The sequence below is a fragment of the Candidatus Defluviilinea gracilis genome (genome assembly GCF_057138825.1).
In genome coordinates this window covers 288,358-346,028 of the sequence record NZ_DBNHEF010000074.1, presented here as the reverse complement: position 1 = coordinate 346,028, position 57,671 = coordinate 288,358, and the positions used below count along the sequence as shown (strand labels likewise).

The window sequence follows — 57,671 nt, the reverse complement described above, 5'->3', positions numbered from 1 at the left end:
CGCGCTTCCGCCATACACGCCGATGCGATTCGGGTCGAGGTTGTACTCGTCGGCATGGGCGCGCAACGAACGCACGGCGCACTTCACATCTTCGATCATCGCGGGGAATTCATATTCAGGCGCAAGACGATAATTCACCGACACGACCAGAAAGCCAGCCTGCTGTAACGCGGGAATATCCGCCGCGCCTGCGCCTTTTGCCTTATCGCCCGAACTCCACCCGCCGCCATGCACATACATCGCAACGGCAAAGCGCCCATGCTCTTCAAACGGATAATACACATCCATCTTCAACGCGACTCCATCCACCGTGCAATACGTGACGTCGCTTTCGACTGTGCCAAGTTTGGATGAGTCAAATGTACTGGATGAAGTTCCCGCTTCGTTTTCAGCGGGGAGGCTGGTCGCTGTTTCGGCAGGCTGAGTCGCCGCCGACGGCTGACTCTGACTCGCACTGCACGCCAACGAGACGACAACCAATAGTGTGATGAATAAAGTTAATCGTTTCATTTTTTCCTTTTGTACCGCAAAATTTATTTTGCGCCTCATGCGCAAAGCGAACTTTTTGTACCGCAAAATTTATTTTGCACTTCATGCGCAAAGTGAACTTTGCGGCACATTACTTCGCCATCTTCAAAATATCCTCCGACGTGACCACCGTCAGATGCGCGGCGGCGTAGGCAACCAGCTCTTCATATGCGGCGAAGATGGCGGCTTGGTCTGCCTCTGTCCGCAGCGTGGATGGGTCGGACTCGGACAGGTTATACGGCGGCGAGAGCGGATCGCCTTTCTTCACGCCGTTCATGTCGTAGTAAAACGATTTCCAGCCTTCGGGTCCACTGCGATAGAAGTTGTTTTCGTGAATCAATGCGGTGATGAATGGCGCGCGGCTTGGGGACAAATTGGAAGTTTGTCGTACCCATTCGGCGAGTCGATCATGCAACATCTTTGTCGGGTTGTATTTCGCCGCGTCGGGACTCGTCACGAAGTTCCACCAGAATCTGTCGCTATCGTCCACCGAGGTGACGCGCGTCACGCTGAAGTCGCTGGGGCGCACGAGCAGTCCGTTGACGAATTCAAACGGCTGTTCGAGTGTTGTGCCTTCCTCGTGATACAGCAAGGTCATCTGCGCGCCGAGCGAGGCATAGACTTTCTGCGCCGCGTCTTTGAGTTTGCCGCTGTTGGGCGCGGGTGCGACGATGGGATTGCGCCCAAAGACTTGCGCCACGTAGGCATACCCGCCAGGCTGTGATCTATCGAGTTCGCCTGTTTCGAGATTCAAGGCATAGGTTTCGTAATCGAGCAGGGTTTGATACAACGCATCGTCGCTCAATCCATCCAAACGCGAGTCGAATCCTGTGTACAGCGGGTGCGGCGGGCGGACGTGGTAACTGATGGTCATGTTCGAGTTTTTGAGGCGCTCGATCACTTCGGGATGATTCTCCGCCAGCGCGCGGGTGACTTCGGCGGTGAAGTAGAAATCTCCGCGCGCGTTGTATTTCTCGAAGAGGTCAACGAGTTGTAAGAGGGTGTCGGCGCTTTCGTCGGCGTGAACCCAATCATGGACGTTGATGATGAAGGAGATGTAGGCGGGGGTTTCAAGTTTCAGGTGCGAGGTGTCAAGTGGGGAATCGGTTGGGGAAACTGAATCAGGTTGAGGCGGAGAAAGAGGCGTCGTTGGGGCGCAGGCAAAAGCAAGAAGGGAGAGCAAGGTCAGGGCGAGGAAAATCTTTTTCATGTGGAATTCCTTCGTACGGCAAATTTCAATTTGCCATTGCAAGGCGCAAAATAAATTTTGCGTTACTTTGCCGCGTACGCATCCGCCATTTGGGAATAGGTTGCCCATTGGACCTGTCCGCTGGCGACGAGGGGATCAACGACTTCGGTGAGGAAGCGTTCGATCACGCCGAAGGGATCTTGCGGGTCGCCAAGAAATTCGCCAGGATGAACGGTGAAATGAAAGACGTTGACCTTGCCCGCTTGCGCGGCTGAAAGCGAGGCGTAGAGACTCTCTTTGAGATATTCAAAATAGGCTTCGTCTCCGCCCGCGTCATCGCTTCGGCGCATGGACGCGAAATTTTCTTTATCGTATTGACCTTCGGGCAAAAAGACGATTGCGCCGTTTGGATCGTGTTGCGTGAAGAGCGTGAAGTCCGCGCCGTCGGTTCCGCCTGCGGGTCGCCAGGGGTTCACGCCGATCAGCGACATGTCGGTGGACTGCGTAGCGGGACTCTTCCAATCGCTGTTCACATCCAAGCCCGCGCATTCGGCGGCTTCGTACAAATTCGGATACAAATTGCCGCCGCTCCAATAACGGATGTCGCTCACGCCGCCCGCCTGCATAATGTAACTGATCTCTTCCTTCATCACATCGCACCATTGCTGAACGGAAAGCGGCTCGGGATTTTTCCCGAGATGCGCGTCTTCGTGGAAGTGCAGGGCGAGTTCATGTCCGCGCGCGGCGAGGTCGGCAAGAATGGTATTGCCCGATTCAATCGCCACCGTCGTGAACGGACTCTGCGCTTGAATCGTCATGCGCCCGCCGTGCGCTTCGACGATCTGGGCTAGGGTCAGCATATCCTCCACGTGTCTCTCGAAAAATTGCGGCTTGTGATAATCCGATTTGCCGCTCGGAAATCCTTGCGCCGTTTCGCCCATCGGTTCGATGTGCATTCCGATATCGAAGAGCAGGATGGCGGAGCCCGCTTCATTTTCGACGGGCAGGCTGGTCGCCGCTTCGGCGGGCGGAGTCTCCGCCGAGGGGGGAGTCGCTGACGCGGCGGGTAGTCCGCAAGCCAACGACGCGAACAGTAGAACGGCAAAGAAAAGGGAAGTTCGTTTGAGCGTGCGCATGAGGTTGATCTCCTTGTGATTCGGCATGGCGTCTTGGCAAAAAAACCAACCATGCTTTCCCCTATTTTCCACGACGCTTGTAACTAAAGTATTATCTGGTTGTAAAAAAAATAACGTCTCACCCTTCAAAATAGTTAACTCGGTTCCACAAGGAAACATCGAGCCAGTTTGGTTTTATGGAACCCCTATCGCGGGTATACTTTGCTCATGCCCTCCCCCGCCTCCATCCTCAAACAGACCTTCGGCTACGATACATTCCGCCCGCTTCAGCAAGACGTGATCGAAAATGTATTGTCGCGCAAAGACACGCTCGCCGTCATGCCGACGGGCGGAGGGAAATCGTTGTGTTATCAAATCCCATCGTTGATGTTTGACGGACTCACCGTCGTCGTCTCGCCGCTGATCTCGTTGATGAAAGATCAAGTGGAGCAACTACGCGCGTTCGGCGTGCCGTCGCTGTTCATCAACAGTACATTGTCGCCGCAGGCATATCAAGAGAGCATGGATCATGTGCGCAATGGTGAAGTGAAGTTACTTTACGTCGCGCCTGAAACGCTTCTCACGCAACGCATCCTCTCGCTTCTCGATTCGGTCCAAGTGGATTGCATCACCATTGACGAGGCGCACTGCATCTCCGAGTGGGGACACGACTTCCGCCCTGAATATCGTCAACTCGTTGAGGTGAGAAAAAGATTTCCGAAAGCGGTTTGTTTGGCATTAACGGCAACCGCAACGTCGAGAGTTCGGCAGGATATTCGCAACACGCTTAAGTTTTCGACAACGAATGAATTTGTCGCCAGTTTCAACCGCGAGAATTTGTACATCGAGGTCATTCCCAAGCGCGAGCCAGTCGGTCAGGTGATCGAACTGCTCGACCGCTACAAAGACCAATCGGGCATCATCTATTGTTTCTCGCGTAAACAAGTGGATGAACTCGCCGCGTATCTCGCCTCGAAAAAATATTCCGCGCGTCCGTATCATGCGGGGCTGGAAGATGCCGACCGAAAAAAGAATCAAGAAGCGTTCATCCGCGACGACGTGCAAATCATTGTTGCCACCGTCGCGTTCGGCATGGGCATCAACAAGCCCAATGTGCGCTTCGTCATTCACTTCGATCTGCCCAAGAGCGTTGAAAGTTATTATCAAGAGATCGGGCGCGCGGGACGCGACGGCTTGCCCGCGTTTTGCACATTGCTCTACAATTATTCGGATGTCGTCAAGATCAACTATTTCATTGACCAAAAAGAAGGCGACGAAAAACGCGTCGCCATTCAACACTTGAACGCCATCGTGAGTTTTGCGGAGGATGAACGCACGTGCCGACGCAAGCCGCTCCTCAACTACTTCGGCGAATCCTACGAAGCCGACAACTGCTCCAACTGCGACAACTGCACCTCCGCCCCGACTCCGCTCGCCGACATCACTGTGTACGCGCAGAAGTTCCTTTCCTGCGTCAAACGCGCGGACGAGAAATTCGGCGCGGGTCACATCGTGGATATTTTGCTCGGCTCGAAAAACGAAAAGGTGATCCGCTGGGGACACGACAAATTATCCACATACGGAATCGGCGAAGAATTGACAAAGAAACAATGGATGCACATCGCCCGTCAACTCTTGAGTATGGGCTACCTCAAACAGGAGGGCGAGTATCACACGCTGAGTCTCACGGTCAAGGCGTTGGAGTCGCTGAAGAAAAGAGAACCAGTTTTCGGCGTCGTGCAAGAAGCGGAGAGGGCGAAGAAAGATGGAAAGAGGAAAGTGGGCATCGAATACAATCACGCGCTGTTTGCCATTCTTCGTCAAAAACGAAAAGAGATGGCAGACGCGGATGGAGTCCCGCCGTATGTGATTTTCTCCGATAGAACGCTGACGGAGATGGCGGCGTATTATCCGCAATCGCGCGAGAGTTTGTTGAAAATTTCAGGCGTGGGGCAGGTGAAGTTAAGTCAATATGGCGAGGCGTTTTTGGAAGTCATACAATCGTTTTGTAAAAACCATGAGTTGAAAGAGATCACCCTCACCCCCAGCCCCTCCCCCTCAGGGAGAGGGGAATCGCTTGGCGAACGGACACGCATTGTTGGAGAATCATTCAACGAAGGCGCAACGATTCAAACGTTGATGGAACGCCAAGGCGTGACGAAGGGAACGATCCTCGATCACCTGACGAAATATGCGCTGGCTGGCAACAAACTTCGCAACGGCGGCGATTTGCAGGAGGCGACATCTGCCACGCCCGAACAGCAACAGATCGCCTTCGCCGTGTTCAATGAACATAGCACGATGTATCTCAAGCCTGTCTTCGATGCATTGAACGGCGCGTTGAATTACGATGAGTTGAAGATTCTGCGGTTGTTATATTTGATCGATAAACAAGGCAATACCGCGTGATGAAAACGGATTGGGATGTTATCGTTGTCGGCGGCGGACCCGCAGGCTTTTTCGCCGCGATACGATGCGCCGAGTTAAACCCGAGTCTCAACGTGCTGATCCTCGAAAAAGCAACGCAAACCTTGGGCAAGGTAATCGTCTCCGGTGGCGGACGGTGTAATGTGACCCATGCCTGTTTTGACCCGGCGCGGTTGGTTGCGTTCTATCCGCGCGGGGGCAATGAGCTACGGGGAGCGTTCGCGCGCTTCCAACCGCGAGACACGATAGCGTGGTTCGAAACGCGCGGGGTGAAGTTGAAGACTGAAGCCGACGGGCGTATCTTCCCTGTGACCGACGATTCGAACACAATTGCAGATTGCCTGCGCAGCGCGGCGAAGTCGGCCGGTGTGGAGGTCTGGGGACACTCCCGCCTCGGTCGTGTGGATCGAAATCAAGATGAGAGTTTCCAACTCACTACGCAAACGCTTCGGGATGTGTTCACGCGCCTGCGCGCCGGGAAACTTCTTCTCGCAACGGGCAGTGACCGAAAAACGCTCGCCATAGTCAAATTGCTCGGACACACTGTCGTCGATCCCGTGCCATCTTTATTCACCTTCAACGTCCGGGACGAGCGCATCAAAGGCTTGGAAGGCGTGTCTGTGGCGTCCGTCTCATTGAAAATGGATTCACTCTCCACCCAAGGCGCTTTACTGATCACACACTGGGGGTTGAGCGGTCCAGCCGTGTTGAGACTTTCAGCATGGGGCGCCCGCGAATTCTATGGAATGAATTACCGCGCCGAACTGACCATTAACTGGCTGGACAACTATTCATTCGACAAGGCTCTCGATGTGTTGCAACGCAACAAAGCATGGAAAGAGAACGCCCGCAAAAAACTTTCCTCGCATGCCGCGTTCTCGCAAATCCCCGCGCGGCTTTGGAAGCGATTGGTTGACTTTATCGGCGATAAAAACTGGGCAGATGTGTCCAAAGAGGAAGTGCGAAAACTCGCCAAAGAATTAACGGCTGGAACATTTACGATTCAAAGCAAAGGGGTTTTTAAGGAGGAGTTCGTCACCTGCGGCGGGGTGAATTTGAAAGAAGTGGATTTTAAAACAATGCAAAGCCGCATCGTGAAAGGGTTGTTTTTTGCAGGCGAAGTCCTGGATATCGACGGCGTCACCGGCGGGTTTAATTTCCAATCCTCGTGGACGACCGGTTGGATTGCGGGAAGCGCCATGGGCGCTCCGGGGTGACTCAGTAGTGATAGCAAGGCTTTGCATCCACATGCTCCGCTACAGAACGCCATCTGGGTCTTCTTATTCACTGATGTTACGCGCCATGCCTGCAAGGGCAGGTGAAAACGCAGACGGACGCAGATTTCTTGGGAAGGCTACTCTGAACAATCCATCTGTATCAGCGTTTTCAGCGTTCACGCCGCGCTGGCGCTCAGCACAAGTGTCTGCGTCCTGTTTTAAAACTATCAGGCAGGTAGTTAATCTGCGTTCTCCAATCTTGCCTTGAGATTACGAAACGCCCTCTTCATGGACGGGTTACCAGTCAACGGATAAACAAACAAGGCAAACCCAAACGCCATGAACGGATTGAGATTCAACCGTATCGCGCGCGTGATCAACACGTGATTTTCTTTTTCTGAAAATGTAAAAGTGTGGAACACATCCCCAATCGTCGGATCGTTCGCCACAAAACCAAATTTGTGCGGAGGTTCGAATTCAGTGACCTTTAGTCTGTTCGGTCTCTCCTTTTGTATCGCAAACTCGCCTTTGGAGACATATTCCTTCCCCACTTGAATCGGCTCGGATGAAACCGCTTCGATCTTCAATTCCCCGCCGCTCCATTCGGGGTGTTTCGTCAGATCAGAAACGTAATCAAAAGCGGGTTGGAGGTTTGTGTTGATGAGGATTTGGACAGAGCGGGTGATTGAGGTCATGGAGGTATTATAAGCCTTGACCACTGCCCATTTGGGAAAGTCGAAGGACAGGTCTCAATCAAATCCCACCACCTGCTCAACACTTGAAATCGTATCCTGCTTCTGATAGTAGGGTTTTAAATGGTAAAGATTGTCACCTCAGGCGCGTTGAGTGTATATATTTTGGTCTCGAGATGATTTTTCAAGGAGGAACTATGTCTGAACTTTCCGAATCCGCTAAGCCCGACAAGAAACGATTTATCCGTCTTCTTGTTCCAATCATAGTCATACTGCTTCTGTTGCTTGTGTATGGAAGTGGGATCTTCATTCTACCGATTGCGATTCTATCTAGTTACAAAGGTGGAAACTGTAATACTGTCCTCAGTCTTGATAATTTCTACACCACTATTTACCCTGCTTTCATTGAGGACAAGACACTGACACAACCCGCCATGGAATGTGCGGTGTATTCCCTTGCGAACCGTCAGGAAGGGGACTCTGACTGGCAGGAAGCGCTGAATTCTTATGAAGTGTATTCTGCATCCTACCCCAATGGTATCTTTGTAGCAAAAGCTCATGAGCATAGCGCTCTGATGCTGGTCAATCTGGCGAAAGAACAAGCGGACGCAAAAAACTTTTCGCAAGCAGTATCGAATCTTAATAACGTTCTGACGAAATATGCAGGCACTGACGCAGCGGCAAGTGCAATCGATCTTTACCCTGAGATGTACATCTCTTGGGGTGTTGGGCTACGAACCGCAGGGGAATTCGAAGATGCACAACAAGTGTTTAGCGATTTCAAGAATTGGGCAGAAAGCAATCAAGAGCCTGAGCATGCTCAAACTGCACAACGCGAACTAGCGCAGACTTATTTGGATTGGGGCTTGCAGTTGCAATCGCAAAAAAAGTTCGAAGAGGCTGAAAGCAAACTTGATTCCGCAGAATCAGTCGAGTCAACTGTTGCCGAGCAGGTACGGGCAAATAAGGAAAAACTTCATACCGAATGGGGAGGCTTCTTGATCGACCAAAATGATTTTGACAAGGCAATGGAACAATATGGAATAGCATCAAAACTGGTTGAGGAACGTGATCCGTCTGCGGCTAAAGATGTTATTGCAAATGGATACGTTCAGTGGGCTGGTGGACTGGTCGCCGAAAAGGATTTTATTGGCGCTCTAGTGTTGCTTGATTTTGCACAAGAAAATGCTGCGACGGATTCTGCGAAGAAATCTGTAGATGAGGTAAGGAGCGACACATATCTTGCGTTCTCACAATCAGATGGCGAACAGGCTCAGAAAGCGATGAAGGATGCCGCGAGAATCGTTTGCGAGCATCATGCAAATCCCAGTTTGCCGATTTTTGGATTGGATGAGGCTACAAAACGTGCCCTTGTTTACGGGGTTGAAACAGATCTCCCTGAGGACCTTGCAGCAAAAACTCCGGGCGCAATGCATTATGTAGCATGCATCACTGAAGACACTAAGATTATTGGGCGAGAACCGCACCTGCTTAAAAACGTTCCGTTGTATTCCAACTTACCACCGGTTTCATTTCATCTGTATTTCAATCGTGTACAATTCTTCTGGACTGTCTCATTGCGAGAGATAAGCACTGGAAAGGAATATAAAGTGACGACGATTGACGGAGGAGAACCGCCACCAATCGACCCAAATTCACTTATTGATCACATGAACAATCCATATTTCTTTGGCGCCAGGCCTGATATTGCAGATCTAGCAGGCTGGCTACTACAATATCTGAAATAAGAAAGATACCCAACAACTATTCACATCGGGCATCTCTTTACCTATTGGTCCGGTAGCAACCAAATCCAACTGTTTTCGAAGGAGCAACTCCCTTCACCGGATTCCTGCCAGCCCAAGAAGCCAAAAATCCCACTCGAACGTCGTTGTTGACTTTCGTCATGAAAGCGGCCTTGGTGTATCCCGTTAATGAATACGTCAAATGCGTTTCCCTGGGCAACCAATAGGAACTGATTGCTTCCATCGTTCTCAACATTCAATGTGTCAGAGAATTTTGTGGTAGACACAGAATATTTGCGCCTACCGAATTCATAGGCGTCAATAAAGTATGCTGGTAAACCGGACAGGCGATAAAAGTAAAACTGGTATTGTTCTCCTTTTGCAAGATCTATTTCTGAGCGAAAGATCAAGCCGCAGATTAGAACTCCCGAAGCATTCCATGTTACATCTGATTTAAAAATAAAATCTGTTGCTTGTATTTTCTCATCAATTTGCTCAAATAGTCCCGCGTCCTTTTGCGGCCCCGTCATTTTTATCGTCACAGGCTGATTCTGTTTCCATGCAAGGTATCCATCCTTATAAGAGATGCCCGAGTTTGGTCCTATAAATACATCCAAATCAGAGACAACATGGTAAGCCTCAAGTGTCGCGGTCAGGGCGATATTTGCCGTGGCAGTTGAAATAAAGGTTGGGGTGCCAGTTGGTGAAAGTGTCGAAGACGGCTGATGTGTACCGGTAGGCGGCTCGGCGGCAACGGTTTGTGCAACCATCGTGCCGGCTTGATCCAATGGAGATTGCCCCCCACAGCCACTTACTAAAATTGCTAGTGTCAATAAGATTGCAATTGATTTGTACATGTTATCTTCCTTCGATTAATCAAACACATGATATACATTGCGGATACGGTCTTTTGAAGTTTAGCGAAGTCACATATCCCCTAATTGACATCCTCCCTACTTTCCGCTACACTTCAAGTTGTCAGACAACTTTCGTCTAGTCCACTTGCCACCAAACAATCTCCAGTCTCCAGTCCCTAATCTCCAATTCTCCAATTCTCTCATTCACCAATTACCAATCACCAATTACTAATTACCACTTACTCCTCCCCCCATGCCCACCCTCCTCATCAAAAACGCCCACCTCCTCACCATGGACGACCACCACACCGAAATCCCCGATGGCGGTCTTTTTATCCGCGACGGTTTCATTGAACAAGTAGGACAAACTTCCAGTTTGTCCAGCGAGGCCGATGAAACCCTCGACCTCAAAGGTCACGTCCTCCTCCCGGGCCTCGTCAACACGCATCACCACTTCTACCAGACCCTCACGCGCGCCGTCCCTGCCGCGCAAGATGCCAACCTCTTCAACTGGCTCAAAACGCTCTACCCGATCTGGGCTCGCCTCACGCCCCACGATATTTTCACCTCGACTCAAACCGCCCTCGCGGAACTTGCCTTGTCTGGATGCACAACGGCTTCTGACCATCTCTACCTCTACCCAAACGGTTCAAAACTCGACGATGAGATTGCCGCGGCCGCGGAAGTGGGACTCCGCCTCCACGCCTCGCGCGGCTCCATGTCGCTGGGCGAAGCGGATGGCGGTCTCCCGCCCGACAGCGTGGTGGACGATGAAGAGTCTATCCTCAAAGACTCGCTACGTCTCATCCAAAAATATCACGACGCGAAACCAGGCTCGATGGTGCAAATTGTTTTGGCTCCGTGTTCACCGTTCAGCGTGACAGGCGAACTGATGAAACAATCTGCCAAGCTCGCGCGTGAATATGGCGTGCATCTGCACACGCATCTCGCCGAGACCGAAGACGAGGAACAATTTTGCTTGGAGAAATTCGGTCATCGCCCAGGCGGGTACATGCAAGAAGTGGATTGGGTTGGCGACGATGTCTGGTTCGCGCACGCCGTGTGGGTGAATGACGAAGAGATCAAAGTCTTCGCCAAGCACAACTGCGGAGTGGCGCACTGTCCCACCTCGAACATGCGACTCGCCTCTGGCGTCGCGCCGATCAAAGAATATCGCAAAGCAGGTGTGAATGTTGGCTTGGGCGTGGACGGCTCCGCATCCAATGACGGTTCACATCTTCTCGCCGAAGTCCGCAACGCGATGTTGTTGTCTCGCGTGAAAGAGGGAATTACAGGCTACTCATTATCCGATGATCCAAATAGAAAACTCATGACCGCCCGCGAAGCGTTATATCTAGGAACGCGCGGTGGGGCGGCGGTGTTAGGCAGAAAAGATATCGGAAGTTTGGAAAGTGGCAAATGCGCCGACTTCTTCGCCGTCAACTTGAACAAACTCGGCTTCGCAGGGATGCACGATCCCGTTTCGGCGATTGTCTTCGGTCAACCCGTCAATGCCGATTACACCGTCGTCGGCGGAAAGTTCATCGTCAAAGAAGGTCAACTCTCCACTCTGGATGAACGTCAACTTGCGGAGAAACACAACCAAGCCGCAAAACGCTTGTTGGCAGGTTAGCACGTTGGAACGTTCAAACGTTTAGACCCATCTTTTGTTTCTCACGCAGTTCAACTGCGTGAGAACGATACGCAATACGAACTACGGAGTATCAATGCCATCCTCCACAAAACTAACTTGTTCCCTTGTTGATATCGCCATGGGGCGCGCGCCCGCCGACCTTGTGATTCGCGGCGGCAGGTGGGTCAGCGTGCAATCCGGCGAGATCATCCCCGACACGGATATTGCCATCGTGGACGGTCACATTGCTTATGTTGGACGCGATGCGCAACACGCCATCGGCAAAAAGACGAAGGTCATCGAAGCGAAGGGACGTTTCCTCGTGCCGGGGTTGCTGGATGGACACATGCACGTCGAGTCGGGCATGGTCACCGTCACTGAGTTCGTGCGCGCGGTCGCGGCGCGCGGCACGACCGGCATGTTCATTGACCCGCACGAGATCGCCAACGTGTTCGGCTTGCGCGGCGTCAAGTTGATGGTGGACGAAGCGCAAAAGCAACCCATCCACGTGTGGGTGCAGATGCCGTCGTGCGTCCCCTCCGCGCCCGGGCTCGAAACGCCCGGCGCATCCATCGGACCGAAAGAGGTGGCGGCGGCGATGAAATGGAAGGGCATCATCGGCTTGGGCGAGATGATGAACTTTCCCGGCGTGTTCATGGGCGATAAAAACATGCTCGCTGAAATGTCGCTCACCCACGCGGCGGGCAAAACCATCGGCGGACATTACGCCTCGCCCGATCTGGGAATTCCATTTCATGGCTACGTGGCAGGCGGCGCGGAGGACGACCACGAAGGCACGCGCCTCGAAGACGCGGTGGCGCGCGTGCGACAGGGCATGAAATCCATGCTCCGTTACGGGTCGGCGTGGCACGATGTGGCCGCGCAGGTGAAGGCCATTACCGAAAAGAAACTTGATTCGCGCCGCTTCATCCTCTGCACCGACGACTCGCACGCGGGGACGTTGACAGGCGAAGGTCACATGGATCGCGTCCTGCGTCACGCCATCGAGCAGGGACTTCCGCCGATGACCGCGATTCAAATGATGACCATCAATACCGCCGAACATTTCGGCGTGAGCAAAGATATGGGTATGATCGCCCCCGGCCGCTGGGCGGATGTGGTGTTGGTGGAAGATTTGAAAAACTTCAAGGCGGATGTGGTGATTGCAAAAGGAAGAGTGATTGCAGAAAGTGGAACGTGGAAAGTGAATTTGTCGAAATTCACCTATCCCGCGTGGGTGAAGAATTCGGTGAAGTTGAAGAGGCGGTTGAAAGCCGAAGACTTTAAATTACAAGTCACAAGTCCAAGGTCACAGGTCAAAGCCAATGTAATTGGCATCATTGAAAACCATGCAGGCACGCGACATTTGACCTTCGACCTTCAACCCGAATACGGCGAGATCAAAGCCGACATCACCCGCGACCTCGCCAAGATTGCCCTCGTCGAACGTCACAAAGCCACGGGCGGCATCACGCTGGGGCTTGTCAGCGGGTTTGGATTCACCGCGAAATGCGCCATTGCGTCTACCGTCGCGCATGACTCGCATCACATGATCGTCGTCGGCACCGATGACGCGTCGATGGCGGTGGCAGGCAACACCTTGGCGCGAAGCGGAGGCGGGCAGGTCGTCGTCCGCAATGGCGAGGTGATCGGTCAAGTCGAGTTAAAAATCGCGGGGTTGATGTCCACCGAGAAAGCGGACATCGTGGCGCGCAAAGCCGAATCCATTTTGGAGGGATTTAAGATGTGTGGGTGCGAGTTGAATAACCCGAACATGCAATTGAGTTTGCTGGCGCTCGTGGTCATCCCCGAATTGCGGATCTCGGACAAAGGCTTGGTGGATGTGACGAAGTTTGAATTTATTCCCGTATTGGAGTCGTGATGGCAAATTTTCCCTTTCAACGATTGCAAGCCGATCTCGCAAAATTGATCGCGAAGACGCCCGCAGGTCAGCGCTTGATCTCGGAGCCTGAACTTGCGAAACAACTCGGCGTGTCGCGCGCCACGTTGCGCGAAGCGATGCGCACGTTCGAAACGCAAGGCGTGATTCGGCGTCGTCAAGGTTCTGGCACGTATGTGGTCGGCAAGATTCGAGCAATTGACGCGGGTCTTGAAAAACTCGAAAGTATCGAGACGATGGCGCGGCGCATGAACTTGGAAATCACCGTCAGCGATCTGCAGATCGAGCAATTCGATGCGGATGCCGACTCTGCAAAGGGACTCGGCGTCGCCGAAAAGACGCGCCTCACGCGCATCCAACGCGTGATCCGCGCCGACCGCCGTCCCGCCGCCTATTTGGTGGACATCCTGCCCGAGTCGATTCTCAAGCCGTCCGATCTGCCCTCCAACTTCAGCGGCTCTGTCCTCGACTTTCTGCTCGCCCGCGGCGACAAACTCGGAATCTCCCGCGCAGTCGTCGGCGCGACTAACGCCCATGCCGACGTTGCCAAGCCGCTCGAAATCCAACGCGATGATGTTCTGCTGAAGTTCGAGTCGCAGTTATTCGATCTCAAGAACAACGTGGTGGATTTTTCGGTGAGTTATTTTATTCCAGGCTATTTCCATTTCCACGTCAATCGGCGGGTAGGAAATACAAATTAAACACGAAGGACACGAAGTTCACAAAGGAAAACCATTGACTTATTCCTTTGTGTCCGTTGTGTCCTTCGTGGTAAAAAAGGAAAAACTATGACAAACAAACTACAAGAAATACAAAAGCGAGTCAACAACTCACGCGAAGAGATGATCCAGTTCATGCTCGAAATTTGCGAGATTCCGAGTATGGATTCCAAGATCGGCCCCGTCGGCGAGCGTGTTCAGGCAGAAATGAAGAAGTTGGGTTTCGACGAAGCCCGCTTCGACAAGATGGGCAACACCATCGGGCGCATCGGAAATGGGGAGCGAGTCATCGTCTATGATTCGCACATTGATACGGTTGGGGTGGGCGATCCGTCCATGTGGGGATGGGATCCGTTCAAAGGCAAAATTGAAAATGGTGTGCTTTATGCGCGCGGCGCGTGCGATGAAAAAGGCTCCACACCTGGGATGATCTACGGCTTGGCGATGGCGCGCGATCTCGGTCTGCTCGACGGCTGGACGGCGTATTACTTCGGCAACATGGAAGAATGGTGTGACGGCATCGCGCCCAACACGTTCGTTGAAGTTGACCCTGGCATCAAACCCGATTTTGTCGTCATCGGTGAGCCGACGAAGATGCTCACGTATCGCGGACACAAGGGGCGGCTCGAGATGAAGATCACGTCGAAGGGACGCAGCGCGCACGCCGCGTCGAATCATCTCGGCGACAACGCCATCTACAAATTACTTCCCATCATCGCGGGCATCCGCGATCTCGAACCGCAACTCGGCGACCATGAATTTCTCGGGCATGGCAAGATCACCGTCAGCGACATGCACGTCAAAACGCCGTCCATCAACGCGGTGCCTGATGAGGCGGTCATCTTCATTGATCGGCGCATGACGTTCGGCGAAACGAAGGAGCAGGTGCGGGCGCAGGTCGAGGCGTTGATTCCCAAGGAGTTCAAAGACAGCGTCAAACTTGAAGAACTTTTTTACGATGAGCCTTCGTATACGGGATTCGTTTTCCCTGTGGATAAATATTTCCCCGCGTGGGCATTGGAGGAAGACCATCCGCTCGTCCGCGCGGGACAGCTGGCGCGTGAACAAATCGGCTTGACTCCCGCCCCCAGCGGCAAGTGGAACTTCTCCACGAACGGAATCTACTGGGCGGGCAAAGCAGGCATCCCGTCAATCGGATTCGGTCCAGGCGACGAAGAGACCGCGCACACTGTCAACGATTCCGTCTCGCTCGAAGATATGGTCAAAGCGACGGAGTTCTACGCGATCTTGCCGAGTTTGATCAAGTAAAAATCTCACTAGTCGCTCTGCGACTATAAGACTAAAAAACCAGGAGACTAACTTATGCAAACCAACTTCAGAGGCCGCGATTTCATCGGCGACCTCGACTTCACCAAAGAGGAAGTCGAAACCGTTTTAGACGTGGCGTGGGATTTGAAACGCAAGCGCGCGCTCGGTGAACCGCACGCGTTGTTGCGCGACAAAGTCCTTGCCATGCTGTTCTTCTTCACGTCCACGCGCACACGCGGATCGTTCGAGGCGGGCATGGCACAACTCGGCGGACATGCCGCGTTCATTGACAGCGAAACGACTCAAATTTCGCACGGCGATACCGCGAAAGAGATCGGCGAAATTTTCGGTCGCTACTTCGACGGCATTGCCATCCGTCAATGCGACTGGCAATATGGCAATCAATATATCAACGAGGTTGCCAAAGCCAGCCGCGCGCCGATCCTCAACATGCAATGCGATGTGTATCATCCCTTCCAATGTCTGGCGGATATTATGACCGTCATCGAAAAGAAGGGACGCGACTTGAAGAAAAAGAAAGTCGTCGTCTCGTGGGCGTATGCCGCGTCGTACAGCAAACCGATCTCGGTGCCGCAATCGTTGATCCTGCAAATGACCCGCTTCGGTTGCGACGTGGTGCTGGCTCACCCGCCTGAGTTCAAACTCATGCCCGACATCATGCAACAGGCAAAGGACAACGCGAAGAAATACGGCGTCGGTTTCGATGTGACCGACAACATGGACGAAGCCTTCAAAGATGCGGATGTGGTGTATCCCAAGAGTTGGGGTCCGCTTCTCACAACGACAGGCAAAGAAGAAGGCAAAGCCCTGATTGACAAATACAAATCATGGATCACCGACGAGCGCCGCATGGGACTCACCAAGGAAGACTCGATCTACATGCACTGCCTCCCCGCCGACCGCGGACTCGAAGTCACCGACGGCGTGATAGACGGCAAACATTCGGTTGTCTACGATGAAGCCGAGAACCGCCTCCACGCGCAGAAAGCCGTGATGGCGTTGACGATGAGTTAGTTAGTCGAATAGTTTGATAGTCACATAGTCGGATAGCCAATAGACTCTATCGAAAATAAAAATGGGGACGCAGAAAAACGCTGACCAACGCTGATTCAAAGAACAAAATCTGCGTTTTCTGCGCGTTACGCGGTCAGCGTCCAAAATGGTTTGTTCGGCTTATTACCGATAAAGTCTAATGACTCTGGAGGCTGTGTGACTATCATATGACCACGAAACTACCGGACTATAAGACCAGGAGACTACATGACTAAACTAGCAGTCGTCGCCATCGGCGGCAATGCCCTCATCAAAGACGATAAGCGCGTCACCGTCGAAGATCAGGAAGTTGCGTTGCGCGAAACAGCCGTCCACCTCGCGGATATGATCGAGGCGGGCTGGGACCTCGCCATCGGTCACGGCAACGGGCCGCAAGTGGGGTTCATCCTGCGCCGCTCAGAGATCGCCGCGAAAGTGGAGGGGATGCATGAAGTCCCGCTTGATGTGTGTGGCGCGGACTCGCAGGGCGCGATCGGATATGAATTGCAACAAGCGTTGCGCAACGAATTTTTTAAACGCGGCATGGACAAGAAAGTCTGCACGATTGTCACGCAAGTGTTGGTGGATAAAGAAGACGCCGCGTTCAAAAAGCCGACCAAGCCGATTGGAAGTTTCATGGATGAAGCCGAGGCGAAGCGACGCGAAAAAGAGATGGGCTGGTCGGTGGTGGAAGATGCAGGCAGAGGCTGGAGGAGAGTCGTCGCGTCCCCGCTGCCGAAAGAGATCGTCGAGCTGGATGCGGTGAAGACGCTTCTTTCCGCAGGGCAGGTTGTCATCACCGTGGGCGGCGGGGGCATCCCCGTGATTGATCGCGGCGACGGTGAACTCGTCGGCACTGCCGCAGTCATTGACAAGGATTTCGCATCGTCACTGCTCGCGAGTTCGATCAACGCCGAAATTTTTATCGTCGCAACGGCGGTTGAAAAAGTGGCGATCAACTTCGGCAAGCCCGACCAGCAATGGCTCGACAAAATGACTCGCGCCGAAGCGCAGGCGTATCTCGAGGAAGGCAAACATTTCGCCAAAGGTTCGATGGCGCCGAAAGTGCAAGCCGCGATCCGTTATTTGGAAAACGGCGGCGGCGCGGCGATCATCACCAACCCCGAAAATATCGGGCGCGCGCTGAAGGGTGAAACGGGAACGTGGATCGTTAGATAGTTTGTTAGTTTGGTAGTTGAATAGTTTTGTAGTTGGGTGGTTGTGCGGCTTTGCGCCGAATGACCGCCCTTTATTATGTAAAGGAGGAACACATGGCAAAGATAAATCGTTTTGAGGATCTGCAGAGTTGGCAGAAGGCTCGCCAATTGGCTAACTACATTTATGATTTAACCGAACAGCCAAAGGTCTCAAAGGATTTTCGGTTGCGCGATCAGATTCAAGGCGCGGCGGGCTCCGTCATGCACAATATCGCTGAAGGATTTGATTCTGGAACCAACCCGAACTTCATCCGATTTCTGGAAATGTCGAGACGGTCTGCGAGTGAAGTACAATCCGAGTTGTATCTTGCTCTTGACCGTAAATACATCACCGATGAAAACCTCAACGCCGCATATTCTCTCGCGACCGAATCGAAACGGCTCATCAACGGCATGATCGGATAGTTGAGGAAATCATCACCGCCGAGCAAGTAACTACATAACGATCAAACTACGAAACTACTGAACTGATGTCCATTTCTCCCCGCGTCTTATTGAGCATTGATTACGAACCCGTCTTCGCGTTGTTCCGTCACTACGATCATATCCGCGACAAAACGATTCGCCGCGACATGGATGGCAGATTCACCTCCCGCGCGATCGATTCGATCCTCGACCAACTCGGCGATTCCAAAGCCAGCATCTATCTCGTTGGCGAGATCGCGGAGTGGTATCCCGACGTGCCGCAAAAAATTGTGGACGCGGGTCACGAACTCGGTCTGCATTGCCAGTTCCATCGTCCGTTGGTAAACGTGGATCAACTCGCAAATGATTTGCGTGACTCGTCCGCGTGGTGCAAACAATATAATGTGCAAGGCTATCGCGCCCCAATGGTCGGCATCAGCGAGGCGGCGTATCCGCTGCTCGAATCGTTCGGCTTCCAATATAGTTCGTCCATCTATGCGCCCGCTGGCACGCTGTTGCAAAAAGGAAAGATGTGGGAGATTCCCGTCAGCACATGGCGGACGCGCGATGCTCATGAAAATTTTGTCGCGCCGCGCGATTTCTCGTTCAAACTTTTGCTCGGTGGAGAATTTCCCTACGGCTCAAGCTTCAGCATCGGTTTCACGCCTCGCCGCATTCTTTCCATCATCGAAGAAGAACTCAAGCGCGGACATTCCCCCGTCATCATCATGCACCCCTACGAGCTGGTGAAGCCTCCCTCCTCTTCACGCCTCACACGCGACCTGATTCGGAATCCCCACCTCGTCCCTTTTCTCTGGGACAAGTCTCCGTTCTTGCGAAACTTGTTGAGGAGTTTCCCAACTTCATCGTTGAAATCGTATCTTGATGAGGTGATCTCCGATTCCATGACGGGGATTGCTTCGCCACTTCGTGGCTCGCAATGACGGGGCGAAGTATTCGTAGGGCGGGTTTTCAACCCGCCATGTGTCAAATGGCAGAAGAGCGTCAGGCTTAAAGCCTGACCTACAATTACCTTATGCAAAAGGTCTAACAAATATTTGTGTAGGATCGCGTTCTCTAACACGCGATTGATGAGAAATTAAGTGACCAACCTTGAAGTCAAAAAACTCTCCTTCAACTCACCTCTGCGCGTGCCAGAGTCTCTTTCGTTCGCCGCGACGTTCACCGCCCTCGATTCGTGGACTGGTCTCGTAAAAGAAATTTACGGCTATGAAACCTATCGCTTTGAAGCCGTGAAAAATAATGAAGTCACAGGCATCCTCGCCCTCACGCATGTTCGACATCCCATCTTTGGAAATTATCTGGCAACGTCCCCGTTCGGCTCGTTCGGCGGATTTGCATTTTCCTCCGCCGAAGCGCGCGATGGACTTTTAGAAGAAGCTCAGAAACTTGCCGATGAGTTGAAGGTTGAATACGTCGTCGTTCGATTTATGGAAGATAACAACGCGCCTCCCCCGTCGTGGATTCAAAACCCGATCTACTCCACCTATTTGCTTGACCTCCCATCCAATCCCGAAGATCTGATGCAAACATTCGGTCACCAACACCGCAAACACACGCGCCAGTCACTGCGCAAGGGATTCAAAGTTACGTTTGGTCAACTCGAATTGCTGGATGAAACTTACGAGGCATTAGCGCAGAGTATGCACGAACTTGGCTCGCCTTATCATTCAATGAAATACTTGCAGACGATGGCATCCCTGCTTGGAGATAAACTCGAATTTATTGTCATCAAAACCGCGGACGATTCACTCGTCGGGAGTGCGGTGCTTGCCTATCACGAAGATACCGCGACAAATTTACACGCGAACATCCTGCACAAATATCGCGCGGAGTATGCGGGCGAGTGTTTGTACTGGAACATCCTTGAGCATTACATCCAAAAAGGAATCAAAGTCTGCGACATGGGACGCAGCTTGAATGGTTCAGGTAATGAGACCTTCAAATTCAAGTGGAAGCCGCGCAAAGTTCCGCTGGCGTATTGGTATTATCTGCCGAAAGGCGGAGAGATCCCTGAGTTGAATCAGAAAAGCCCGAAGTTTCAGTTTGCGATCTGGCTGTGGAAGCGATTACCTGCCTTCGCCGTGCGGATGTTGGGTCCGCATTTGATTCGGGGGATCGTGTGATTCGCGTGGAGCTAGTTCTGCCTGTCTAACCCGAATAGACAAATCAGTTAACGCCTAACGAATCGTCAACACCTGTTTCGCCAACAATTCATTCGGCAAAACGCTCCCCGCATGGCTCGCCGCCACTTCCCCATCTTTCATTACCAGTCGCAAACTCTCTTTATCCGCCAGCGCGCGCAAATCCTCCAGCGGATTCTTCTCGTGCGCGATTAGGTCGGCGACCTTGCCTGCTTCGAGCGTGCCCAGCCACGAATCCCAGCCCAGGGCTTTCGCCGCATTGCCTGTCGCCGCAACGAGCGCTTCCATCTTCGAAAGACCCGCCTGCTCCATCCAATATATTTCGAGCGCGTTCTCGCCGTGATAATTCAACGGCGTGCCCACATCCGAACCCATCGCAACCCGCGCGCCGGTCTCGTGCGCCGCCTTCAAACTTTTTGCCGCATCGCCCTGTGAATCGACATTCTTCCGCATGATCCAGTCGGGGATGTTCGATTTCTCCGCCAAAATAATATCCCACCCCGCTTTCAAGGTCGGCACCAAAAAGACCCCGCGTTGCGCCATCAGGCGGATCACGCCAGGGTCGCGATGCAAATACGTTCCATGCTCCAGCGTGGTCACGCCCGCTTCCACCGCTTTGCGAATCCCGTCAATGCCGTGCGCGTGCATGGCCACCGGCTTGCCAAACTTTTTTGCCTCATCCACCAGCGCTTGAATTTCATCCTCATTGAAATGCGTCACACCGGGCGCGCCGCTTTCCACCAACACCGCTCCCGTCACGCCCATCTTGATCACATCCGCGCCATGCTTCACCTGTTCGCGCACCGCCTTGCGCACCTCGTCCACGCCATCTGCCACGCGATACATGCCCGCGTAATACTCCGCGCCCGCTTCGGTGATGGAAATGAATCGCCCCGCCAAACACAGGCGCGGACCCGCAAAATCACCGCGTTGGATGGAACGACGGACATCGAATTCGAGTTCGCTCCAGCCGCCAAGATCGCGCGCAGTGGTGATTCCCGCCGCGAGATTCTTTTGCGCGTTCGAGAGAATCTTCAACGCCATCTGCCCTGTCGGCGCATAGAACTGACTGTCCGCTTCACCCGAGCCGGAGAGATGGACATGCGTGTCGATGAGACCCGGCAGGATGTACGCGCCATTCAAATCAAGCGTGATGGATTCGCCGCCCGCTTCGCCCTCCCAAGTGGAGGCTGGTCCGGCATAGGAGATTTTTCCATCGCGTATGGCAATGACCGCATCCGCGACCGGCTTGCGCCCGGTCCCGTCGATGAGGGTGAAATGTTTCAGGAGGGTATCCATATCGAAGTCGCGAGAGAAGCGGGATTACATCCAACCTGATTGTATCCGCAAAACGAAAACCCGCCACAGTGGGCGGGCGTGTGCCGAGGGGGAGATTCGGACTCCCGACCAAGGGCTTATGAGTTAGACACACAATGGACAATAATTTTTGCCCACATATGTATGTAAAACTCTGCTTTTGTCAACACTCTTGCCTATATATGGCGGTATTTTTGGATGATTATCATTTTGATAATCCCTTGCACATGAAATGCAGATATATTGATAATATAATACCGCTAGGCGCATGCCAGTATCCAGTAATACTAGAAGCGATGCTTTATCGCGCGCATCGGAGAGTTTTCCCCGCTTGCAGGTTTCCAACATGGTCTTGATCGTTTCGATACTTACCGGATCCAGCGGTTCGAGAGGCACGAAAGGCGCATCAACCTTGTTGATCGGGTTGCGCCAGTTCTCCGGCTCGATTTCGCGTTCATACCATTTCAAAAAGGTTTTGACGGAACGATAATAGCCATGAACTCCAGCGGGACGATGCCCATTTTCATCGAGTGAGATCAGGAATTGACGGATCATGTCGGCACTAATCTGGCTTACGTTGGCTACATTGTTTTCCAAGCAGAACCTGGCAAAGGTATTGAGTTTCTTGCTGTAAAACTCGATGGCGCCGCCGGCAAGATTGCGGGAACGGCAGGCATGCAGGTAAATGCCGATCCACTTTCGCAGATCGTCAGTCTGGTAGATTTCCAGGTTGGGAGATTTGGTGAGAAAGGTGTTTGTTTCCATTCAGTGGGCGCAAGAATATCCGAATGGAAATGGGGGTGGGGAGTTGGTGTCGGTAATTTTTCGTTATTGTTACAAGCTGAATTTAGCCTTAAGGATCCTATTTTATCCTTGCGTGATTATTCACGTAATGAATACCATTTCAAATCAAGGCGAATAGCCTTTCGTCTTTTTACATTCCCGCCTGGAAACGAATGCGCGATTTTCAATATCATTTGATGCGACCATTCGTTTTCGTGCATAGTCTTGGAAGAATACTGGACAGCGTGATGTAGTTTTCTCCAAACCATCTTGCAGGTACAATGGAGGCTATCACACTATGGACGACTCGACTCCAGAATTCCTGAAAAGGCTCCGAAAATTTGTTCAAGCCGAAGCGGACGCTCAATATCGCGCCCTGGAAAAACAATGGTCGCATCCGCTTCAGGAGCGGGTTGCAAGAGGCTGGGCAATCGAAGGACTGCGCGTCGAACAGGTGAAGAACGGGATTATCCGCCTCTCGTGCATCACCAACGACTCGCGCTTTCGTGAAGGCGATCTGGTCTTGCTGCACCGTGATGATCCCCACGATCCGGACGCCCTGCATTGTGAACTGCAGTACGACGGGGAAACCGACCTCGAAGTCAGCCTGATTCGCGGCAATGAAGTTTTTCTTGCTTCCAACCCTGAGAGTTGGATCATGGATCAGGATTGGTTCGACGCCAGCCCGTTTTACCTGGAGGCGCTGAACGCTGTTGCTGATTCACAGTTGGGACGCTCTACGATCCTGCCATTGCTTCAAGGCTCCCTCTCTCCAAAAATAGACTATGCCCGCTACGAGCGCGCCCGGAGCGAATTACAAAATGCCGGACTCAATGACAGCCAAATGGAGGCGGTAGCGCTCTCGTATGCAACCGACCTCCTACACTTGATTCAAGGTCCGCCCGGCACTGGCAAGACTCTTATGCTTGCACATCTTGCGCGTCTTCTCGTAAAAGATGGACGCCGCGTCTTCGTCACTGCCCTTACCCACCGCGCCATCCACAATGCGCTGAATAAAATCTCGCAAGTGGACGATTCGATTCCCGTCTGCAAGATCGGCGAAGGACGGCATGCAAGCGATCTCAATGTTCCGAACTTTGAGAGATTCGATCAATCGCGCTTTGGAGAAAACAGCGGCGGGTATGTGATCGGCGCCACACCATTTGCCCTGCAATCCAGAAGATTATCCGGTGTTGAATTCGACGTGGCGCTGTTCGACGAAGCCTCGCAAATCACTTTGCCGCTGGCGATCATGGGAATGCTGGCGGGCAGTAAATATGTTTTCATCGGGGACGAAAAGCAACTGCCCCCGGTCACGGTATTTTCGGCGACGGAAGCCACACAGGCATCCATATTCGGTTATCTCGCAGGTCGTGGAAACGAAACCATGCTGGATGTGACCTACCGCTTGAATGATACTCTGACAGAATGGCCCAGCCGAACCTTTTATCGCAACGAACTCAAGTCAAGCGAAGAGGCAGCGGGAAGGCGTTTGAATTTATCGCCAGAAACGACTCGCTGGGATTTTGCCTTGGATCCCGCTTCGCCTGCGGTCTTTCTCGATCTCTGCCACCAAAATACGACTGTGCGTAGCCGTATCGAAGCGGATGTTGTCATGGAGTTGATCCTGTCCCTGTTCATGCGGGACGTATCTCCGGAAGACATTGGCGTGGTTGTGCCCTATCGCGCTCAAAGCCGCTTGATACGCAGCCTGATTCGCAGAAATCTGCTGGAGAACGATCTTGCTAACCGCCTCGTAGTAGATACGGTCGAGCGGATGCAGGGACAGGAACGCGAGGTGATTATCGTCTCTTTCGCCACTGCCAGCGCTAAATTTGCCGCGCAGGTTGCAGATTTCCTGTTCCAACCCCAGCGTCTAAATGTAGCCGTGACACGCCCGCGCACCAAGTTGATCCTGGTCGGCAGTCATCACATGCTTGATGCCGATCAATATGACGGAACCCATCAAGAAACAATGGTCATGGTTCGGAACTTGATTGACGGTTGTCATGCCATCACTGTACCCGATGGCAGATTAGACTGAAAACGTCATGGCTCACATCCTGCCCGACACCCCGCCTCAAACCATACCGAAGGAAGTTCTGCAAGTCTTTCGCGCGCTAAAATCCCTGCCCGATACCTACTTCATCTGGCATCACCTTGCGCCGTGGCAAATTGACGCGCCTGATTTTCTTGTGCTGGATGAACTTGGCAAAGCGTTGTTAATCAAGGTCAGTTCTGCGGCAACGGATCAGGCTGATACCGCCGCACAGATGTTACTCCTCGCAAACGAACGCAAACCTTTGGGACAGGATGAAAATGCCTTGCTGGAGAAATTCATCCGTGAATTGAAACTGCCTTCGGACCAGAAGATTGAAACGCTGGTGATTTTCCCAAACATTCCACAGAAACGAGTGCTGGCAAGCCGTCTGGATCGAAAATCTGGAGAAGCCCATTGGATTGGAAAAGAACCGCTTCAATCAGATACCAGCCCTGTATTGGACAAGTATTTGCCATCCACGCCTCTGGATTCGATCTGGCTGGAAAAACTTCGCCAGCGCTTCACCCCCGAGGTGGTTGTTCCGGCTGAGATGACCGTCCGCCCGGCCTTTGAGCGGCGCATGGCAGCCGGCTTGACCAATTACCTGCTGGATTACGATCAGGAAGCGGCGGTCAAATCAGATCTCGAACTGCCAGCCGACGATCAGCCTCTTCCCGGCGATCTGCGGCTCAACATCATTAACGGCGTCACCGGCAGCGGCAAGACGCTTATCCTGTTGTATCGTCTACGCCTGTTGTACCATCTGTATCCAAATAAGCGTTTCCTGGTTCTGACACATAACCGCCCGTTGAGCCGCGATATGGAAGGACGCTTCGCCCGCCTTGAAGGTCGCTCCCCAAAAAATATCGAATGGCGGACGTTCAACGGCTGGTGTTATCATCATTGGCTCCATGAGCCAAAATGGATCGAGCCTCTCAAACTCACTGCCCGCAGGAGGATTATCGAGGAAATTTGGCGGAGCCATTTGCAAGACTCGACCATTTCAACAAGCATGTTCCAGAATGAATTGGATTGGCTGAAAGACCAGGTCCCACTCTCCCGCGAGGAATATCTCAACGCCGACCGCCGCGGGCGCGGGTTTCCATTGAACGCGGAACAGCGTCAGCAGGTGTTCGATGCAGCGCAGGAGTATCAGGCATCCCTGAAGAAAAGAGGCGCATTGGATTGGGGCGACATCCCCCAACTCCTTTGGCAATTCTCTGAAAGCGGTCGGGTGCAATTGCCAGAGTACGATATCGTCCTCATTGATGAAGCCCAGTTCTTTGCGCCATTGTGGATGCGCTTGATCCAGAAATCGCTTAATCCACAAAATGGACATCTTTTCGTCGTGGCGGATCCGACGCAGGGATTTTTAGGGCGCGGCGCTTCGTGGAAATCGCTTGGACTGGAAGCGCGCGGGCATACTCATCATCTACGTCGCAGTTATCGCACGACGCGTGAGATCTTGCAGTTTGCCACCCTGCTGTATCGCCTGCGCCTGGCGGAGGAAAAAGACGATGATATTCTTGCTCCAGATTTGCTCAATATGCCCAATGGAAAGTTCCCGCAAATCATCAGCCTCACTAGCCCTCAAGATGAGATTGCGCGCGTCGCTAACGAAGTACAGAGTCTCGTGAAGCAGGGATTTCCAAAGAAACAAATGCTTTTACTGCACGGCGATGGATGGGGCGTGAACAATCTTATTCAGGCAATTGATGACCGACTCGGGAAAAACGCCGCGTTGGACCCGAAGGATAATTATCCCGGCGATTATGTGCGGGTGACCACCATCAATGCCGGCGCGGGATTGGAAAGCCCGATTGTTTTTCTGGTTGGTTTACGCTTGTTATTTGAACAGGAGCAATCCCTGCGGCTTTCAGACGGAGAGCGGGAAGGGCTGATCCGCGACAATACCCGCAAACTCTATATGGCAACAACAAGGGCAGGTCAACGATTGGTGTTGACGTATTCCGGCGAGTTACCGGAGGTGTTGAAGTCAGCGCTGGAGATGAAAACGTCACTGGCATAATTATTTCATGTCTTATAGATTAAATGACGCAACAGGCGCAAGATACAATCCTCACTAATAGCTGATAAAGGCAAAGATGAAAGTACCTAAAATCACGGAAAGCATAATTCGCGCGGGAGCCAGCCCGGAAAGTTTTCGGCGCGGCAAGGAATATTTTGAGGAAGGCGCGATCTCGAATACCGCCATTCAAGACACGGTGTTGAGCGGCGAATGCGCTGGCACATATTCGCCCTATTATCGGGCGCAAGCGGAACTGGATGAGGCGGGCATTGCCGATGCATCCTGTACGTGCCTCTACGAATATGGCGGCTACTGCAAACACATCGTTGCCCTGTTGCTCGCCTACTTGCATCATCCAAAATCATTCACCATGCGCAAAGCGCCTGAGGAACTTCTAGCCGATCTGGATCGTGACGATCTCACCGCGATATTAACCAAAATGATCCAAGAACAGCCCGACCTGTATGATCGGATCGAAGCCATAACAGCTGTCCCTTCGAAATCCAAAAAGAAGCGCAGGAAAAAAGTGGATATCGAAGTCTATCGCCGCCGTATTCTCAGCATCGCCCACAGCTTGGATGGCATGAGAATGTCGGAAGCGTACTGGCATGTGGGCGGACTGGCGAATCAATTGCGCGAAGTGCAGGAATCCGCCATGAAATTCCTGGATGCTGGGGACGCCGAGACGGCGCATGAAATTCTGCTTGTATTGCTTGAGGAGTCCAGCCGAGGTATTGAATATATTGACGACTCGGACGGCGAATTGGGCGGTTTTGTGGGCGATCTGGGCCCGTCGTTGGCTGAAGCCATTTTGAGCATGGAACTCAGCCAAGTCGAACGCGACAGGCTGGTCCGCAGGCTGGAGAAGTTGATCGATTACGCCGGCGATTATGGGATGGAAGGCAACTTGGATACTGCCGTTCAAGCCGCGAAGTATGGATGGGGAGATGTCCCTAAAAAGATGGAACCTGTTCGAAGAATAGCCTCAAAATTTGATGAGGACGAAGAACCGGATGATTGGGATGAAGACAAGGATTGGGACGAGGAAGACGACGATGAGTTCAGTAAATGGGGTCTTCCTATTATGTCGGGCATCGATGATCTCACTGAAGCCAAATTGAACGTGCTGGATCGGCAGGGACGCACCGAAGAATATCTTGCCCTGTGCAAGAAAGAAGAACGTCATCTGCGTTATGCCCTCAAACTGTGCGATCTCAAGCAAGCAGTAGATGCGGTGAAATACGCCAAAAAGCATCTGACCACTGCCGAAGAGACTCTGGAGGTAGCCCGCCGCTTGCGAGAGTTGCGCCTCGTGGCTGAGGCTATTGAAGTCGGTGAACACGGCATAAAACTGAAAGGATCAAAAGCAGGGCTAGGGGAATGGCTGGGACCTGTGGAAGAGGCGCAAGGACGGACAAAACAAGCGCTGACAGCCTGGTTGGCTGCATTTGTTGAGCATCCATCGCTGGAAACTTATAAGACGATCAAGCGATTGGCTGGTTCAGGCTGGAGAAGTTTGCGCCCGGAGGCGATGGCAAAACTTCGCAAGTCGTATGACAAGCAGGTTTTGGCAGAAGTACATTTGCTGGAAGAAGAGTGGGATGAGGCAATCCAAGTAGCCGAGGGACGCGACGTATGGTATCCCGTTGTCGAAACAGTGGCTGATGGGGTTATGCAGCATCGTCCAGAATGGGTTGCCAAGATCAGTTTGAAGCACGCGGAACGCCTGATGTCCGAGGCCAAAAGCAAGAATTACCCAATTGCCACGGCTTGGCTCAAACGCGTGAAACAAGCTTACAAACTGCTTAGAAAAACGGATGAATGGAAGGACTATTTGGAAGAAACTAGGGGAAAATACAAGCGGAGGCCGGCATTGCAAAACCAACTAACACGATTGTAGTTAGGCTGGTATTTGTTGGTTTTCGATAAACCAGCGATGCAAATGATTGCCCTTTTCCTAAAAGTGTTTTTGGATAATTCGGTTTGTCCTCGGCTAGTTCAGGCAATGAACAGGCAAGAATTTTCCTGCCAAAGATTTTGGAATGCAAATTCATTGCGCCTCATGTATAAAAAGATACGAATTCCGTAATAATGTATACATAAAACATAATTCAGCCAACTACAAATTGCGTCTGTATAGGTTTTATACAATCGGTTTGTGAGGGCAAATCACCTTTACAACCATACTCATTTCAAGTACAAAATAAGTACAGTTGTAAAATGTCATCTGCTGAGGCATATTGGACCAGTCGTACGGGAATTTCAATTCCTTCAGAAAAGGGGGCTTGGATTAAACGTGTACAGGGGCATTCGCCTCGGGTGGCACTTACAAGAACACCACCAACTTCATACTGATCAAACTCATTTTGTATAGGGGAAATCTTCATGTCAAAGAATCGAGAGAGTTCATTTGCATGACCTTCACCACAGTCCGTAATGAAGATCAGAGCTTTTTCGAAACCTTTTGATCCAAAGAGAGGCACCAAGGTTTTTCAATCCTATTGAAAAGGTAATGACCGAGAAAATCGGTTTTACAACCGAAATTTTCGGCCATTATGTTACGGCTTATCATCTCTAACTAAAGTAACGCTCCGTGATTTATGAATGCGAATAGTCCCCAGTCCAGAATTTCTATACGAGGGTCTCAAGTGTAAGTTTTGCGTACTTCATCCAGTGCCTGTAACAAATCATCAAAAGTAATATGTTCATGGTTAAATCCCTCAGCGATTTGATCAGCCAGTTTGTCCACCTGCGAGACTTTTGTCGTAAGCAAAATCGTATCCTCGCCAAGATCAATGAGTGTCAATATTTGACCTTCCTCCAGTTTGTATTTTTTACGCAGACTGGCAGGAAGAGCGGCAGTTCCCTTGCGACGGATTTGTAGCGTAGTCATGGTTTTCCTTTATAGAAATGAGTAAGCGTTCTTGCTGGACGATTGCCTTTGTTGAAATCTTTTTATACCCAATACGCCGGGTGAATAATTGAGGTCATACTGTTTTCTATTTTGTTATGAGGCACCATAAATGATTACTTATTCTCAGATAGTTCCAGCAGTTTGATCCCTTGGTAAAAGTAGAAGAAAGCTTCCGGACTTGTTTTCTTCAGTTTATTGAGTCTGCCGTATTCAGCCTTGGAAATACCCCATGATGAAATGTCAATATTTCTTTGGAATCTCTCAATACTGGTACTTTGTGTCGAGATAAGTCCAGCCAAATACACGACCTTTGATGCGCAAACAATAGCAGTGTCTATCGTAAAGTTCGCCGAGTAAACAAAAGCAACCAGTTTCTTGATTCCGCTTGCTAATTCGATATACTCTCCACCGGCAATTGCTCCACGTGTACCAATCAAACAGGCTGTCTGAAACGAATCCAGGAGAACATCTGTGGGAGTAAGCTCGGGCATTCCACGATAAGACAACTCTTTTGTGGCCGTCCATTCAAAAGTCTTGCATATGAGATCAACATCAGAAACAACATCAAACAATGCACCAATATCGAAAAGCTGCTTCGCCATTTCAATGTCTTTTCCCAACCCATATTGAATTCCGGTGGTATTGGGAGCGAAAGCTGTCAACTTATCTCCTATTAAGCACTCCACCACAGGACAAACTACATCGGTTATCTGTCCTTCAACCGAAAGAATGGGTATGTCTATGTTTACTTTCTGTAATTGTGGGTATGGATTTTCATCAAACAAGATATCCAGCAACACACGACTTTCTTTGTTCTGTATCATGGAGTGAAAAAAGAACTTGTAGTGTTGTTTGGGTAACTCGCCGGGGCGACGATTCTCCTCATAACGGTAGAAAGCACCCTGATCAATTACCGATTCAAAAAACAGAAGGAGGTTTTGCGATTTGGGAAGGACAATGTCAATGTCAATAGAGAATCGACTCGGCTTTCCGAGCAATAGTGTCAGGCATGTGCCGCCCTTAAAAATGAAATCTAGTCCACTCAACCGCAGGTTTTCGACTAGGGTCAAGGCCATGATCATCTTTTCGATCAAGATCGGATCCTTGCCGGCCGCAATCTTCCGAGTCTGCATGATCCATTCTTTGGTCCGGGATTGATTCGAGATCATTGTTTGCTTTTCCGTTGCATTTCGAGTTGTATTCCTGTTTTAGTTTGTATAAATTCCTGTAATGTCTTCCCAGCCTTCCTGCGGCGGGCATATCGAAACATAGTCCTTTGATTCAACCAATAAGTATTAAAAGCGTTTTCGTAGATATTTGATAATTCCGCGCCTTGGAAGGCAAAGAATATGTTTTTGTCTACCAGGATATCCACAAGGGTCTTCTCCAATTTTGGAAAAGGGATATTGTTATGTGTCGTGCGAGGCGCCTCTGAAGTCAAAGGCAACACAATGATTGGACTTGCTTGTGGAAGGATATAATTCTCCATCAGGCTTCGACTGGGATCCAGAAAAACCCGGCCTGTATGTTTTTCCATCAATCGGTTAAAAACTGACTCGCACGCATCTTTGTCAGTTTCGACAAGAATTAAGTTTTGCCCGGGTTGATGGGTCATGAACTCATGCAGTATCATTGTTTCCCAGCATAAGTAGTCCAGGTATGGAAACGTCTTTTGAATGATTTGATGGATCGAAGAAAGCTCCTTAGAAGGTGAATAAAGAAACTTTCTCTTTTTAACTTCTTGTTCTTTAAACGCATACATCCCAGATCCCAGCGGAACGAGGATCTGTTCCTTCTCCAGAGCATACAGAGCTCGCCTAAAAAATTGCTCATTGAAATCATCTGTACGCATCCGATAAAAGCTCCTCAACTCATTTTTGGCAATGGAAACATGCTCAGAAAAGGTAGATTTCAATTCCGGGAGATGCAATTGAGTATAAGTATTTTTCATAGTAACCTCTTTCGTAAAATGGCACTTTTCCATAAATAGTGCCGTTTTACGAAACAAGCCTACTATACCAGAAAATATGCATGGCTGCTACCTACGAAGCACAGATCACAACTTCCTTCTTGACTTGTCTAAAGATTGCTATCCACCGGACTACCTCGCATGTGGGCAGTGTGAATATCCTGATCGGTCTGTGCCAGATAACGCCGCAAAATCTGCAGGTCGGAATGTCCCATCAGTTTTTGCAGGGCAAAGATATCCACGCCGTTACGCAACATCACCAAGGCAAACGCCCGCCGGAAATCGTGCGGAGTGGGAATGGATTTCAGTCCGACCTTTTCCGCGCACCGGCGTAGCAGACAGCGTAACGCGGCATAGGTCATCCTCTCGCCGTGAATGGAGACCCACATGGCAGGGAAGTTGTCATGCCGGTAGCGAAGGTACCCACGAATTGCCCTAATGGTCTTTCGTCCCAGGAACACCATGCGCGGCTTACGCCCTTTGCTCTGACGGATCATCACCGCTCCGGTTGCCATGTCCACATCTTCCAGGTTGATGTTCAGGAATTCTTTCGCGCGAGCGCCAGTATCCAGCAATCCCAGCATCATCGCCTTGTCGCGGACTCCGGAGTAATTGCTTTGGCAGGTTTTCAGAAGTTCATGGATTTCCTCGATCTGGATGGGCTCGATGGGATCAGTCGGCAGTTTCGGCGCTTTGATTTTACGAATCGGGTTCTTCCAACCCTCAGGCATGATCTCTTCCTCTTCGATCCAATACAGCATGGTCCGCAGTGGACGGAAGCAAGCATGTACACCGCCGGGATTGTGCGTCTCGGAGAGTTCAAGTAGATACCGACGGATAAAATCTGGTGTGATTTGAGAAACTTGCGTCAATGCCTGACATTCACAATACTTTAGAAAGTATTGCAGCTTCTTGGTATACAGTTCAATGGTTTCGGGAGAAAGCCTTTGTGATCTGCGGTCGATCAGAAAAGAATCAACCAGAATGGGCAAATAATCCTGCTGGGAAAGTGTGATAAGCCCTTGGTCTTGCGTTTTTAAAGCATACATGGTGATCTCCTTTGTCTAGAGACCACCATACATAAGAAGAGTGTCCCACTTATTTTTGTAGTGCCGAGGGGGAGATTCGGACTCCCGACCAAGGGCTTATGAGTCCCCTGCTCTACCACTGAGCTACCTCGGCGGGGTGAGAGCGCCGCAAATATTACTATGGGAGGATATGTTTGTCAACACGAGCGGATTCTACGAGGGGAGTGGGATATAATCAATCGAAATCAGGAGCCGAATGAAGATTCTCGTCGTCAACAACGATCTTATGGAACGAACGGTCATTCAGCAGGTGTTACAGGTGAATGGTCATGAGGTTGTGATCGCGGAAAATAGCGACACCGCCTGGAAACTTCTGCACAGCGAGGAGATCCGCTTTGTCATCGCCGACCGCATCGGCACCGACATCGACGAACGGGGTTTTATCCGCCGCGTGCGCGATGCGCGCCCCCCTTATTACATTTACATCCTGCTCATCACGCAAAAAGTGCAGGAATCGGACGTGACCACCCCGCGCACCGGCGCGGATGATTATTTGCGCAAGCCGATCGTGCCGGTGGAATTAAAATCGCGTGTGAATATCGGCGAACGCATCCTCAGCCTGGGCGACCGTCTTGTGCAGGCGAAGGATACGCTCGATCACACCGCCATGCTCGACAACCTGACCGGCGCCTTGAACCAGATGGCCTTCATCAACCTGGCGCGCGGCGAGTTGGAACGCGCCCGCCGCAACCAGGCTTCGCTCAGCCTGATCGCCTTTCAGGCTGAAAATTTCAAAGCCATCGTCGACCAGCATGGCAAAAGCATCGGGAACGATGTGTTATCTCTCATCTCGCAAGGGATTCGCGATAAGAGCAGACCCTACGACGGGCTGGGTCGCTACGAAGGCGATATCTTCATCCTCATCCTGCCGGGCGTGGTTGGCGCGGAAGCGGAAAAGGTATCAGAGCGCATCCTCAAAGGCATTGCCAACACCAAAGTAACCTTGCTGGACGACACCGAGTTAAAGGTCAACTTGAGTGTGGGAATCGTTTCCTCCGGGCGCATTACCGCCTCCACCGAGATCGAAGCGTTGATGAGTACCACGCGCGAAGCGCTTGCCCTTGCCAAACGCGACGGGGATAACCAGATCTACACGATCTACGTGTAATCCTATCGCAGAACAACCTGCAAGACGAACAACGCAACCATCCCTGCCAGGATGGTGATCAGCGTATTCCTGCTCGCCCACGCAACGATCGTCGCAAACAACCCTGCCAGCAGGCGATGGTTATCCAGCGAAAGCTCAAGACGATTGGAGCGGATGAATAACTCCGGAAACACAATGGCAGACAGCACTGCTGGGGGAACGTAGCGCAACGCCTTCCGCAACGCTTCCGGGATGTGGAATTTGCCGAACGCGTAGATAAGGCTGAAGCGTGTCCCAAACGTGATCAGGCCGCCCAGTAACATCACAAGCCAAATATTCATTGCTTACCTCACAAAGGTGACAGTCACTTAAAAGCGACTGTCACCTTCTCTCCTCCAAATAAGTTCCAACGGCGATGCCGACCAACGCGGCGACGATCAAACCTAATTTATACGGAAGCGAGTACGCGACAAGCGCGGCGCATCCCGCCGATAACGCCGCCGCCACTGCCGGGCGATCTTTCAAGACCGGCACGACCATCGCGATGAACGTGAGCGGGAGCGCAAAATCCAGCGACCACGAATCGGGGATCGCCGCGCCGAGAAAAATTCCCAACGCGGTGCTGATCTGCCAGATCGTCCACAGCGCCGCCCCCGCGCCGAACAGAAACCAATGACTGAACGGTTGGACGCCTTCATTTTCATAATGAAAGATGCTCGGAGCGTACGCCTCGTCGGTGAGCAGGTAACTCAAAAGCGCCTTCCAGCGTGTGGGAAGAGAAGCAAGATGAGGGGCGAGCGAAGCGGAATAGAGCATGTGCCGCAAGTTCACCACGGCGATCGTTAATACGATGACGAAGCCCGGCGCGGAATCCCTCACAAGTTGGGTGGTGATGAACTGCGCCGAACCCGCAAACACCATCGGAGACATCATCTGCGCCGCGGCGGTGGACAGCCCGGCATCCATGGCAAGCACGCCGTAGATCATGCCGAAGGGAAAGACGCCGACCAATAGGGGAATCTCGGACCGAACGCCCGCCCAAAAATATTTTTGTTGTTCATTCATAGCCGAAAGTATAGCCGAGAATTTTCCCGCCATTACAAGACCGGATTCCACCTCAACGAAAGGAATCCCGCAAGTAGGAATAACAGCAAGCCAAGCGCGTTGAAGAAGGCGCTGATCTCGGTTGTTTCGCGCGTGACGACAAGATAGGTGGGCAGGTTGCGGAATACATCTTGCAGTTCGCGCGCGCTGGTCGCCGCGTAATAGGCGCCGCCCGTCATATCGGCGACCTGCTTCAATGTGACCTCATCCAGTTCCCTGCGGAAGCCTCCGCCCCCGCCGCCGCCAAAACCCAGCCCAAAGCCTGGTCCCCCGAATGGATCGATTTCTGAAAACGCGTCGCCGCAGTTCATTGGAGATGTGTTATTGACTGTTCCGAAACCAATTGTGTACACGCGAATGCCGCGCGCCGCCGCCTGGTTTGCGGCATTGAACGGAGTGGGTCCCGCGTTGTTCGAGCCATCGGTGAGCAGGACGATGATATGCGGCGCGAACTCCCCTTTGGGCAGGGGTTGCGGGGCAGAGTCCGATAGTGTCGAGGGGATGCGGCTGTCAATTTCAGCAATGGCGTCGATGGAGCGGAGGATGGCGCTCCCGATCGCCGTGCGGCGCGCGGGAAGAAGATTCGCGATCGCGTTGACGAGCAAATCCCTGTCTTTTGTGGGCGGTTGGACAAGTTCGGCAAAGCCAGCAAAAGCCACGATGCCGATCTGGGCATCTTCGTTTCGGCTCTGAACAAATTCAGTCGCGGCTTCCTGGGCGGCGATCAAGCGGTTCGGAGGAATATCCGTCGAACACATACTGCGAGAAATATCGAGCGCGAGGATGATCGTGGCGCGGTTGGAGGGAACAACAATATCCGCTGTCGGTCTGGTCAATGCAAGGATCAAACTGGCAATGGCAAACAGGAACAGGATGAACGGCGCGTGTCTTCGCCACTGCGATTGATGCGCCGCCGCTTCCCGCACCAGCGATAGGCTTGAGTAACGGATGACGAAGCGCCTGCGTCGGCGCAAGAGCCACACATACGCAAGAATGAGGAGCGGGATGAGAAACAGCAGATACAACGCGGAGGTCCACAACATGTTCATGCGACCCGCCCAAACCAGAGGAGTGAGAACGCGCCGCCGAGGAGAAAGAACAGAATCCCCAGTCCCGCGAGAATCGAGGTGATTTCCATTTCTTCTTGTTTGATCGCCAACTTGGGCTGAAGATCGCGGTAGATCCGTTGTAAATCCTGTGCATTGCCCGCGTTGTAATACGCTCCGCCGGTGGTCTCTGAAAGAGCGCGCAGGATCGGTTCATTCAATTGTGAGTGGGCGGTGATTCCATCCACGGTAATGGTCGCTCCCTCCAGCGTGCCGATGCCCACCGTGTAAATACGGACGCCAAAGTTTGCGGCAATGTCTGCCGCGGCGACCGGGTCTGGATCCTGGTTATTCTCGCCATCGGTGAATAGGACGATCGCCGAGTATGGATACCAGCCTTCAGGAAGCGCGTCGGCCTGAGGCGCGGTATCCGATTGCGGCTGGGATATTTCGGGGACGGCATTCGCGCTCAAGAACGGCGGATCGCCCGCGTCCACCACGATGGTGTTGAGCGCAACGAGAATTCCATTCCCGACCGATGTGCCTCGACGCGGCACAAGCCGCTCGATGGTGTCAATGATTTCAGTTCGCTCGCCAGTCGGGTTTTGCACGGTGATGCCGCCATCGCTGAACGCGACTACGCCGATCTTTACGCTCGTCGGTTGTTGATCCACGAATTCGAGCGCGGCGGCTTTTGCGGCTTCCATGCGCGTCGGTTTGAGGTCGTCCGCCGACATGCTACCCGACACATCGAACGTGAGGATGACCGTCCCTTCGACGCGCGGCAAACTGATCTTCGCCTGCGGACGCGCAAAAGAAAGGATGAGGATCGTAATGCCAATGAGAAAAAGTATCGCGGGGAGTTGTCGCCGCTTGGATGTTCCGCCCGACGCATCATGCAACACGCCGAAACTCCCCAGGCGCGCGGCGGCTTCGCGTTTCTGTTTTTGGATTCGTTGATACGCCCAAACCAAAAACGGAACGAGTAATAAAAGATAGAGGAGGGATGACCAGATGAAGGACATAAAATTCGGAGATTGGAGACTAGAGATTGGACGACCAGTCTCAGTTTCAAAAAATCATGTCACTCTGAGGGAGCGGGGTTTGCGACCGAAGAGTCTCTTGTTTGGGCGGGAGAGACCCTTCGCTATCGCTCAGGGTGACATGACTTTTAGTTTTTCCTAACCTGTTGCCTCTGCTTCGCAAACTTTACGATCGAGCGAACCAGATCGTCTTCCGTTGAAAGCGACAACACATCCACGCCCGCGCGTCTGAACGCCTCGTTCAAATTTTTCTCGCGTTGTTGCGCCGCGGCGAAAAACCGTTTGCGAAATTTCGCGTCGTGCGTATCTACAAACATCTGCGCGCCCGTCTCGGCGTCTTCCATCATCACCATGCCCACATCGGGCAACTCCTCCTCGCGCGGATCATACAGCCGCACCGCGATCACCTCATGCCGCTGACCCAGCAAGCTCAACGAACGTTCCCAACCCGGCTCGCTGATGAAATCGGAGATGACGAACACCAGCGAACGCCGTTTGATGGAATTCAACACGCTATCGAAAAAGGATTTGAGACTCGTAAACGGCGCGCGAGAGAGACGCGGCTGTTTCATCATATCGTTGATGAGACGCAGCACCTGGATTTTCCCGCCTCGCGCCGGGACCGTGTGCTGGATTCCGCTCCCGAACATCATCGCCCCCACGCGATTCCCGTGACGGGTCAGCAGTCTTGCAAGGACGGTCACAAATTCGGTGAGCATCGTGCGTTTTTCGCGCATCGTTTGCGTCGTGCCAAAATCCACCGAGGGACTCAGGTCAAGCAAGAACCACGCGGTGATCTCGCGGTCTTCGTTGTATTGCCGAATGTACGGCGTATCCATCCGCGCGGTGACGTTCCAATCAATGTAGCGGATATCGTCACCGGGCTGGTATTCGCGCAGGTCGGCAAAGTCCACGCCGAAGCCGTAGAACAGCGTGCGATAGTCGCCCTGCAACAACCCGTCGAGGCGGCGGATGACGTTCCAATCGAGTCGGAGCAACACTTGCTCAGGCGTTGCTGTTGACGTTGACATGTTCATGCAAAGGCACCACAGGGATCGGAATACGGTCGAGGATTTTGTTCAACAAAATATCACCCGTCACATTTTCGGAGAGCGCTTCGTAGGACAACACAATGCGATGACGCATCACATCGAGCGCCATATCCAACACGTCTTGAGGCAGGGCATAGTTGCGTCCGCGCACGAAGGCGAGCGCGCGACCGGTGAGGATCAAATTGATTGAAGCGCGCGGGCTTGACCCGAACATGATGAAGCGTTCCAATTCCTTCAAGCCAACTTCAGATGGTTTACGAGTCGCCGTCACCATGCGGACGGCGTATTCCATCAACGCCGGGTCAACGTACACTTTGTCCACTTCCTTTTGCAGGGCAACGAGTTGATCGGTGGTCAACACTTTTTGCACGGCTTGCAATGCGGCAGTCATCCGCTCGACGATGACGAATTCTTCCGTCGAGGTCGGGTACCCAACCAACACCTTGAGCATGAAGCGGTCCACTTGCGCTTCGGGGAGCGCGTACGTCCCCTCCGTCTCAATGGGATTCTGAGTCGCCAACACCAAAAACGGATTCGGCACCGTGTGCGTCTCGCGCCCGATGGTCACTTGCCGCTCTTGCATCACTTCGAGCAACGCGCTCTGCACTTTCGCTGGAGCGCGGTTGATCTCATCTGCCAGCAATAGATTCGTAAACACGGGACCCAGCGACGTTTCGAATTTGCCCGTCTTCTGATTGTAGATTCGCGTGCCGACCAGATCGGCAGGGACAAGATCGGGCGTGAATTGGATGCGCTTGAACTCGCCGCCAATTGCCTCCGCGAGAGTCTTGATCGCCATCGTCTTCGCCAGCCCCGGCACACCCTCAACGAGAATATGTCCGCGCGCCAGCAACGCCACGATCATCCGTTCGAGCAAATGATCCTGCCCAACGATGACCTTCTTCACCTCGTACAAAACTTTCTCCATCGGCGTTCGGTTTTCAGATGAATTTTGTGCCATGAAATTCTCCTATCTATCCAGTGATTGTGGTCTCGGTACGGGCTACAATGCTTCGTCTTCCACTTCGCCTTCGCTCAGTGTCCGCTCAGCCCTACTCGACCACCGAATCGAACAATTCTCTAATTCTCCCGATTCTCTACCTCCCCACAGTCTCCAGTCTCTAATCTCCAATTACTATTTACCAATTACCAATACCTCAATACGGCGGCGACCCTCCCCCACCTGCCGCCGCTCCAATTGGCACGGCAAACCCGATCCCAATAAAATAACCGTTCTCTCCCGGGCTGACGATCCCCGTGACGATACCGATCACATGCCCATTGCGATTCAACAGCGGACCTCCCGAATTGCCCGGGTTAGCCGCCGCGTCGAATTGGATCAACCCTTCGATCTCCCGGTTACTGCCGGGGATGTGAAACTCGCGGTCGAACCCCGAGATCACGCCGGCACTCATCGAAGCGAACAAACCTAGCGGATGACCCACCGCATACGCCTCATCGCCGATACGCATTGCGCCGGGATTCCCCAACACGGCAGGCGCCCACACTGGCGGCAAACTCTGCGGTTGCAACACGGCGATATCCATTTCGGGGTATTGATCCGCCACCACAGCCACAGACTCACTGCCATCCATAAACAGGATGTGAATCTCGGCGGCGCCTTCGACCACATGCAGGCTGGTGAGAATTTGCCCGCTGTCGTTAAAGATCACCCCACTCCCGAGTGAATCATCTTCGTTATCGTTGGCGTTCGGTCCCTGCGACTCTATCGCCACCAACGAAGGCAGGATGATCTGATACACATCCGCTGAAAATGCGGCGCGCGGCGTGGCAGAGGCAAGCGCGTCGGCGATCGACTGGTTCACCTCAGTTTGAGTAATTTGATTGGATGGGAAAAGAACATAAAACAGACCGATCGCCAACAACGCGGCGCACACCCCCGAAGCGAACGGCAACACCGCCCGCGCCCGACTTCGCAACCTCGCCAACCGTGAAGTATTTGCTTCGGTCATGGTCTTGTGGATTATATGCCCAGACGCCCTCAGCCCGAAAAGATTTACCTTTTTCTCATGTCAACATTTCCACCGCCGCATCGAACAGGATGGATAACCCTTGTTGCGCGGGACGCAGATCAGACGCCATGCGCCACTCGCCTCCATACAACTGGTCGGCAATAGCGAACACCGCCAAGCCTGCGCGTTCATTCGCCCTAGCCACCGCCAGCATCGACGCCGCTTCCATCTCCACGGTAAGGATTCCCTGTTGTTGGTGTTCAAGCACATCCTTGCGCAATTCACGAAAGGGAGCGTCGGTCGTCCACGTGACGCCGAGCTGATGAGATCGATTTTGTTTTGCGAGAATTTGACTGATGCGTTGCGCCATCGCCTGTGAAGAATCAACAGTCCGCTGCGGCGGAAGATAGTGTTGCGAGACGCCCTCGCCGCGAAGCGCGCTCGTCGCAATCACGAGACTGCCAGTGGAAAGCCCGGGTTGTAATCCGCCAGCCATACCAATCAATATGAATTGCTGAACGCCGAGCGCGGCAAACTCATCGGTCAACCCGCCGATGACCGGGGAGCCGATGCCGAAGTTTGTGGAGAGGGCAATGCGTCCGTTCGCGCGTTTGAGGAGATAGAAATCGCCAAGGAAACCTTTGACCTGCTTCACCGAATACCTTCGCAGGACATAATTGGCAAGGCTTTGTTGCGGGGCAAAGATGACCGCGCGCGGAGGCGGAAACTCGGGGAGTTGCCCGTTGGCGCGACGATAAGCGAGAAGAGTGGCGGGGGTGAGGATGGGTTGGGATGTGGAGGGCATGGTTTGGCAGTAATGACTAGGGACGATGGACAATCGACGATAGACAATCGTTTATGGTCGCAGGTCAAAGGTCGCAGGATGGCTTGCGAGGATGAAGATGACCGCTTGAATTATCTCACCGATCAGCGCGGCGTAGACGACGCCTTGAACTTGCAACATGGGAATGAGCCAGAGATATAACGCGATGGATATTGCTAGTGAAATAGCTGTCGCTTTGACGAGAACGGTTTCGCGTCTCTGAGCAATGAGGTGGTAGGAGAGGAACGAGGAAACTGTGTAGGGAATCAAGCTCCAGCCGAATAGGGCGAGTAGATTGACAGCGGGGAGGAAGCCGTCGCTATAGAGGATGACGATGATGTGTTTAGGGAACAGGCTGAGCATGATCGCCATGAGGAGGCTGACGAACATGAGGAGGATAAATCCTATCCGAAAGGAGCGCGCCGCTTCAGGCGCGCGGCGCGAGATAACGGGGAGCAACGCGCCAAGGATGGCGTAATGCCCAAGTTTGAGTCCGTCTACGATGCGGGCGGCGGCGGAGAAGATGCCAGTGGCTGAGTCGCCGAGGAGGATGGAGGTGGTGAGCACACCGAGGCGTTGCGAGAGGACGAGGAGCATCGTTAACGCGGCGAAGGGGAGAGTCAGTTTGAGGAGGGGAAAAATGTTTGGGAAGGGAACCAGGTTGAAGTCGGGAAGCGAGGCGTGGCAGAGGAGGTAGGAAAAGGCGGCGGTGAGGAAATGTCCGATGAGGAGAGAGAGGATGAGGGTGGAGATATCCGAAGAAAAAAACGCGGCGAGGAGTTGAAGAATGCCATGGATGAGGCTGAGGGCAAGGACCAGATCCATGCGTTCGCGCGCGCGGAGGGCGGCGGTGGCAATGGAAAAAAGGGCGAGTGGGAAAAGAGCAAGAGAATAGAGAAGAAGCGGCGATGTGGGTTTGAGGATGAATGTGGCGATGACCCACAAGGCGGAGAGTGTGAGTTGTAGCGCGAACGCCTGCGCGATAAGTTGCGGCGTGGGCGCGCGGTTGAGTTCTCGAATGAGGGTGGTGTCGGTGCCGAAGTTGGTGAAGGTATTGCCGAGCAAAATGATCGCGGCGATGAAGGTGAATTGCCCAAAGTGGACGACGCCGAGGCGGCGGGCAAGCAGGGCAATGAACAGGATGGAAAGCGCTTGCGCCGCGATGCGGGCGAGGAGGAGGTAGAGGGCGTTGCGTTGAAGGCGAGATATCATTTCAAAGCAAAAGACACGAAGCGCGCCAAGTTTATAGGTTAGGGTTTTCGCTCACAGGCGGGCTGTGACCGCCGTATGTATCCGCGAAGCGACGGTCACAGACCGTCTTAGAACAGTAAAAGCGAAAGTTTTGTAGGTATTAAACCTTCTGATCCTTTACGCCCTGCGTGGCGCAAGCTTTTATCTTTGCCGAAGAGTTACGATGGTGAAGTCGCCCCAGTATTTGAATGGGAATTTCGATTCGACCAGGTCGTCTAGTTTGCCGAGGAGGTCGAACATACGCGGGCGTTTGATGGCGAAGTCTTTGTTGGTGGCGGGCGGCGTGGCGACCGACAACGCGCGGATCGATTCGATTTGGAAGCCAGCCCCCCAGGCTTGGGCAACTTGTTTGGGCGTGTAATAGTAAACAGGGTAATGGAGTCCTTCTTTGTGCACGGTGGACTTCCCGCGAAAGCGGCGCGTGGCGAGTTTGAATCGTCCGCGCAGGAGCATGGCTGATTCCCACAGGCAGAAGGGCGGCATGAGCGCCCAAATAATTTTGGCGTTGGGTTTGAGCGCCGGGCGGACTTCATCGGCGACAAGTTTTAAGTCGGCGACACAGTTCAAGCCGCCGAAGTTGGAGAACGCGCAATCGAATTGGGTTTTGCCGAGTTTGCCGAGCGCGGTGTAGGAGAGATGTTCGAAGACGGCTTTGTTTTGCAAGCCAAGTTGTTTTGCTTTTTCAGCGGCGCGTTGTAACATGCCGTCTGAAATATCCACGCCGTGGACGGTGTAGCCATGCTGAGCGAACCAGAACGCATCGGTGCCTGTGCCGCAGGCAAGGTCGAGGATATGCGAGTTTTTCGGCAGTAGCGAGGCGACGTGGGCGTAAACCTTGCGCCGCATCCGTTGGAGGTTGGGGTTGTTTTCGATGAATTCGTCGTATTTGTCGGCGTTGCGGTTGTAGGCTTCGGCGACGGTGGCAAAAGGGGTGTTCGATAGGTTGTTCATTTCAAGTTCCTCGTTTGTTACTGCTTGTGTCGGCGAGCGGACACGGATCACCAAAATCAGGCTGGGGCTAACGATTCACTTTCCTGCCACGCTTCTCCAAACCACATTCAAGGTTTCGAGGGCGGTCATGCGATGGATTCCTCTTGCTTCATCGGTGAGGTAGATGTCGCCTTGCAGGGGGCGGTCATCGCGCGTGTAGAGTCCGCGATTGGGGAGGTCTGAAACTGCCGCCCAAAAATTCCATAACGGCAGATCATATTCAGAGGCGAGCAGAGCCATGTCGCGGTTGACGCGTTCGTCTTTTTCGCGGTTGTCGGCTTTTGTGGCGAGAATGGGGATAACACCTTCGTCAAGCAACTGCTCGATAATTCTTCGCAAATAGTCCGTGTTGCGCGATTCGAAATGTGTACCGATCTGAATGATGACGAACGACGGGCGGTGAATCCGCAGTTCGCATTCGACGGGCGTTTCGGCAAACGTGCAATCGAATTTTCCCTGATGCCATTGAATCCATAACAACGCGCCTGGGGTTGTGCCGTCTTGCGCGGTCGGGCTTTCACGATTGAACGAGCCGCGAAAATTGTCTACGGTCTCTTGCAAGTCGGGGGATAAACTTTGGTACAACGATTCGTCCGTTTCAAAGACGCCGAAAAATTCAGCAGGTCGCGCCTGGCAATCACCGAACAATGAAAACGCGTGAGGGTCGTTGCCGAGGGACAGACCGCGTTCATAAACCTTTCGCAAACTTGGGTCAATGTTTGTTGGGATGATGGGCATGTCTTGCCAATCGAGAATTGGAGAATTAGAGAATTGAGGTGTGGAGGTGAAAGAATTGGAGACTGGAGATTGGAGACTTTCAGTTGGTAATTGGGGAGTAGTAATTTGTAATTGTGGTGTTGTGGTTGGAGATGGGCGCGTTGCAATTTGAGCCGCTGGAGGGGCGAGAAAGGTTGAGGTGGGTGAATCAATTTGAGGAGTAGAAAGAGGCGTGGCGGTCGCACATGCCGTCAACAATACGCAGTACGAAATCCGCAGTATCCATTTCATTGTGTCAGAGTATACAAAAGTTATGTTAAACTTTCGGCATGACTTACCAAGGACTCATCCACAAGTACGGACATCTGCTTGACCTCCCGCCTCACGCTTCCGCAAGCGCCGTCAGCCTGCTCGAGGGGCGGACGCCTTTAATCAAGGCTGACAATTTGTCGCGGCACCTCGGCGGCGGGCCTTCGACAAGCTCAGAACGGCGGTTTGAATTGTTCATCAAATACGAGGGACTCAACCCGACGGGCTCGTTCAAAGATCGCGGCATGACGGCGGCGGTGAGCGAAGCGCTGGGGCGCGGCGCAACGACGGTGATCTGCGCGTCGACAGGCAACACTGCCGCATCTGCGGCGGCGTACGCGGCGCGGGCTGGGATGAAATCCATCGTGTTGATTCCGCAGGGCAAGGTGGCGGCGGGGAAACTCGCGGGCGCAATTGCTTATGGCGCGCAAGTGATTCAAATTGATGGCTCGTTCGACGACGCGTTGACGATGGTGGTTGAGATCACGAACAAGCATCCAATCTGTTTGGTGAATTCGATCAATCCGTATCGCATCGAGGGACAAAAGACTGCGGCGTTCGAGATTGTTGACGAGTTGGGCTCCGCGCCCGATTGGTTGTGTTTGCCTGTTGGGAATGCGGGAAACATCACATCGTATTGGGCGGGGTTCAAGCAGTATTGCGGGCTGAAGTCACAAGATAGCGAATTGAGGTCTCCACAAAATAGCGGACTGAAGTCCGCAATCCTATCCCTGCCGAAGTTGTTGGGTGTTCAAGCGGCGGGCGCGGCTCCGTTGGTGTTGGGACATGCTGTTGAAAACCCTGAAACGGTCGCGACGGCGATCCGCATCGGCAAGCCCGCGCGCGGAGAACAAGCACTGCAAGCGGCGGAAGAGTCGCAGGGGCGAATCATCGCGGTGAGCGACGAGCAAATTTTGGAGATGCAAAAGTTGCTGGCAAAACTTGAGGGGATTTGGGTCGAGCCTGCGTCGGCGACGGGGTTGGCGGGGTTGGCGGCGGAGATAGAAAGTGGAAAGTTGAAGGTGGAGGGACTGAGGGTGGTTGCAGTTTGCACGGGGCATGGGTTGAAAGATTCCGAGATCATCACGAGGGATATGCAGAAGCCGTTGGTCGTACCGCCGAGGTTGGAGGCGTTGGAAGAGGTTATTTTGGGAAAAACCTTTTAAACACAAAGGGCACGAAGGTCACTAAGTTTAAACGAATGACGGTCGAAAAGCCTTTCCGTAGATTTGCTTTTGGTTTGCTTTTGATCTTCCTTTGTGCACTTTGTGTCCTTCGTGGTAAAAGAGTTTATGAAATTCACCATCAAAGTTCCCGCTACATCTGCCAACTTGGGACCAGGGTTCGATACCCTCGGTCTGGCATTGGATTTGTGGAATGAGACGACGATTACATCGGAGAAAGAATTTTCGGTGCAAGTGACAGGCGAGGGCGCGGGGAGACTCGCTTCGGGAAAAAATAATCTCCTCGTCCGCGCGGCGCAGAGGGTGGCGGAACGCGTGGGGAAGTCGCTGCCGCCGTTTCATGCGGAGTGCGTGAATCGAATCCCGTTGTCGTCGGGGATGGGGTCGTCGTCCGCGGCGATATTGACGGGGTTGTTGGCGGGGAACGCGTTGCTGGAGAATCCGTTCTCGCGGGAGGAGATTTTGAATCTCGCGTGTGAAATGGAGGGGCATCCTGATAACGTCGCGCCTGCGATGATGGGAGGCTTGGTCGTGTCCACGGTGGAGGATGGAAAAGTTATTGCGCGGCAAATTTCCGTTGGGATGAATGTGCATGTCACAATCGTATTGCCAAATTTCTACCTCCCCACCAAACAAGCGCGCGCGGCATTGCCGAAGAAAGTTTCGATGAGGAATGCGATTCACAATATCAGCCGCACGGCATTGATCGTTGAGGCGTTTAGAAATGGAGATTTGGATTTGCTCGGCAACGTGATGACCGATAAATTGCATCAGCCGTATCGGTTGAAGTTGATCCCTGGCGCGGCGTCCGCGATGGAGGCGGCGAAAGAGGCTGGGGCGAGCGCGGTCGCGCTGTCGGGAGCGGGTCCAAGTGTGATCGCGTTTTCCACGGGTGAGGCAGGCGTCCCACAAGGGGATGCTATAGGCGAGGCGATGAAGCGCGCGTACGAGGCGGCGGGAGTCGAGGCGCGGATATTTCGTCTAGGGGTGGCGAGTCGAGGGGCGGAGTTGGAGAAGAGAGAGTAGAGAGTGGAAAGTAGAACGTAGAGATTGGAGATTGGAGGCTGAGGAGAATTAGAGAATTGGTTGAGGGGTTAGGGGTGATTCCATTCTTTTGCGAATTTTAGAATACGCGGGCGGATGTACCAGGCAAAGGGGTCGGCTACAGGACGGCGGTCTTTGATGAGTTGCATCGCTTCTTGGGGCGCGTACCCTTGCGCGATGAGGATGCACGCGCCCATCGCGGGCCCGCGGTGACGACCGTAGGCGCAGTGAGCATACACTTTGCCGCCGGCTTGAATCGTTTCGAGGGCGGTTTGCGCGCCGCGCATCAAATTGTGGATGGGAATTGGAAAGAAGGGGCTGTCGATCGAACGGAGCCAGAGAGTGTCGATCGGTTGACTATGAGCATCGAGCGAGGGTCCGAGGGTGAAGCGCATGTTGATGATGAGTCGAACGCCGAGGTCGCGCAGTCGATCATAGTCGCGTTGGAATGGCATGTTGCCGACAAACAGGTTGTCGGTGATCTGAGAGATATTCATGCGGGGAATCGTATCATAATTTTTTCTTCCTACCAGCGGGCGGAATCCTGCTACAATTTCGACAATCAAAATCTCAGCCACGGATACTTCGACACGCTCAGTACAAGTTTCACTGATTTTCACGGAAATAAAGAAGAATAATCAGTGTCAATCCGGGTAATCCGTGGCAAAAAAGGAATCCTCCATGACTCAAACAACCAACGCCATCGTCATCGGCGCGGGCGTGATGGGCGCCAGCATCGCCTTTCACCTCGCCGAGCGCGGACTCAAGCCCGCCATCCTCGAACGCAAAGTGACCGCTTCGGGCGCGACAGGTCACTCCAGCGGACTCGTCCGTATGCACTACGACCTCGCCGCTGAATCTAAATTGACATTCCAAAGTTATCAAATCTATTTCAACAATTGGAAAGAACGCGTCGGCGGCGAATGCGGCTTTCAGCAAACAGGCTTCATCCAGATCAATTCGCGCGAGGAGGAGGCTCAACTGCGCGGCAACGTCGCCAACCAGCAGAAAATCGGGATCAACACATCGGTCATCACCGCGAAAGAAGTGAAGGAACTCTTCCCCGATCTCGCCACCGATCATTTTGATTACGCCGCCTACGAACCCGACTCGGGCTACGCGGACGCGACGCTCACCACAAATTCGTTCATCGAAGCCGCCAAGCGACTCGGCGCGACGCTGATTCAAAATTGCGAAGTGACTGCCATCCGTACAATGGGAGGTAAAGTGATCGGCGTTAGCACGAATCAAGGCGACTTCGACGCGCCGATCATCGTCAACGCGGCTGGGGCATGGGCAAAGCATGTCGCGGGGCTGGCAGATCTCCAAGTCCCGATCGAAACGTGGACGCACGATGTCGCGTTCCTGCATCGTCCGCCGTCGCTGGGACGAATCCCTGCGGCAATTGATCTCGCACTCGAGTGTTACTTCCGCCCCGAGGGCAGCGCGCTCATCCTCGCCGCGGGTGTGGATGAATCCATGCGCAACGATCCGCCCGACGAGGAAGACCAAACGCCGACGCCCACCTTCGTCGAAAAATTGATAGACATCATGGTTCAGCGCATTCCCAAGATCGAGCAGAGCGGCTTACATTCGATCCACGTTGGGCGCGACGGCATCACGCCCGATCAGCGCGCGATCTACAGCGGCACGGACCTTGACGGTTTTTATCTCGCCTGCGGGTTGAGCGGCACGGGATTCAAAACGTCACCTGCGGCGGGCGCGAGTTTGGTTGAGTTGATCCTCGATGGCGCGCCGAAGACGGTGGATATCACGCCCTTCCGATTCAGTCGCTTCGCGGAGGGGAAGTTGATCGAAGGGGAGTTTGGGTATGGGAATATTTGGAAGTAGATGGAAAACAAACTGGACCCATGAGGAGGCAGGTTCGGTTTCAAAAAGCAGTTTCTTACATTGAGTTTTGTCATTGCTTCTCTCATCTCAATTTCTTTTTTCGTAAACCGAATACTTGTGCTAAACTTGAGTAGAAAACTATTCCCACTTGAGAATATCTTCTATGCCCACAAACTATGCAAAAACATTTGAACAACTTGAGGCAGTCGCGTCAAAATTCTGGCCTCCTGAACTTTCAGAAATCGAATCAAGGTTAAGCATTATTCCACTTTTGTTAGAAACTCAAGACGAGTTCATCAACATCATTAGCATTAAAACTCCAAGTCTCGAAAAATTATTTACAGTTATTGAATCAGCAACCTTGCCTGCAAATATATTCTTGAAGCATCTTGTCATACTTGCAGATTTTGGTGGCGAAATGCTTCAAAGGGTCAGTGCTGAATTTGAAACTCTTTTCCCATCGAGCGAATTACATTATTTATGGCTTGGAGAACAAAGAACTTATACGTTTGTTGCGGTACCGAACCGAAACTTCAACAACAAGACACTAAGAATTGACGGCAAGGAATTATTCAATAACCATCCCCTTGATGACTTACAGAAAGACGCTATTGCTTTATTACTATTTGGAAGCGCATACAGCGACGAAAATCAAGAAGTGGCTTCCGCTTTAGCAAAATGTGAAGTTGGCGAGTACTTGGGTAGGAGAAAAGAATTAGCTACATTTATAAGACAACGATATATTTGGGTAAGTCGTATTACTGGAGGCGCAACTTCCAACAATCTTGGACAAATTGCCCAAAGATTTGTAGCTGAATTTATTTCTGAACATTTAGGTTTAGAAAATATCGAGGTCCAGCCTGGAGGCAGATTGCCAAATGTTACTCACACTGATAGCGCAACAGGAAGGATGACATCGTTCGATATTGTTGTTACTGATGGTAGAAAATATGTCGCTATAGAAGTAGGTTTCCAAGTAACGACAAATAGTGTAATTGAGCGCAAGGCAGGGCAAGCACAAGCCCGCTATGAGCAAGCAAAGAAGGCAGGGCATAAAATTGCTTATGTTTTAGATGGAGCAGGCAATTTTCAACGAGAAACTGCCCTGCGAACTATATGTTCTTACAGTCATTGCACAGTTGCATTTTCACGAAGCGAACTTGAAGTATTGTGTGAATTTTTGAGAGAGCAATTCTGAAATGCCCCATTTCGCCGAAAATAGCAAGCCTTTAGAAATCATACATTTCCTTGCGACTAGTCAAGATAAATTCATCTCGGCTTTCAAAGGTTTAAGTGATGTTTGCTTTGTCGTTCTGCCAGCCTGCCAAAGCGTTAGTCAATTTGACCAGCCATTACAAGGGGTTGGAGAGTTAATAGCCAAGGCATCTAAGAATCTTGGAGACACAGCGACTTTGGTTGTAGTGGGTGAAGTTATTGACCTTGTCCAAGTTCAATCTCAGTTACCAAACAATATAATGTATCAACATTGGATAGCAATAAAACGAGAAACTGCAATTGATGATGGTAAAAAACGAAGGCTACCAAGCCAGCATTTTGGAGCATTAGTTTATACTCGTTACAAGGCTTCTCTACGGCACATCAAAACACGACTTGAATACACTTATTGCCCAGTTTGTGATAAAACAACAAAAGATTACGGTGGCAAGAAACATACTTATCACGAAGCAGGAACTCTTATTTCTGATGTTTGGCGAGATATTGATTGTGAGCTTAATGGCGACTTAAGCCCAATGTTTAAGCGATTTTCAGACTTATTTGGCTTGGAGCCTTACAAAACATTAACTGTAATTGACGCCAAACCGCTAGGGCTAAGTCGCCAAGTTAAGCCAATCTTCCATTTTGAGTTTCACGATAATCCATTACCGCAGGAATTGACTAACAAGGTCTTAAATGATGACTGCCTTAAGAGATTAAGTCAGATTCCAGATAACTCTATTGATTTCGCATTTGTTGACCCACCTTACAATCTAAAAAAGAAATACTCTGGCTACTCAGATGACTTAGACATTCAGGAGTATTTCAAGTGGTGCGACTCTTGGATTTATGAATTGTCTCGTGTTCTAAAGCCAGGACGAACTCTAGCCCTATTGAATATTCCCCTTTGGTCAATAAGACATTTCCTATACATGCAAACTGTCCTGAAATATCAAAATTGGCTCGTTTGGGATGCTTTGGCTTTTCCAGTTCGCCTGATAATGCCTGCACATTATTCTATTCTCTGTTTTACCAAAGGCGAATCTAGGGAATTACCATGCTACACAGGAGAGTCCACACATATTCGATTGCCGAGCACACCTAAAACCTTTAATGCGTTTGAGCCCTTGGCTAGCGATTTTTGCCTTCGTGAAAACTGCGTTGATACTCGAATAGCAGCCAAAATTAATGACAAAACAACACTAACTGATATATGGAGCGATATCCATCGCCTCAAGCATAATAGTAGACGGGTTGATCATCCAACACAATTGCCACCACATTTGATGTACAGAGTTATTTCAATTTTCACAAAACCTAATGAAATTGTATTAGACTGTTTCAATGGTTCAGGCACAACAACTTTAACAGCCCATCAACTTGGAAGAAGGTATATTGGCATCGAAGCATCAGATAAATATTGGCGATTATCAAAAGAAAGACATCAAGAAATTCGTGATGGATTAGATCCGTTCCGAAAAATGGAAAGAGTTCTAACTAGCAAAAACAGCCCTGTTCCACGATTAGAAAAACAAGTTTATAGAGTTCCCAAAAAAACCCTACAGCTGGAGGTAAAACGGGTAGCTGGTGAAATTGGTCATATTCCATCGCGAGATGAACTTGTTAAATTTGGAAAATTTCCAATTGAATATTATGATAAATATTTTGTAAGTTGGGGTGAAGTTACTGCCGCAGCTCGAACTACTGGAATGACCGAAAGAAGGAACGGTAATAACGGTCACGAAACTACTCAACAATTACAACTACTTGAAGGCAAAAAAGCGAAAACGCAAGACCGCTGAAGTTGAAGAATAACGTCTAAGAAAACCTAATAATCCTTATTGTTCATCAAAACTGGACAGTGAGTAGAGGGACTGACCTCACCCAGATAATGGTGATTGATCGGTGTGTCGGTTTGACCTATCCCCCCGCCCGCTTCGGCAGGCTCAACGCGGCGCTTCCCAAAGGGGAAGGGGGCTGATCGGTTGATGGTTAAGTTTATTGTCCAAAGATAAAATTTGTTCGATGTGGACTGGGCTTCTCCCCCTTGGGGGAGCGGGGTCGTTTTGCGCGAACAAAATACCTCTGTCGTCGCAGTCCGAGACTCTTCGGTTGCTATCGCTTCCTCAGAGTGACATGATATGGGCGAATTTGCCTCCGCTTGACAGCGCTATCAACTCGGACTATTCTTGCAAACCATGAAAAAACTTGCTCAAAAACTAAAAAATGACCGCTATACCTACCGCGTGACCTGGTCTGAGGAAGACGAGGAATACGTTGGGCTTTGCGCGGAATTTCCAAGCCTGAGTTGGTTGGAACCTACACCCGAAGAAGCCTTGAAAGGTGTTCGCCAAACGGTTGCCCAAGTCGTTGCTGATCTAAAAAAGACCGGAGAACTCGCGCCCGAGCCAATAGCCGTTAGAAAATACAGCGGCAAGTTCATGGTGCGCGTCCCGCCTGATTTGCATCGGCGGCTTGTGCTGGAAGCGGCGGAATCGGGCGTTAGCTTGAATCGTATTGCTAGTGACAAGTTGAGTAAGCAAGAGGCTTAAACTGAAACGGGACTGTGTTTGATCACAGTCCCGTTTTTGATTCATGATCTCACCTTACGCAGAACGTCCCGCAGGTTTGGCTGGAAGTGTCATGTTTTGTGAGAAAACCCTTCGTTGAATTCAGGACAAGCCTGCGGAACGGTGTAACATCAATCATGATTTTTTACCTGCTTGACAGCCCTGTCAATTCAGACTATTCTTCCGACCTATGAAAAACATCCTGCAAAGGCTCAGAGGCATTCTGTCAAAGAATGTTTCGGCTGCTGATTACAGAAAACATCTCTCCGAGAAATACGGAAAGTTTGTCGCGGAAGAATATCTCGAAAAGCGCGCTAAACGCGCAAACATGACGAAATTTCAAAAGGCAATGTCGAAAGTGGCGAAAGTCCCACCGCCTGTGTATGACCGTTTGGAAAAATAAAACGGGACTGTATTCAGCCACAGTCCCGTTTTTGATTCCATGTAAAAGACCTGAGTTCTTTGAGAACTCGGAGGTCTCGTTGACTAGAACAACTTCAACACCGCATCACTCGCCCATGCAAACAGAAATTGCGGAACGAAACTTACTACAACTGTCACTAACGCGGTGACTAGAGTGGTCATGTCGAGGAAGGGTTCGCGTTCGGTAGCGGGTTCGCCGTCTTTCATGTACATGATGACGACCACGCGCAGATAGTAGAATGCCGAGACGAGGGAGGTAAGCACGCCGATGATGGCGAGCCAGACGAAGCCCGCATCTATCACGGCGCGGAAGAGGTACAGTTTGCCGATGAGTCCGATAGTGGGAGGCAGACCGATCAGCGAGAGCATGAAGATCGCCATGGCGGCGGCGAGGGCGGGATGTTTCTTTGCGAGACCCGCGTAATCGTCCAATGCCAAGCCTTTGCCTTCTTTTTTCTCCAAGGCAATGACCACGCCCCACGCGCCGAAGTTGGTGAACACATACGCGACGAGATAGAACAAGCCAGCAGCGACTGAAGTCGCTACTACTTTATCATTGCCATACGGGACGAACGCCATGAGGATGTATCCCGCGTGTGCGATGCTGGAGTAGGCGAGCAGACGTTTGATGTCGGTCTGCGCGATGGCAACCACGTTGCCGACGATCATCGTCGCGGCGGAGATGACCCAGAACACGTCGGTCATATCGGCGGCGATGGAGGGGAAGGCGGTGGCGAACACGCGCAACAATGCGGCAAAGCCCGCGATCTTCGCGCCAGAGGACATGAACGCGGTCACTGCGGTGGGCGCGCCTTGATACACGTCGGGGGTCCACATGTGGAAGGGGACGGCGGCAACCTTGAAGCCGAATCCGATGAGGAGGAGGGCGGCGCCGATGGTTAGAAGCAGACTGCCCGTCGAAGAGGAAGCGGCGGTCACGATGGCGAAAATGTTGGTGGTGTGAGTCGCGCCAAAGATGAGAGCAATCCCGTAGACGAGGAATCCAGAAGAGAACGCGCCGAGCAAAAAGTATTTGAGTCCCGCTTCTTCCGATTCGGTTTTATCGCGCGTGAATGCGGCGAGGACGTAGAGCGGGATCGATAGCAGTTCGAGCGCGAGGAAGACGATGATGAGGTCGGTGGCTTGCGCCATGAGCATCATGCCGACGACGCTGAAGAGGAGCAGTGTGTAATATTCGCCGCGCTCGATGCCCATGCGTTTGACGTAGCCGTAGGCGAGCGCGACGCCGAGCAAGCCGCTGACGAGGAGCAACGCGTTGACAAAGATCGAGAAGCCGTCGAGCGTGACCATGCCGTTGAAGCCTGTCACTTCGTTGCCGATCTGCGCGATGGTGTAGCCAAGTGTGACGGCAAGACCCAGCGCGGAGAGCAGAGCGGTGATGCCTTTGCGAGTCTTCGGGATGAAGAGGTCGAGGAGCAATAGCGCGCACGCCCATACGGTGAGGATGGTGACGGGGAGGATGGTGGTGAGGTCGGATTGATTCATGTTTTAGCCACAGATTTACCCAAAGGGTACGATGTCACGGATTGGCACGAATTTTTTCTTTCTGTTTCAAACGGTGGTCGAGACGCACGCAGTCGAGACCACACATTTGTTATCAAATTTTTACTTGTTACTGGTGGTCTCGATACGCGCCTTCGGCGCACTCGACCACCGATGTATGGATGTTACGGTAGCGGCAACGTCCCAACGAGATGATTGACGGCGGGCGCGATGAGGTTGAAGAACGGCGCGGGGTATAAGCCGATCCAGAAGATGAGGATCAACAGCGGAACAACGGTGACGATCTCGCGCCAGTTGAGGTCGCGGATGGCGTGCCCATGCTTCTTTGTCTCTTCGACAACTTCGCCTTGCGGACCCATGAACATTTTTTGGAACATGTACAAAATATAGATCGCCGCCATGATGACGCCAAGCGCGGAGATCGCCGCAAACCAGACGTTGCCCCAATAGAAGACTCCGTTTTGTCCCGCGCCCCATGCGCCGAGCAAAATAGTGAACTCGCCGACGAAGCCGTTGAGACCGGGCAAGCCCATCGAGGACAGCGACACGATGAGGTAGATCGCGCCGAAGACCGGCATGATCTTCCACAAGCCGCCGTACACTCGAAACTCGCGCGTGTGAGTCTGTTCGTAGACCATGCCGACGAGCAAGAACAACGCGCCCGTGCTGATACCGTGATTGATCATCTGCAAGATCGCGCCTGCGATGCCTTCGGGGTTCAACGCGAACAAGCCGAGCATCACAAAGCCCAAGTGACTCACGGACGAATACGCGACCAACTTCTTGATATCGGGCTGGGCGTACGAGACCGCCGCGCCATAGATGATCCCGATGGCGCCGAGCAGGGCGATCCACGGGGCGGCTTGGAGAGTCGCTTCGGGGAACAAGGGGATGTTGAAGCGCACGAAGCCGTAGGTTCCCAGCTTCAACAGCACGCCCGCCAAGATGACCGAGCCAGCGGTGGGCGCTTCGACGTGCGCGTCGGGCAACCACGAGTGCAGGGGCCACATCGGCACTTTGATGGCAAACGCGGCGGCGAAAGCGATGAACAACCACATTTGAATATTGGCAGGGATGCCTCCTTGCGCGATCAGGTCGGGAAGGGAGAACGTCTTGCCGTGAATGCCGAGCCACAAAATGGCGAGCAGCATCAAAATGGAACCCGCCATTGTGTACAAGAAAAATTTCAGAGCGGCGTAGATGCGGCGCGGTCCGCCCCAGATGCCGATGATGAAATACATCGGCACGAGCGTGAATTCCCAGAAGATATAAAAGAGGAACAGGTCTTGCACGAGGAACACGCCGTTCATACCGATCTCGAGCAAGAGGAAGAAGATCATGTATTCTTTGACGCGCTCTTCGACAGCCGTCCACGTGGAGAGGATCGAGATCGGGGTGAGAAGCGTGGTCAGTAAAACGAGCAGGATGCTGAGCCCGTCAATGCCGAGGAAGTATTGGATGTTCCAACCCGCCACCGTGATCCAGTCGTACCGGGCGACCAGTTGCAAGTCGGTGTTCGAGGCGTTGAAGCGTCCCAACACCCACAACGAGATGACGAACGTCACGATCGAGACGACCAGCGCCGTCCAGCGCATCGCGTTCTTGTTTCCGCTGGGGATAAAAAGCAGAATCAAAACTCCAACCAGCGGGAAGAATGTGAGAAGGGTTAGCGGTTGCAAAATAAATTCCATGTTCAATCCTTTAGGTCAAAAGTCGCAGGTTGAAAGTCGAAGGTCAAACAACGCGACTTTCGACTTTTGACCTTTGACTATTTCATGATCAAATATCCAAGAATAAGCACAACGCCCAATAAAATGGACAGCGCGTACGAGCGCACGAATCCGTTCTGGACCTTACGGAGGGTCGCCGCTAGGGACTGGGTCCACGTCCCCAAGCCGTTCGCGAAAGCGTCAATGCCTTGCTGATCGGCGTATTTGTTCAAGCCGATGAAACTGATCCAGTTATACGCGCCCATGATGACCTTCTCGTGGAACCAGTCATGCCAGAAGCGCCAGTCAATGACTTCGGCGACAAAATAGGAAAGCTTGATATACGGGTTGATGAACAAGAGGTGATAGAGTTCATCCACCCACCATTTGTTGTTCATCCCTTTGAATAAGAGACCAAGCGACGCGAGCGGATCGGTCTGACCTTTTGCGAATGGTTTTCTCGCATAGATCAGCCATGAGATCAAAATAGCGAGCAAAGCCAGAACAGTCGAAACGCCCGCCACTTGCAAATTCAACGGGAGCGATTCCACTTCGCCGAGCGTGTGTTCGAGCCAATGACCGAGATTGTGGAAACCTTCAAACGGAAGGTTGAGCGCGCCGCCTAGCACCGAAAGCGCCGCCAAAATCATCAACGGGACGGTCATCACTTTTGGGCTTTCTTCCGCGTGCGCCGCCGCTTCGTGACGCGGCTCGCCGAAGAAGACCATCCAAATTTGACGTCCCATGTAGAAGGCAGTGAAGAACGCGGCGAGGGTCAACAACCAATACGCGACCTGATTGTGCATGCTTGCATCGAGCAAAATTTCATCCTTCGACCAAAAGCCCGCAAACGGAGGGATGCCAGACAAAGCCACCATGCCAGCCATATATACCCAGAAGGTGACGGGCATGGTCTTGCGAAGCCCACCCATATTGCGCATGTCGCCGGGGTCGAATGTTTCGACACCATGCGCTTCGTCTGCGCCTTCGCTATCGCTACGGCTCCGCTCAGCGCGAGAGTCACCGTGCCCACTTTCCACTTTCGACTTTCCAATTTTCTTTTTCCCCTTGCCATGGTTATCATGATGCGCATGTTCCGCATGATGATGTCCGCGCTCCATGCCGAGGATCACCGAACCCGCCGAAAGGAACAACAACGCTTTGAAGAACGCGTGCGTCACGAGGTGGAACACACCAGCCACGTACGCGCCCATCCCGACCGCCGCAACCATGAAGCCGAGTTGCGAGATGGTTGAATATGCCAACACTTTTTTGATGTCGAATTGACCGGTGGCGATCGTGGCGGCGAAGAGCGCGGTGACTGCTCCCACCAGCGCGACGATATGCTGGGCTTCGGGAACCGATGAATACAACGGCGCCGAACGCGCGACGAGATACACGCCCGCCGTCACCATCGTCGCGGCGTGGATCAATGCCGAAACGGGCGTCGGACCCGCCATCGCGTCGGGCAACCAAACATAAAGAGGAACTTGCGCCGATTTCCCCGTCACGCCCAATAAGAAGAACAACGTGATCGCGACAATGACGCCCGGCGCAACCGTTGAAACTTGTTGGAACACTTTATCGAATTGAAGACTGCCGAATGCCCAAAAGATGATGAACGTTGCGATGAGGAAACCGAAGTCACCGACGCGGTTGGCGACGAACGCTTTAACCGCCGCATACGAATTCGACCACGAGGGTCGCGCCAGCAGATCCAGTTCGTACCAAAAGCCGACCAGCAGGAACGAACACAGCCCCACCCCCTCCCAACCGACGAACAACATCAGGTACGAGTCGCCGGTGATCAACACCATCATGGCGGCGATGAAGAGGTTGAGAAAAACGAAGAAACGGCGGAAGCGTCCCACGTCGTTTTTGAAGCGCACGTCTTCGTGCATGTACCCGATGGCGTAGATGTGGATGAGGGTCCCGACGCCCGAAACGACCAGCATCATCGTGGTGGATAACGAGTCGACGCGGAACGTCCAATCGAGGGACAGGGTTCCGATGCGGATCCACTCCGCGAGATGCCAGCGCAGCGCTTCGCCGTGCGCGCCTGAGAGAGTGACGTACAGCAGGACCGACACGACGAACGTCAACCCTGAAAAGAAACTCGCCACCGCGCCGATCATCCGCTCGCTGAGCTTGTGACCGAGGATGGTGTTGATGAGCAGACCGATGACCGGGAAAAATACCAGCCACGGGGCGAGGAATAAAAATCCTGTGTTTGCTGTTTCGCTTAAGTGCATAAAAACCTCGGAGAATAGATCGTAGAGAATTGAGAATAGAAAGCGCGCAACAAGTCTCTAATCGTCTACTCTCTAATCATCTAACCTCTATCCTTTTAATGAACTCACCTGATCCACGTCAATACTTTTCTTTGTTCTGAAAATTTCCACGATCAGCGCGAGACCCACCGCCACTTCCGCCGCGGCGACCGCAATCACGAAGAAGACCAAGATCTGTCCGCTGAAATTTTCG

The 57,671-nt window shown here is 52.3% G+C and carries 49 protein-coding genes and 1 tRNA gene (2 of these 50 only partly in view); 22 read left to right on the top strand and 28 right to left on the bottom strand.

The window, feature by feature from the left end; genetic code table 11:
* From AC16KF_RS14310 to AC16KF_RS14300, 3 genes are all read right to left on the bottom strand, one after another.
* Positions 1 to 510: the 5' portion of an alpha/beta hydrolase fold domain-containing protein gene (locus tag AC16KF_RS14310; RefSeq protein ID WP_484038011.1), read on the bottom strand. It extends 444 nt beyond the left edge of the window; only the first 510 of its 954 coding nucleotides appear in the window; its start codon is at positions 508 to 510; its stop codon lies off the left edge, out of view.
* A gap of 109 nt (positions 511 to 619) precedes the next feature.
* Positions 620 to 1,738, bottom strand: a complete 1,119-nt coding sequence (locus tag AC16KF_RS14305) for a hypothetical protein (RefSeq protein WP_484038010.1) — start codon at positions 1,736 to 1,738, stop codon at positions 620 to 622.
* 62 nt (positions 1,739 to 1,800) lie between these two features.
* On the bottom strand, positions 1,801 to 2,880 hold the full coding sequence (locus AC16KF_RS14300; protein WP_484038009.1) for a hypothetical protein: 1,080 nt from the start codon (positions 2,878 to 2,880) through the stop codon (positions 1,801 to 1,803).
* Between the two features lie 141 nt (positions 2,881 to 3,021).
* Between AC16KF_RS14300 and recQ the strand changes: the two genes are divergently transcribed.
* Together recQ and AC16KF_RS14290 are read left to right on the top strand one after the other, a co-directional pair.
* Complete coding sequence (gene recQ / locus AC16KF_RS14295) at positions 3,022 to 5,241, top strand: DNA helicase RecQ (protein WP_484038008.1); 2,220 nt, start codon at positions 3,022 to 3,024, stop codon at positions 5,239 to 5,241.
* Positions 5,241 to 6,476: a BaiN/RdsA family NAD(P)/FAD-dependent oxidoreductase gene (locus AC16KF_RS14290; protein WP_484038007.1), complete on the top strand. Its 1,236-nt coding sequence runs from the start codon at positions 5,241 to 5,243 to the stop codon at positions 6,474 to 6,476. The genes recQ and AC16KF_RS14290 overlap by 1 nt, the downstream gene beginning before the upstream one ends.
* A gap of 239 nt (positions 6,477 to 6,715) precedes the next feature.
* Here AC16KF_RS14290 and AC16KF_RS14285 read toward each other — a convergent pair whose 3' ends face one another.
* Positions 6,716 to 7,171 (bottom strand): SRPBCC family protein, encoded by a 456-nt coding sequence (locus AC16KF_RS14285; protein WP_484038006.1) that lies wholly within the window; start codon positions 7,169 to 7,171, stop codon positions 6,716 to 6,718.
* A gap of 194 nt (positions 7,172 to 7,365) precedes the next feature.
* Between AC16KF_RS14285 and AC16KF_RS14280 the strand changes: the two genes are divergently transcribed.
* On the top strand, positions 7,366 to 8,916 hold the full coding sequence (locus tag AC16KF_RS14280) for a tetratricopeptide repeat protein (protein ID WP_484038005.1): 1,551 nt from the start codon (positions 7,366 to 7,368) through the stop codon (positions 8,914 to 8,916).
* A 41-nt stretch (positions 8,917 to 8,957) separates the two neighbouring features.
* Here AC16KF_RS14280 and AC16KF_RS14275 read toward each other — a convergent pair whose 3' ends face one another.
* Positions 8,958 to 9,770: a hypothetical protein gene (locus AC16KF_RS14275; protein WP_484038004.1), complete on the bottom strand. Its 813-nt coding sequence runs from the start codon at positions 9,768 to 9,770 to the stop codon at positions 8,958 to 8,960.
* Positions 9,771 to 10,023: 253 nt separating this feature from the next.
* On the opposite strand from AC16KF_RS14275, the gene AC16KF_RS14270 reads away from it, so the two are divergent.
* The 9 genes from AC16KF_RS14270 to AC16KF_RS14230 all read left to right on the top strand — a co-directional run bounded on the left by AC16KF_RS14270 (position 10,024) and on the right by AC16KF_RS14230 (position 20,113).
* The gene (locus tag AC16KF_RS14270) at positions 10,024 to 11,403 is read left to right on the top strand and encodes an 8-oxoguanine deaminase (RefSeq protein WP_484038003.1); all 1,380 of its coding nucleotides are present in this window, start codon (positions 10,024 to 10,026) and stop codon (positions 11,401 to 11,403) included.
* 94 nt (positions 11,404 to 11,497) lie between these two features.
* Entirely contained in the window at positions 11,498 to 13,285 is a 1,788-nt protein-coding gene (ade, locus tag AC16KF_RS14265) for an adenine deaminase (protein ID WP_484038002.1), read from the top strand.
* Positions 13,285 to 14,004, top strand: a complete 720-nt coding sequence (locus AC16KF_RS14260) for a GntR family transcriptional regulator (protein ID WP_484038001.1) — start codon at positions 13,285 to 13,287, stop codon at positions 14,002 to 14,004. Before ade ends, AC16KF_RS14260 begins: the two co-directional genes overlap by 1 nt.
* 87 nt (positions 14,005 to 14,091) lie before the next feature.
* Positions 14,092 to 15,291, top strand: a complete 1,200-nt coding sequence (locus tag AC16KF_RS14255) for a YgeY family selenium metabolism-linked hydrolase (protein WP_484038000.1) — start codon at positions 14,092 to 14,094, stop codon at positions 15,289 to 15,291.
* 54 nt (positions 15,292 to 15,345) lie between these two features.
* The gene (locus AC16KF_RS14250; protein WP_484037999.1) at positions 15,346 to 16,326 is read left to right on the top strand and encodes an ornithine carbamoyltransferase; all 981 of its coding nucleotides are present in this window, start codon (positions 15,346 to 15,348) and stop codon (positions 16,324 to 16,326) included.
* 246 nt (positions 16,327 to 16,572) lie between these two features.
* Positions 16,573 to 17,523 carry a carbamate kinase gene (arcC, locus tag AC16KF_RS14245; protein WP_484037998.1) on the top strand — a complete coding sequence of 317 codons (951 nt, stop codon included), beginning with the start codon at positions 16,573 to 16,575 and terminating at the stop codon, positions 17,521 to 17,523.
* 92 nt (positions 17,524 to 17,615) lie between these two features.
* On the top strand, positions 17,616 to 17,966 hold the full coding sequence (locus tag AC16KF_RS14240) for a four helix bundle protein (protein WP_484037997.1): 351 nt from the start codon (positions 17,616 to 17,618) through the stop codon (positions 17,964 to 17,966).
* 65 nt (positions 17,967 to 18,031) lie between these two features.
* Positions 18,032 to 18,910, top strand: a complete 879-nt coding sequence (locus AC16KF_RS14235; protein ID WP_484037996.1) for a polysaccharide deacetylase family protein — start codon at positions 18,032 to 18,034, stop codon at positions 18,908 to 18,910.
* A gap of 159 nt (positions 18,911 to 19,069) precedes the next feature.
* On the top strand, positions 19,070 to 20,113 hold the full coding sequence (locus tag AC16KF_RS14230; RefSeq protein ID WP_484037995.1) for a GNAT family N-acetyltransferase: 1,044 nt from the start codon (positions 19,070 to 19,072) through the stop codon (positions 20,111 to 20,113).
* A gap of 54 nt (positions 20,114 to 20,167) precedes the next feature.
* Here AC16KF_RS14230 and AC16KF_RS14225 read toward each other — a convergent pair whose 3' ends face one another.
* Both AC16KF_RS14225 and AC16KF_RS14220 read right to left on the bottom strand, forming a co-directional pair.
* On the bottom strand, positions 20,168 to 21,430 hold the full coding sequence (locus tag AC16KF_RS14225) for a metal-dependent hydrolase family protein (protein WP_484037994.1): 1,263 nt from the start codon (positions 21,428 to 21,430) through the stop codon (positions 20,168 to 20,170).
* Positions 21,431 to 21,553: 123 nt separating this feature from the next.
* The gene (locus tag AC16KF_RS14220; protein WP_484037993.1) at positions 21,554 to 22,213 is read right to left on the bottom strand and encodes a tyrosine-type recombinase/integrase; all 660 of its coding nucleotides are present in this window, start codon (positions 22,211 to 22,213) and stop codon (positions 21,554 to 21,556) included.
* Positions 22,214 to 22,529: 316 nt separating this feature from the next.
* Between AC16KF_RS14220 and AC16KF_RS14215 the strand changes: the two genes are divergently transcribed.
* The 3 genes from AC16KF_RS14215 (at position 22,530) to AC16KF_RS14205 (ending at position 28,201) form a co-directional block, all read left to right on the top strand.
* Positions 22,530 to 24,275, top strand: coding sequence for a DEAD/DEAH box helicase (locus tag AC16KF_RS14215; RefSeq protein WP_484037992.1), 1,746 nt, complete (start codon positions 22,530 to 22,532; stop codon positions 24,273 to 24,275).
* Positions 24,276 to 24,282: 7 nt separating this feature from the next.
* The gene (locus tag AC16KF_RS14210) at positions 24,283 to 26,301 is read left to right on the top strand and encodes a UvrD-helicase domain-containing protein (protein WP_484037991.1); all 2,019 of its coding nucleotides are present in this window, start codon (positions 24,283 to 24,285) and stop codon (positions 26,299 to 26,301) included.
* A gap of 76 nt (positions 26,302 to 26,377) precedes the next feature.
* The gene (locus AC16KF_RS14205; RefSeq protein WP_484037990.1) at positions 26,378 to 28,201 is read left to right on the top strand and encodes an SWIM zinc finger family protein; all 1,824 of its coding nucleotides are present in this window, start codon (positions 26,378 to 26,380) and stop codon (positions 28,199 to 28,201) included.
* 744 nt (positions 28,202 to 28,945) lie between these two features.
* On the opposite strand, the gene AC16KF_RS14200 is transcribed toward AC16KF_RS14205, so the two are convergent.
* From AC16KF_RS14200 to AC16KF_RS14180, 5 genes are all read right to left on the bottom strand, one after another.
* Positions 28,946 to 29,194, bottom strand: coding sequence for an AbrB/MazE/SpoVT family DNA-binding domain-containing protein (locus tag AC16KF_RS14200; RefSeq protein ID WP_484037989.1), 249 nt, complete (start codon positions 29,192 to 29,194; stop codon positions 28,946 to 28,948).
* A gap of 134 nt (positions 29,195 to 29,328) precedes the next feature.
* The gene (locus AC16KF_RS14195) at positions 29,329 to 30,384 is read right to left on the bottom strand and encodes a nucleotidyl transferase AbiEii/AbiGii toxin family protein (RefSeq protein WP_484037988.1); all 1,056 of its coding nucleotides are present in this window, start codon (positions 30,382 to 30,384) and stop codon (positions 29,329 to 29,331) included.
* On the bottom strand, positions 30,381 to 31,166 hold the full coding sequence (locus tag AC16KF_RS14190; protein WP_484037987.1) for a DUF6577 family protein: 786 nt from the start codon (positions 31,164 to 31,166) through the stop codon (positions 30,381 to 30,383). Before AC16KF_RS14190 ends, AC16KF_RS14195 begins: the two co-directional genes overlap by 4 nt.
* Before the next feature lie 128 nt (positions 31,167 to 31,294).
* Positions 31,295 to 32,233, bottom strand: coding sequence for a tyrosine-type recombinase/integrase (locus tag AC16KF_RS14185; RefSeq protein WP_484037986.1), 939 nt, complete (start codon positions 32,231 to 32,233; stop codon positions 31,295 to 31,297).
* Positions 32,234 to 32,294: 61 nt separating this feature from the next.
* Positions 32,295 to 32,366: transfer RNA gene (locus tag AC16KF_RS14180), tRNA-Met, on the bottom strand.
* Between the two features lie 102 nt (positions 32,367 to 32,468).
* Here AC16KF_RS14180 and AC16KF_RS14175 point away from each other — a divergent pair.
* Positions 32,469 to 33,380: a GGDEF domain-containing response regulator gene (locus tag AC16KF_RS14175; protein ID WP_484037985.1), complete on the top strand. Its 912-nt coding sequence runs from the start codon at positions 32,469 to 32,471 to the stop codon at positions 33,378 to 33,380.
* 2 nt (positions 33,381 to 33,382) lie between these two features.
* Here AC16KF_RS14175 and AC16KF_RS14170 read toward each other — a convergent pair whose 3' ends face one another.
* From AC16KF_RS14170 to AC16KF_RS14120, 11 genes are all read right to left on the bottom strand, one after another.
* On the bottom strand, positions 33,383 to 33,700 hold the full coding sequence (locus AC16KF_RS14170; RefSeq protein ID WP_484037984.1) for an AzlD domain-containing protein: 318 nt from the start codon (positions 33,698 to 33,700) through the stop codon (positions 33,383 to 33,385).
* Positions 33,701 to 33,740: 40 nt separating this feature from the next.
* The gene (locus tag AC16KF_RS14165) at positions 33,741 to 34,424 is read right to left on the bottom strand and encodes an AzlC family ABC transporter permease (protein ID WP_484037983.1); all 684 of its coding nucleotides are present in this window, start codon (positions 34,422 to 34,424) and stop codon (positions 33,741 to 33,743) included.
* 32 nt (positions 34,425 to 34,456) lie between these two features.
* Positions 34,457 to 35,512, bottom strand: a complete 1,056-nt coding sequence (locus tag AC16KF_RS14160; RefSeq protein ID WP_484037982.1) for a VWA domain-containing protein — start codon at positions 35,510 to 35,512, stop codon at positions 34,457 to 34,459.
* Positions 35,509 to 36,534, bottom strand: a complete 1,026-nt coding sequence (locus tag AC16KF_RS14155; RefSeq protein ID WP_484037981.1) for a vWA domain-containing protein — start codon at positions 36,532 to 36,534, stop codon at positions 35,509 to 35,511. The genes AC16KF_RS14160 and AC16KF_RS14155 overlap by 4 nt, the downstream gene beginning before the upstream one ends.
* Before the next feature lie 146 nt (positions 36,535 to 36,680).
* Complete coding sequence (locus AC16KF_RS14150) at positions 36,681 to 37,583, bottom strand: DUF58 domain-containing protein (protein WP_484037980.1); 903 nt, start codon at positions 37,581 to 37,583, stop codon at positions 36,681 to 36,683.
* Positions 37,558 to 38,565: an AAA family ATPase gene (locus AC16KF_RS14145; RefSeq protein ID WP_484037979.1), complete on the bottom strand. Its 1,008-nt coding sequence runs from the start codon at positions 38,563 to 38,565 to the stop codon at positions 37,558 to 37,560. The genes AC16KF_RS14150 and AC16KF_RS14145 overlap by 26 nt, the downstream gene beginning before the upstream one ends.
* A 196-nt stretch (positions 38,566 to 38,761) precedes the next feature.
* The gene (locus AC16KF_RS14140; protein ID WP_484037978.1) at positions 38,762 to 39,577 is read right to left on the bottom strand and encodes a S1C family serine protease; all 816 of its coding nucleotides are present in this window, start codon (positions 39,575 to 39,577) and stop codon (positions 38,762 to 38,764) included.
* A 55-nt stretch (positions 39,578 to 39,632) separates the two neighbouring features.
* Positions 39,633 to 40,382: a nucleoside phosphorylase gene (locus AC16KF_RS14135; RefSeq protein WP_484037977.1), complete on the bottom strand. Its 750-nt coding sequence runs from the start codon at positions 40,380 to 40,382 to the stop codon at positions 39,633 to 39,635.
* A 51-nt stretch (positions 40,383 to 40,433) separates the two neighbouring features.
* On the bottom strand, positions 40,434 to 41,612 hold the full coding sequence (locus tag AC16KF_RS14130; RefSeq protein ID WP_484037976.1) for an oligosaccharide flippase family protein: 1,179 nt from the start codon (positions 41,610 to 41,612) through the stop codon (positions 40,434 to 40,436).
* Positions 41,613 to 41,792: 180 nt separating this feature from the next.
* On the bottom strand, positions 41,793 to 42,602 hold the full coding sequence (locus AC16KF_RS14125) for a class I SAM-dependent methyltransferase (protein ID WP_484037975.1): 810 nt from the start codon (positions 42,600 to 42,602) through the stop codon (positions 41,793 to 41,795).
* A gap of 75 nt (positions 42,603 to 42,677) precedes the next feature.
* The gene (locus tag AC16KF_RS14120) at positions 42,678 to 43,379 is read right to left on the bottom strand and encodes a hypothetical protein (RefSeq protein ID WP_484037974.1); all 702 of its coding nucleotides are present in this window, start codon (positions 43,377 to 43,379) and stop codon (positions 42,678 to 42,680) included.
* Between the two features lie 308 nt (positions 43,380 to 43,687).
* Between AC16KF_RS14120 and thrC the strand changes: the two genes are divergently transcribed.
* Entirely contained in the window at positions 43,688 to 44,833 is a 1,146-nt protein-coding gene (thrC, locus tag AC16KF_RS14115; RefSeq protein WP_484037973.1) for a threonine synthase, read from the top strand.
* Between the two features lie 126 nt (positions 44,834 to 44,959).
* Complete coding sequence (gene thrB, locus AC16KF_RS14110) at positions 44,960 to 45,877, top strand: homoserine kinase (protein ID WP_484037972.1); 918 nt, start codon at positions 44,960 to 44,962, stop codon at positions 45,875 to 45,877.
* Positions 45,878 to 45,945: 68 nt separating this feature from the next.
* Here the strand turns inward: thrB and AC16KF_RS14105 are convergent, their stop codons facing one another.
* Positions 45,946 to 46,473: a dual specificity protein phosphatase family protein gene (locus AC16KF_RS14105; protein WP_484037971.1), complete on the bottom strand. Its 528-nt coding sequence runs from the start codon at positions 46,471 to 46,473 to the stop codon at positions 45,946 to 45,948.
* A gap of 103 nt (positions 46,474 to 46,576) precedes the next feature.
* Between AC16KF_RS14105 and AC16KF_RS14100 the strand changes: the two genes are divergently transcribed.
* From AC16KF_RS14100 to AC16KF_RS14085, 4 genes are all read left to right on the top strand, one after another.
* A complete protein-coding gene (locus AC16KF_RS14100) occupies positions 46,577 to 47,746 on the top strand; it encodes an NAD(P)/FAD-dependent oxidoreductase (RefSeq protein WP_484037970.1) in 1,170 nt (389 codons plus the stop codon).
* Positions 47,747 to 47,909: 163 nt separating this feature from the next.
* A complete protein-coding gene (locus AC16KF_RS14095; protein WP_484037969.1) occupies positions 47,910 to 48,944 on the top strand; it encodes a Sec7 domain-containing protein in 1,035 nt (344 codons plus the stop codon).
* Position 48,945: 1 nt separating this feature from the next.
* Complete coding sequence (locus AC16KF_RS14090; protein WP_484037968.1) at positions 48,946 to 50,763, top strand: DNA-methyltransferase; 1,818 nt, start codon at positions 48,946 to 48,948, stop codon at positions 50,761 to 50,763.
* Between the two features lie 396 nt (positions 50,764 to 51,159).
* Entirely contained in the window at positions 51,160 to 51,513 is a 354-nt protein-coding gene (locus AC16KF_RS14085; protein ID WP_484037967.1) for a type II toxin-antitoxin system HicB family antitoxin, read from the top strand.
* 504 nt (positions 51,514 to 52,017) lie between these two features.
* Here AC16KF_RS14085 and AC16KF_RS14080 read toward each other — a convergent pair.
* The 4 genes from AC16KF_RS14080 to nuoK form a co-directional block, all read right to left on the bottom strand.
* On the bottom strand, positions 52,018 to 53,460 hold the full coding sequence (locus AC16KF_RS14080) for an NADH-quinone oxidoreductase subunit N (protein WP_484037966.1): 1,443 nt from the start codon (positions 53,458 to 53,460) through the stop codon (positions 52,018 to 52,020).
* 182 nt (positions 53,461 to 53,642) lie between these two features.
* Positions 53,643 to 55,169 (bottom strand): complex I subunit 4 family protein, encoded by a 1,527-nt coding sequence (locus AC16KF_RS14075; protein ID WP_484037965.1) that lies wholly within the window; start codon positions 55,167 to 55,169, stop codon positions 53,643 to 53,645.
* A gap of 77 nt (positions 55,170 to 55,246) precedes the next feature.
* Positions 55,247 to 57,439, bottom strand: coding sequence for an NADH-quinone oxidoreductase subunit L (locus tag AC16KF_RS14070; RefSeq protein ID WP_484037964.1), 2,193 nt, complete (start codon positions 57,437 to 57,439; stop codon positions 55,247 to 55,249).
* Positions 57,440 to 57,526: 87 nt separating this feature from the next.
* Positions 57,527 to 57,671, bottom strand: the 3' portion of a protein-coding gene (nuoK, locus tag AC16KF_RS14065; protein ID WP_484037963.1) for an NADH-quinone oxidoreductase subunit NuoK. Its footprint extends 158 nt past the window's final position; the window shows 145 of its 303 coding nt (coding positions 159–303); its start codon lies beyond the right edge, outside the window; the stop codon is at positions 57,527 to 57,529.

Coding starts and splice junctions, on each gene's coding strand:
- AC16KF_RS14100 (WP_484037970.1), top strand. CDS start 46,577: ATGACTCAAACAACCAACGCCATCGTCATCGGCGCGGGCGTGATGGGC.
- AC16KF_RS14305 (WP_484038010.1), bottom strand. CDS start 1,738: ATGAAAAAGATTTTCCTCGCCCTGACCTTGCTCTCCCTTCTTGCTTTT.
- ade (WP_484038002.1), top strand. CDS start 11,498: ATGCCATCCTCCACAAAACTAACTTGTTCCCTTGTTGATATCGCCATG.
- AC16KF_RS14135 (WP_484037977.1), bottom strand. CDS start 40,382: ATGCCCTCCACATCCCAACCCATCCTCACCCCCGCCACTCTTCTCGCT.
- AC16KF_RS14250 (WP_484037999.1), top strand. CDS start 15,346: ATGCAAACCAACTTCAGAGGCCGCGATTTCATCGGCGACCTCGACTTC.
- AC16KF_RS14090 (WP_484037968.1), top strand. CDS start 48,946: ATGCCCCATTTCGCCGAAAATAGCAAGCCTTTAGAAATCATACATTTC.
- AC16KF_RS14275 (WP_484038004.1), bottom strand. CDS start 9,770: ATGTACAAATCAATTGCAATCTTATTGACACTAGCAATTTTAGTAAGT.
- AC16KF_RS14235 (WP_484037996.1), top strand. CDS start 18,032: ATGTCCATTTCTCCCCGCGTCTTATTGAGCATTGATTACGAACCCGTC.
- AC16KF_RS14130 (WP_484037976.1), bottom strand. CDS start 41,612: ATGATATCTCGCCTTCAACGCAACGCCCTCTACCTCCTCCTCGCCCGC.
- AC16KF_RS14290 (WP_484038007.1), top strand. CDS start 5,241: ATGAAAACGGATTGGGATGTTATCGTTGTCGGCGGCGGACCCGCAGGC.
- AC16KF_RS14145 (WP_484037979.1), bottom strand. CDS start 38,565: ATGGCACAAAATTCATCTGAAAACCGAACGCCGATGGAGAAAGTTTTG.
- AC16KF_RS14210 (WP_484037991.1), top strand. CDS start 24,283: ATGGCTCACATCCTGCCCGACACCCCGCCTCAAACCATACCGAAGGAA.
- AC16KF_RS14220 (WP_484037993.1), bottom strand. CDS start 22,213: ATGGAAACAAACACCTTTCTCACCAAATCTCCCAACCTGGAAATCTAC.
- AC16KF_RS14270 (WP_484038003.1), top strand. CDS start 10,024: ATGCCCACCCTCCTCATCAAAAACGCCCACCTCCTCACCATGGACGAC.
- AC16KF_RS14125 (WP_484037975.1), bottom strand. CDS start 42,602: ATGAACAACCTATCGAACACCCCTTTTGCCACCGTCGCCGAAGCCTAC.
- thrC (WP_484037973.1), top strand. CDS start 43,688: ATGACTTACCAAGGACTCATCCACAAGTACGGACATCTGCTTGACCTC.
- AC16KF_RS14140 (WP_484037978.1), bottom strand. CDS start 39,577: ATGACCGAAGCAAATACTTCACGGTTGGCGAGGTTGCGAAGTCGGGCG.
- AC16KF_RS14195 (WP_484037988.1), bottom strand. CDS start 30,384: ATGATCTCGAATCAATCCCGGACCAAAGAATGGATCATGCAGACTCGG.
- AC16KF_RS14095 (WP_484037969.1), top strand. CDS start 47,910: ATGCCCACAAACTATGCAAAAACATTTGAACAACTTGAGGCAGTCGCG.
- AC16KF_RS14150 (WP_484037980.1), bottom strand. CDS start 37,583: ATGTCAACGTCAACAGCAACGCCTGAGCAAGTGTTGCTCCGACTCGAT.
- AC16KF_RS14300 (WP_484038009.1), bottom strand. CDS start 2,880: ATGCCGAATCACAAGGAGATCAACCTCATGCGCACGCTCAAACGAACT.
- AC16KF_RS14080 (WP_484037966.1), bottom strand. CDS start 53,460: ATGAATCAATCCGACCTCACCACCATCCTCCCCGTCACCATCCTCACC.
- AC16KF_RS14085 (WP_484037967.1), top strand. CDS start 51,160: ATGAAAAAACTTGCTCAAAAACTAAAAAATGACCGCTATACCTACCGC.
- thrB (WP_484037972.1), top strand. CDS start 44,960: ATGAAATTCACCATCAAAGTTCCCGCTACATCTGCCAACTTGGGACCA.
- AC16KF_RS14175 (WP_484037985.1), top strand. CDS start 32,469: ATGAAGATTCTCGTCGTCAACAACGATCTTATGGAACGAACGGTCATT.
- AC16KF_RS14070 (WP_484037964.1), bottom strand. CDS start 57,439: ATGCACTTAAGCGAAACAGCAAACACAGGATTTTTATTCCTCGCCCCG.
- AC16KF_RS14155 (WP_484037981.1), bottom strand. CDS start 36,534: ATGTCCTTCATCTGGTCATCCCTCCTCTATCTTTTATTACTCGTTCCG.
- AC16KF_RS14160 (WP_484037982.1), bottom strand. CDS start 35,512: ATGAACATGTTGTGGACCTCCGCGTTGTATCTGCTGTTTCTCATCCCG.
- AC16KF_RS14205 (WP_484037990.1), top strand. CDS start 26,378: ATGAAAGTACCTAAAATCACGGAAAGCATAATTCGCGCGGGAGCCAGC.
- AC16KF_RS14200 (WP_484037989.1), bottom strand. CDS start 29,194: ATGACTACGCTACAAATCCGTCGCAAGGGAACTGCCGCTCTTCCTGCC.
- AC16KF_RS14190 (WP_484037987.1), bottom strand. CDS start 31,166: ATGAAAAATACTTATACTCAATTGCATCTCCCGGAATTGAAATCTACC.
- AC16KF_RS14255 (WP_484038000.1), top strand. CDS start 14,092: ATGACAAACAAACTACAAGAAATACAAAAGCGAGTCAACAACTCACGC.
- AC16KF_RS14075 (WP_484037965.1), bottom strand. CDS start 55,169: ATGGAATTTATTTTGCAACCGCTAACCCTTCTCACATTCTTCCCGCTG.
- AC16KF_RS14280 (WP_484038005.1), top strand. CDS start 7,366: ATGTCTGAACTTTCCGAATCCGCTAAGCCCGACAAGAAACGATTTATC.
- AC16KF_RS14240 (WP_484037997.1), top strand. CDS start 17,616: ATGGCAAAGATAAATCGTTTTGAGGATCTGCAGAGTTGGCAGAAGGCT.
- AC16KF_RS14185 (WP_484037986.1), bottom strand. CDS start 32,233: ATGTATGCTTTAAAAACGCAAGACCAAGGGCTTATCACACTTTCCCAG.
- AC16KF_RS14120 (WP_484037974.1), bottom strand. CDS start 43,379: ATGCCCATCATCCCAACAAACATTGACCCAAGTTTGCGAAAGGTTTAT.
- AC16KF_RS14260 (WP_484038001.1), top strand. CDS start 13,285: ATGGCAAATTTTCCCTTTCAACGATTGCAAGCCGATCTCGCAAAATTG.
- AC16KF_RS14225 (WP_484037994.1), bottom strand. CDS start 21,430: ATGGATACCCTCCTGAAACATTTCACCCTCATCGACGGGACCGGGCGC.
- arcC (WP_484037998.1), top strand. CDS start 16,573: ATGACTAAACTAGCAGTCGTCGCCATCGGCGGCAATGCCCTCATCAAA.
- AC16KF_RS14215 (WP_484037992.1), top strand. CDS start 22,530: ATGGACGACTCGACTCCAGAATTCCTGAAAAGGCTCCGAAAATTTGTT.
- AC16KF_RS14165 (WP_484037983.1), bottom strand. CDS start 34,424: ATGAATGAACAACAAAAATATTTTTGGGCGGGCGTTCGGTCCGAGATT.
- AC16KF_RS14170 (WP_484037984.1), bottom strand. CDS start 33,700: ATGAATATTTGGCTTGTGATGTTACTGGGCGGCCTGATCACGTTTGGG.
- AC16KF_RS14285 (WP_484038006.1), bottom strand. CDS start 7,171: ATGACCTCAATCACCCGCTCTGTCCAAATCCTCATCAACACAAACCTC.